Origin of the sequence: Pseudoalteromonas sp. SG44-17 (assembly GCF_014164235.1) — a bacterium.
In the GTDB taxonomy this organism is placed as follows: Bacteria; Pseudomonadota; Gammaproteobacteria; order Enterobacterales; family Alteromonadaceae; genus Pseudoalteromonas; species Pseudoalteromonas rhizosphaerae.
In genome coordinates, this window is record NZ_JACJEV010000030.1 from 1 (window position 1) to 55,591 (window position 55,591).

Here is a 55,591-nt window from a genome sequence, read left to right on the forward strand (position 1 = left end):
CCTCTTCTGCTTGACGTTTCGCTTCTTCTTCAGCTTTCTTCAATGCGGCCTCTTCTGCTTCTCTTTGCAGACGCTCAGCTTCAACGCGATCTTTTTCAGACTTCGCGGTTTGTTCTGGGGTCATCTGCTTCTGTTTTGCTACACGTTCAGCATCTGCTTTACGTTTAGCTTCTTCTTTCACTTTACGGTCAGCCTCTTCTTTGGCTTTGCGCTCTGCGTCTTGTTTTGCTTTAAGCTCAGCTGCTTCTTTTGCAGCTTGTTGCTCAAGTTCACGACGAGCGGCTTCTTCTGCTGCTATACGCGCTTGCTCTTGCTCTTGCTCAACCGCGCTTTTCTTCACGTAAGTACGTGTTTTACGTACTTCAACTTGAACTGACTTTGCTTGACCTGTAGAACCCGTCACACTTAATGTGCTTTTGCTCTTACGTTGCAATGTCATACGTGCTGGGCCATCTGAGCCTGTGCCGCCGTGCTGCTTGCTTAAATGATCAAGTAACTTTGCTTTTTCAGCTTCAGTTACATTATCACCCGCTTGCTTAGTGATACCGGCTTGCGATAATTGTTGAAGCAATTTATCAACAGTTGTACCAATATCCCCGGCTAGTTTTTCAACATTTACTTCTGCCATAGTCTCTAATACCTCCGTTAATAACTTACTCGTCTGCGAACCAACAAATGTTGCGCGCAGCCATAATTAGCTCACCCGCTTTCTCTGGAGAAAGCTCTGTAATATCGACTAATTCATCAATACCTTGCTCTGCTAAGTCTTCTAGCGTAACAACCCCTTTGCTTGCCATAACAAACGCAAGGTGACGCTCTAACCCTTCTAGTGCTAATAAGTCTTCAGCAGGCTCTGCACCATCAAGGCTTTCTTCTGTTTTAAGTGCTTTAGTCGTTAATGCATCTTTTGCACGTGAGCGTAACAAATCAACAGTATCTTCATCTAAGCCATCAATTTCTAAAAACTCAGACGCAGGTACATAGGCAACTTCTTCAAGGGTTGAGAAACCTTCGTTGATAAGTAATGTTGCAAAGTCTTCATCGATGTCTAAGTTTTCAGTGAATAAGTTGATTAACTTATCAGATTCCGCTTCGTTCTTAGCGCGCATTTCTTCAACTGTCATTACGTTTAGTTCCCAACCAGTTAACTGGCTAGCAAGACGTACGTTTTGACCATTACGACCAATTGCTTGTGCTAGGTTATCAGCTTCAACAGCGATATCCATTGAATGGGTGTCTTCATCCATTACAATTGAAGCAACTTCAGCAGGTGACATTGCATTAATAACGAACTGGGCTGGGTTGTCATCGTAAAGTACGATATCAACACGCTCACCACCAAGTTCAGTCGATACTGCTTGTACACGTGCGCCACGCATACCAACACACGCACCAATCGGATCGATACGTTTATCGTTAGATTTAACGGCGATTTTAGCACGTGAACCTGGATCACGTGCCGCTGCACGTAGTTCAATCATCTCTTCGCCAATTTCTGGCACCTCAATGCGGAATAATTCCATCAGCATTTCTGGCTTAGAGCGTGTTACAAATAACTGTGCACCACGAGCATCAGGTTTTACTTCATAAAGTAAACCACGGATACGATCGCCAGGACGGAAATTTTCACGTGGTAACATGTCATCACGGTAAATAACCGCTTCAGCATTGTTACCTAAATCTAATACGATTGCGTCACGCGTTGCTTTTTTCACAACACCTGTTACTAACTCGCCTTGTTGATCTTTATAAGCTTCTACAACAAGTGCGCGCTCAGCTTCACGTACTTTTTGTACGATTACTTGTTTCGCCATTTGTGTAGTAATACGGTCAAATTTAATTGACTCGATTTGCTCTTCGATGAAATCACCAATCTTAAGATCTGGGTCATCAACCTGAGCCGCTTCCAACGTGATTTCGCTGTAAGGGTTTTCCAGTGAACCATCTTCAAGTACTGCAGCAATTTGCCAACGACGATAAGTGTCGTAATCGCCTGTTTTACGGTCAATTGCAACGCGTACTTCAATTTCACCAGTATGTTTTTTCTTAGTCGCAGTCGCTAATGCGAACTCTAACGCTTCGAAAATCTTTTCTTTTGGAACCGCTTTCTCATTGGAAACGGCTTCAGCAACCAATAATATCTCTTTTGCCATGGGTTATGCCTCGCTTGCCCTATTCCTTCGCACTCGGATTAAAACTTTGCGATGATGTTCGCACGTTCAATGTTACTGAGCATAATTAACTGCTCAGTACCGTCATATGAAAGTGTGATCATATCACTGCTAACTGCTATTAGATCGCCTTTAAAATTACGACGACCATCTTGTGGAAGCTTAGTACGCACGCGTACTTCCTCTCCTTGTGCCTTCTCGTAGTGATCTTGTTTGAATAATAGACGATCAACACCAGGAGACGATACTTCCAAATCATATTCATTTGTAATCGGGTCTTCGACATCTAAAATTGCGCTTATTTGACGACTTGCATCAGCACAGTTATCAACCGAGATCCCCGCTTCGTGATCGATATAGACCCTAAGCGTAGAATGGCGACCCGCTTGCACAAACTCTAGACCATGTAATTCAAAGCCTAACATTTCAACTGACGGTGAAAGCATGGTTAATAAATCTTGCTCAAGTTTTGTCACGAAAATTCTCCATACAAACAAAAAAAGGGCTTATAGCCCTAAAATACTTAGCTTATACCTTGATTTAAAATCAAGTGGTGCAGATACAACAACGCCCCGAACCAAGCGGGGCGTCACACCTAAAGCATAAAACTGTGTGGCCATGGGCCAAGCTTGGTTGCGGATAGCTAACACCATCTAAATTAAACCCAAAGGCTTAAACGCAAAACGCGCATTACATAGAATGCGCGACTTCAAATCAGTAACTAAAATCGCTACTCAAAAGTTTGGCTTCAAGAATTTAGAAATATTAATTAAACTAATAACTTATCTAAAAACTTGGTTGCGGGAGCCGGATTTGAACCGACGACCTTCGGGTTATGAGCCCGACGAGCTACCAGGCTGCTCCATCCCGCGCCAACTGGTATCAAAATACCTGATACCTGCCTAGCAGCTAATTAAGTGAGCTAGACAATGGCGGCTATTATAAAGAGGCTTGGCGTAATTAGCAACCAAAAACTGGTAAAGAATGACTAGACTATAAAGTACAAAATTATAGGTCAGAACAATTCGCTATAACCGTACCAAAAGTACCCTGTTAAAAAACCAACATAAAAGCCCTAGGGCGTGTTGACCTTTTGTGATTAATTTTGCAGCAGTATGTTTGGTATTTAGGCAAGGCAGAGTCTATGTAGTGTGGTTGTTCCCCATAAATAGACGATAACGCAGTATAAATTCCAAACATGCGCTGCCCAAAGGGTTCTTCCTAGGGGCGATTAACTCTTTGTTGCTCGATTTTTACTTAGCCCACTAGGTTACAAACCTCGCGCCGCGATTAAATCGCCCCTAGATTGAACAAATTTCAATCCACAAAGGTCAACACGCCCTAGCCTTATTGGCATTAATAATGCGCGCTATTACGCGATTTCCATCGATTTACTCACTCTTTCCTACACAGCGTCTATACTAAGTTTTTAATGGCAACCTGCATATTTAAGGCTATTTAGAGAGGGCTTATTATGAGTATTTCTGCTCATCATCAAAAAATGTTATTACAAAGTATCGCAATAATAAAACCTAACTTTCACTGTTTTACTGTTACCTTTCATGTGCAATTAAAACGTCATGCACTGACTATGCAATGGCCTAGCAGTGATGAAATAAGTGAAAAAAGTTATTTGTTGTATTGCTCATTGGAACGCACTATTACCCACTTAGATCGCTTATTGTCTGTATTACCTTTTATTCATTATCATGCCAACAACCTAAGTAAATCTGGCCTCACTTGTCAGGATGTTGATTTATTATGTGATGCTTTTATAGCTGCGCTAAAAATTCATTTGGGCCGAGAATTTACGCCAAACATAGAGCAAGCGTGGCGTTATGCACTCAGGATGTTTAACAGCATAGTGAAAAGCTATTTATTTAATACCAGTAATATTGTTGCAATTAACAAGTCCGTGCAGCAGCAAGTGAATTCATAGCAAATAACCTACATGCATTATTCTATACTAGCTAACTCTTGTAGAAGACGATCTATTTGGTGCTGTTCAACATCGATTAAAGTTGCATATCTTGATGTTAACGCACTCATTTTTCTAGATAAGGAGTTATCAAAAGTCGCATCAGTTAAGTTATTTAGTTGCTCTTTAGCCTGAGCTTCGAGGGCTGCTATTTGGCGATCCATTTGAGTTTGGTAAGTATCTATTTTTGATTGTCGCTGTTCAACATCTCGTTTGATTTCTTGTGCCCGAATGAACGAATCAATGCCTTTGCTCTGGGTTGATTGTTGGTCAATTTCAGAAGTGTTTTTCGACTCAGGCAAAGCGTGTTTTTCTTTTAATAGTCGATCAATATCCCGCTGTTCACGTGCAATTAAAACGTTATAGCGCTCTGAAATACTGGTCATTTGATTTGCTATTGCAGTTTCTTTTTTTGCACCAGATAAATTATTTAACTGCGCATCTGATTGCTCACCTAAGGCGGCAATTTGCTGATTCATTTTCTCGCTTAAGCTATCAATTTTATCTTGATGCTGTTGAATATCAGCATCAATTTGCCGAGTCCGAATATAACTATCGACGCCCGAGGTATCAATATTCTCATTAGCAACAAATTGACTAGATAAGCTCGGGTTTTGCTCTTTTATAGAGATTAGTTTCGCATCATCACCACATGGAAATTGACTAAATTCCACGACGCCTTTTTTTTCACACTGATAAACTGTGGCATGCAAAGAACTAACATGACAAAGTGCAATGAGACAAGGTAAAACAATTTTAAATTTGCGAACAGTATACTGATATTGATTCATAAGCCGACATTCCTTTGTTTATATAGTTAACTTACACAGGTTCCTTATATTTATATACCACGACTATCAGTAATAATAAATGCGATCTAACCGTCAACTTAGTTCGTATAAAATAACATTTAGGCAAAATTCATGATTTATAAAACGCTGCGATTTATTTTTGGCGACCAACTTAATGCCAATCACAGTTGGTATAAAGAAGAGAATCAAACACAATACCTTTATGTCATTGCTGAATTAAAACAAGAAACAGATTATGTAAAACATCATATACAAAAGGTAGCGGCGTTTTTTGCAGCAATGGAGAACTTTGCTACTGCGCTCAAACAAGCACAATTAAATGTGCTTCACTTAACACTCGATGATACCCACGATGATGCCTGCATTACCTCATTGCTAACACGCTTGGCTAAGCAATATCAGTGTCAACAAATTCAATATCAGTATCCTGATGAGTATAGACTAAAAACTCAACTGCAAGAGTTTGCAAACAGCAGTGACTTTAATGTTAGTGCCACAGACAGCGAACATTTTTTATTACCTTTTGCTGATATCAGCGACCATTTTAAAAAAGATAAGCATGTGAAAATGGAATTTTTTTATCGCATGATGCGCAAGCGCTTTGACATATTGATGCAAGATAATGCTCCACTAGGCGGGCAATGGAACTTTGACCAAGACAATCGTAACAAATTAAAAAAAACTGATTTAGCTGCTATCCCTGAACCAAAAATATTTACCAATAATATTGAAGCTATTTTACAGCGCATAAGAAAACACCAGGTAAATACCCTTGGCCATTGTTCAGCAACTTTATTATGGCCAACCAGTCGTGCTCAAGCAAAACAATTACTCGATTACTTTTGCACTCATCTACTCCCCTGTTTCGGACAGTTTCAAGACGCGATGACCTGTCAGAGCTCATACAAATGGAGCTTGTATCATAGTCGTATCGCGTTTGCACTTAACACAAAAATGCTGCACCCAATGCAAGTTATTAAGCAAGTACTGGCTGAGTTTGCGGCACGCCAAGAACAGATCACGCTTGCCCAAGTTGAGGGGTTTATTAGGCAAATTTTAGGTTGGCGAGAATATGTAAGAGGTATTTATTGGCAAAATATGCCTGATTACGCGAGTAAAAATGAACTTGAGGCTGCTCGTCTGTTACCAGATTATTTTTGGAGTGGCAAAACAAAAATGAACTGTATGAAACAGGCAATCACGCAGAGCTTAGAGACCGCCTACGCGCATCATATTCAACGCTTAATGATCACCGGAAACTTTTGCTTATTAACCGGTATTGATCCAAATGAAGTTGATAGCTGGTATTTGGGCATTTACATCGATGCCATTGAATGGGTAGAAATGCCTAACACCCGTGGTATGAGTCAATTTGCAGATGGCGGCCTAATCGCCACAAAACCGTATGCCGCAAGCGGTAACTACATAAACAAAATGAGTGATTACTGCACCAGCTGCCACTATAACGTAAAACAAAAAAGTGACGACACGGCTTGCCCTTTTAATAGTTTATATTGGCAATTTATGCACACCCATGAAGCCCGCTTAGCTCGTAACCCACGTATTGGCATGGTCTATAAAAATTGGCAAAAACAAGATACATCACAACAGCACGCTATTTTAGAGCGAGCGCAATGGTGCCTAAATAATATAGAAAAACTCTAACAGAAGTATCATATTAGGTAATATTGTTAATTAAATGTTTAATTAATTTGTAATTATAGTGTAATCACCCTACTTTCTAATATTAGAAATTACTCCACAACACTATGAGAACACGATGAAAAAACAGTTTTTAACGGCATTATTACTGATCTGTACAAGCCAAGCACAGGCATTTAGCCAAGAAACACATAAACGTATCGTCATCGATGCAGTGAACTACATGCAGCAGCACCCAAGCAGCACACAGTTTTCGGCATTAAGCCAATACGCTCAACAAAATAATATGACGGTAACCCAGTTAGCCGAAGTACTAGGCCAAGCAGCCTATGATGTGGATGACTTTGAAGACACCTTCTTTTGTGGTGCTGTAACGGGGTCATGTGTTCAAGCACCAATATGGGGAGCAGCAGAGAGTATTGTTAAATATACCAGCTATTGGCATTTCCAAAACCATACCCAAGGGGCTGATCAACACGGTAACGACTTTGGTGGCTACAATTACCAAAAACTGACGGTATGGGGCACCGTTGATAACTTGGCTTCAAGCTGGTTAAAAGGTGACTACCTTGATGACGGTCAAGGCGGTGAAACAGGCTGGTTTAATGCCGATTCATCAAAGTACAACAGCTATGGTATTACTGAAGCTAATTACCGAATTGACAGCCAATCAAATTACAACATGTACGATGACTTTGAAGAAATGCCTTTTCAGCCAATTGATAATTTAGGTCAATACTGGTATCAAAGCTATTTGCAAAGTGGCAACCCACAAGTGTTAGGTTTTGTTTTCCATACAACTGACTTACTACAACCACACCATACTTGGACCACATCTGATCTCAATCATTCAAGCTGGGAAAGCTGGGTAAAAGACTACTATGATCAGGAACAACTCAATGACTCTGCCCTTATTACACAAGCCATGCAAACATTTTCAGCACTGGATATAAACAGTCAAGACGTACGCCCTTTACTGACACAAGGTGGCGCTTTTTCTTATGCTCAAGGCGGTATTGTGCTTAATTCACAAGACCATTACGACCGCTTAAATACGGCAAAACAAGTGATCCCACATGCGATTGCCATGGTTGTGCACCTACTTAATCATGCCATGGTCGTGCGCCAATGAAAACGCTGAGCAGTTGTATTTTGTTATTATTAGGACTGCTTTATAGCAGCCTAACAATGGCATCATTTAACCAATATAACGCTGCTGAAGTGCGTTTAATGCAGCAAGTTTATCAACAACACAATGCCAACATTAGTCGCAAAGACGTTCGTAAACATATGTTTGAAAATCAATTTTTATTATATCAAGCAGAACAACATATGCCTGAGCTGCTTGAACGTCAATCTGCGGTAGGCTTTAGCACGCAGTACCATGTTGAGCGCTATTTGATGAACATATTTGACACGCAACTAAATTTATCAACATCCTATGTTAAAGGAGGTAATCTCACACAATATAATGCCCAGTGGCTGCTCAAAGTATTGCCTAGCTACCCTGCTAATGGCCAATACAACGCTGAACAAATCAATAAAATGCAGCGCACCGAGCTCAGAGGGCTCTTTACAACCGCCGTCAATCTTTATGAGTTTATAGCCCCTTTATCTATGCAAGTACGCTTTCGACTGCACCAAGGTGAAAGTGACTTATTCAAAACTGAAGTAATAAAAAAGCAACAATTTGAGGCGTTGCTTTTAAAAGCAACGCCATTACTTTTAAAGCAAGGGATCAGTATCGCGCACCTAGAAGAACTAGCAAAAGGCGATATTTTAAGGCCTTCGATTCAAAGTTGGCTAGGTATTAAAGACATGATGCACGTTCAAAGCCCAATACTAGACAGTCTTGAACAACAAATATCCGATAAAGAAATAAAATATTATTATCAGGCAAATAAAGCGCGCTTTAAATACCTTAGTGAAGTGACAGCTTACGGCGCTGCGTTTACTGAGCGAGACCAAGCGGTTCGCTTTAGAAATACAGTACAAGCAAGCTCTTTTACAGATGCATTATATATATCACAGCAAAACGACATTTATGCTAAGTATCACAATAAACTAACTCGCAAAAATAAAAGTAATTGGGCTGTGCAACTGGCTTATACGCTAAAAGCAGAAGAATTATCTGCGGTGATGCGCTCACCTGAAGGTCTATGGGTCGTCATAATTAGTAATAACCATCAGTATAACTACTTTAGCGCTACTGACGAAACTGTTCGCTATCAAGCTAAAAAAGCCATCGCAATACAAAAAGCGCAGCAACGCTATCAGCAAAATTGGCTGGCTTGGCAACAACAAAATGCAGTAAAACTATGAATAAAAAAGCTATCTACATAATTACAGGCGTCGCTTGTTTAGGTTTTTTAGTAATAAATTTAACAACAGAGCGAAAACGCGAAATAGCTCCCATCCGCGCTGCTGATGATTTAACGCCAGTAACGCCCGCGCCACAAATAAATAATGCGTCGGCACCGACAGCTATTAATCCAGATATGACTGCTGAAGCGGCGATTGATAGTCACACCTCATTAAAAAATACTGATGCCAGTCAACAACTGCCGCCCATTACTACACCGAGTTACTTGCCTGTCATCGCAAAAAATCCAATCAGTGCGAGTCAGTTTCAAGGCGACTTAACCGATCATCAAGCTTACCTCGATTTTCATAAACAGCAGCAAACTCAGCTTGAGCAACGCTTTGTAATAGCTGCTCAACAAAAAATAACTAACCTTGAAAGCTTGCTCGAAAAAGGCCGTCAAAAAGGCCTCCCTCAACGGCAGCTGCAAGTTGCTATTGATAAAATTACTGCCTTAAAAGACATGCAAGCCAAATTAAAAAGTAAAGATACTAACTGAACACAGCATCATTAATCATCTGCGATTAATGGTGCGCTAAGCGGAACCGATGTTTGAGCAAAGCTAAAAAAGCCGCCTCAACTGAGGCGGCTACTAAAAATAACAAGTAAATTAGGGGAAAAACACTGTCAAAGGGATGGTTATTTACCTTCTAGCAAGTTACCACTGCCAATTTCAATTTTACGTGGTTTAAGTGCTTCAGGGATCTCGCGTTGCAAGTCGATACTAAGTAGCCCATTGGCTAAATCAGCGCCGAGTACTTTAACGTGGTCACCTAGCTGGAATTTGCGTTCAAAGTTGCGCTCAGCAATGCCTTGATGAATAAATTTGCGCTCTGCGCTGTCATCTTTATTGGCTTTAATGCCAGCAACTTTTAAGGTGTTATTTTCTGACTCTATCGTCAGCTCATTATCACTAAAACCGGCAACAGCCATAGTAATGCGATATTTGTCTTTATCGAGTGCTTCGATGTTATACGGAGGAAAACTTGGCTGCTTGTCAGTGCGAGCGGCCGCATCCATTAAAGATGCTAAATGATCGAAGCCAATGAATGAACGATAAAGTGGTGATAAATCTACTGTACGCATAATAATATCCTCATATTTAAGCGATATTTTGCATGTGCTTTTCGGTTGAACAAGCGCAAGCAAAGTTTAATTAATAATATAAATTTCAATTACTTCTGTTTAGTTAGGACCCATCAGGCGTCCTCACTAAACTATATATGGACGGCGAAATTGTTTTCAAGATTATTTTTGAAAAAAGTTTTATTTTTTTTCAAAATCTCTTTTTGCCTACTCAATAAAGTGAGGACTCAAAGTTTGCTTTTCAAGTCTTTAAATAGTAATAAGGGGAATTAGCTTTAGAGGTCGATATGAAAAAAGTAACGAGTTTGCTGCTCAATATAATTATGTTAGTTGTGGTGTTTTTTGTAGTGACTACATATCAGCAACGCAATTTACTCAGCTCAGATAGCAGCCCTGCTCCATATTTTAATTTACCTGTGCTCAATGACAGCGAACAACGTATTGATATTGCGATGCTCAAAGGTAACACCACCGTGGTTTATTTTTTTGCGCCATGGTGCACAATCTGTCGTTACAGTATGCCAAACCTAGAAGCGGCATTGGTTGATTCTAATATCAACGCCATTGGCATTGCACTTGATTATAAAAATGAACAAGCAGTTGCGCAGTTTGTTAGTGAACTTAAACTCACAATGCCCATTTTACTAGGCGATAAAAATACCCAGAGTAATTATAAAATCAGCGCCTTTCCTACTTACTATGTAATTGATCAACAACTGCGAATAACCGCACGCTCAATGGGCTATTCAAGCCAATTAGGTATTACTATCAGAGCTCAAAACTAAATGTAACAGCTTGTAACACCTCCCTACATTTGCCTACATTTTCGTACAGTTTACTACGTATTTTTATATATTTTCTCATTACTATAGGTCGCAGTCACACTTACTCATAACCATGGAAGAATCATGTTAGCCACCTGCTTGCCATCACTTTACCGTTTAACGCCACTGGCGTTGTGTTTGCCATTTTTAACGCACGCCAACGTTGATGCTAATGAAGAAATAATAGAGCGTCTTGAAACCGTTTATAAACGCAGTAGCATTACCAGTGAAATAACCGAAAATACTGAAAAACTGATCACTATGCCCGGTGCTATGGGCGATCCATTGCGGGCAGTATTTGCATTGCCAGGCGTTGTCGCCGCTGGCGGCTCAATGAGTGAACCGGCGGTACGTGGCTCATCGCCCGATGATAATTTGTTTGAAGTGGATTTTATGCCTGCAGGCTATATTTTTCATGATTTCGGCAGTTCTATTTTCAACAAGTACATTATTCAAGATTTTCAACTTTACTCAGCCGGCTATGGCACCAGTTACAGCAACGCCACCGGTGCCGTATTTGACTTAACACTGCGTAACCCTAAATATCAACCGATTACTACCACGCTTGATCTTACAATGTTTAATGCCGGTGTCTTTGTTGAAGGGCAACTCACGCAGAACACCGCGTTTTATTTATCAGCACGTAAAAGTACATTACCACTGTTCTTCTCTAAAGGTGAAGAGCTTGAAAACGACGATGGTGAACTCAGTGGTATCACCATCAATGACCCCCCAGATGATCATGATTACCAAGGCAAATGGATCTGGGATATAAACAATCAAAACGCCCTAACAGTGTCATTTACAGGCGCAAAAGACTCGGTTGCAGCAGGCTTTAATCAACGCGCTGAACTTTCACTAAAAAATCCTGAGTATCAAGGCGATGCTGATTTTATTCGTGAATTTACCAGCCAAAGTATTTTATGGGATCACTTTAATAAAGACTTTCATTTACGCTTAGGCGTTGGTTCGCTCGAACATTCTGGCCGATTGGAATACGCTAAACGTGCCACGCTAAGTGATGGCTATTTTGATGAAGAACAACAAAAACAAATCACTTATAAAGGACGATTAAATTGGCGTGTTACTAAAGCCCAGCAACTGGTTTTTGATGCCGCCTATTTTGATAACGACAGTACTTACAGTTACGATAGTTTTCAATATCTTTGTACCGAGCTCGATCCTGATTGCGATCTAAACAAAGGTGAGCGAATAACGGGCAAAGACAAGCTAGCCCTTGATAAGTACTTTGTTGGTGTTAGCCATGTTTGGGTTATTAACGAACAATGGCAAAGCGAAGTCGGCGTGCAATATCAAAGCAATGATTACACTGATGAAGATTTTGTGATGCCGCGCCTTGCGCTTAGCTATTTTATTAATGATCACAATAGCATCAATGCTAAATACGGGCATTATAATCGCATGCAAGATATTGACACTCTATTGCCTGAACACGGCAACCCGAATTTACGTTCGCAAACCTCAAAACACAGCAGTTTAGGTTTTGCACAAGAACTTGCCGATGAATGGACATGGTCTATTGAAGGGTACTACAAAACCATGGACGATTTACCGTTGGCATTAAACAATTATTCCGATGCAGCAATTCGTTACATTAATGATGTAACTGGGCGAGCTTACGGTGTTGATCTATTAATAAACAAAAATAAAACTGATAAATGGTATGGCTGGCTTGCAGTTAGTTATGCCAAAAGTGAACGTACTGACCAACGCCAAAATATCACTCGGGATTATTACGCTGATACCCCTTTAGTTGTCAACATGGTGTTTAATTACCAAATCAGTGAAAAATGGCAAGGCGGCTTTAACTTTACTGCCCGCAGCGGTCAAGCTTACACCCCGATTGTTGGCGTCACAGAAAATTCCGAATTCGAAGGACGTTTTTTACCACAATATGGTGATCCATTTTCTGAGCGTTTCGATGTTTATCATCGGCTTGATCTTCGTTTTGAACGTCAAACCGACTTTTGGGGCTTAGACGGTGTGTTAATTTTAGAATTAATGAACGCCTACGGCCAAGCAAACACCAGTAGCATTGATTTAGATTATCAGAAAGTAACCTCGACTAATGATTTAATTATCAAAGAAAACGAGGATGATTTTGAAATGCGCCCTTCAATTGGCTTTAGTGTTAAGTTTTAATTAGCCACCCCACATACACCTTTAATACTGATTAAAGGTGTATGCAATCATTAAAATAGAATTCATCAATCGTTTTTTTACGCTGTTTATTTTTTCTCAATTAGTTAAGATGAATGTAAATAAAATCGAGGAGAGCGATATGTTAACTGTAATTTTTGGCCGTGAAGGCTGCCCTTATTGTGTACGTGCTAAAGATGTTGCTGAAAAACTAGCAAATGAACGTGATGATTTTAAATACCGTTATGTTGATATTATTAAAGAAGGCGTGAGTAAAGCCGATTTAGAACAATCAGCAGGTAAGCCTTGCCCAACCGTGCCACAAATCTTTATTGACCAAGAACACATCGGTGGTTTCACTGAGTTTGAAGCTTACGCTAAAGAAAATCTTGGACTTTATCAATAAGTTCTGTATAAAATTTGTTAATCAATTTGATTTACCCACAATCAAATTGATTAAATTATGGCCAACATCAACTACATACAAATTAGTTTCAATTTATACAAGCATTTGCCTCGTAAATCCTATACAATGCGCGCCTCTTTAAATTCGTTGAGGCGTATTAATGTCAGAACCAGTCACGTTTGAATCTCTAAATCTTTCTCCTGCAATTTTGAAGGCAGTTGAAGAGTTGGGTTACAAGACACCATCTGAAATCCAAGCTCAATGTATACCGTTATTGCTAGAAAGAAAGGACGTACTGGGACTAGCTCAAACGGGTACAGGTAAAACCGCAGCATTTGCACTGCCATTACTTAATAATATTGACCCGTCTGTGAAGCAGCCGCAGATCCTTGTACTCACACCAACCCGTGAGCTTGCGATCCAAGTAGCTGAGGCATTCGAACAATATGCTAAACATGTTCGTGGTATTGAAGTATTAGCACTTTATGGTGGCCAGAGCTACAGTATCCAATTAAGTGCACTTCGTCGTGGCGCGCAAGTTATTGTCGCTACTCCAGGTCGCTTAATCGATCATATTAACCGTGGCACTATCAAGTTTGACAGCTTACAAGCTCTTGTACTTGATGAAGCCGATGAAATGTTACGTATGGGCTTTATCGATGATGTTGAAAACATCATGGAAAAAACGCCGCGCGAAAAGCAAACATGTCTTTTCTCTGCGACCATGCCTAAGCAAATTCAAAACATCAGCAGCAAATATATGAATAACCCTGAACAGGTTCATATATCTGCGCGTAACTCAACGGTATCATCTGTTGAGCAAGTGTTTTGGAATGCCAGCGTACACAAGAATAAAGCGATTGTTCGCTTTTTAGAAGCTGAACAATATGAAGGCGCGATTGTTTTCGTACGTACACGTAACGATACAGTACAACTTGCTGAGTTATTAGAGCGCGAAGGTTTCTCTGCTGCTCCACTTAACGGTGACATGAACCAGCAAGCACGTGAACGCACAGTAGAACGCTTAAAAAGTGGCATGCTAAACGTTGTTATCGCAACAGACGTTGCAGCACGTGGTCTAGATGTTGACCGTTTAAGCCTTGTTATCAACTACGATATCCCACAAGATTCTGAAGCTTATGTTCACCGTATTGGCCGTACAGGTCGTGCTGGTCGTACCGGTAAAGCGATTCTTTTCGTAAAACATAACGAACGTTATTTACTTAAAAATATCATTCGTCATACGAATTCAGATATTGTACAAGTTGAACTACCAACTGCAAAAGTTGTTGAAGAAAAACGTATCGAAGCGTTACAAGCTAAATTAGCTATTGCGCTTGAAAATAAAGATATTACTTTCTTTAATGAAGTAGCAGCTAATATGGCGCAAAAGCTTGAACTTGCTCCTGAAGACCTAGCAGGTGCGTTACTGTGTTTAGCACAGCAACAATCACCAATTAAGGTTGAAGAAGTTAAGATCCAACAACGTGAGCGTAGCGAACGTAATGACCGTAACCCACGTGAGCGTAATGATCGTGGTGACCGTGGTCGTCGTAACGAACGCAGCGAACGCCCTGCACGTGACCGTGATGCTAAACCACGTGAACGTAATAGCCGTGATGCAGGCCCTATGGATACTTACCGTATCGAAGTAGGTCGTGAACATGGTGTTCAAGTTAAGAACATTGTTGGCGCTATCGCTAACGAAGCTGACATCTCAAGCAAGTTTATTGGTGATATTCGTTTACACGACAATCACAGTACGGTTCAATTACCGCAAAACATGCCTAAAGATGTACTTGATCATTTCCAAAAAGTGTTTATTTGTAAACGTCCAATGGGCTTAACATTAACACAAGATCAAGGTCCTGCTGAACCACGTGCTGAACGCTCTGAGCGTCCATCAGGTGACAAAAAACGCAGCTTTAACAAAGATGACAGTGCACGCGGTGATAAGCGTAGCGGTCCTCGTAAAGAACGTCGCCCAGTAAGCTTCACAGCTAAATAAGCAACGACTCTTTAATAAAAAAACCTTGCCACGAAAGTGACAAGGTTTTTTTGTGCTTGGAATAAAGTAAATCTTCGTGAGGGGAAGATTTTGTGAAGTCACAATAGTCGTTGATAGCAATTGCATTGAATGAATGAGTATTTGAATTCGCTAAAATAATCATGTTTTTAATAAAATTGGCATAAATAACGCTCTAACATCTATTTTTGCTTCTAAGCGAGCCGCAATCAAATATAAACCAGCAAGTTTACGGTGAATAAATAATGCATCCACTGGTGGTGTATGCCATTGCTGTGCTTGTGCACTAAGTTGCAACCCAGCATCTTTAATATTTGATGCCAGTTGGCTATTTTTAAAATCAAAATCACCATCGTGACGCAGTGGCTCACACGCCATTAAAAATAGCTCTATGACATTATCTTTATAACTGTCACGCAATGTATCTTTAAAATAACCAATCTGAGTGGCCGCATTTAATACCCCATCACGATTATTCTCACTGCCTGCTTTAAATAAAGCTAGATAAGCTTGGCTCAACTGAGGCGAAATCTCGCGGGTTGCCCCAAAATCAAATAAAACGATTTTTTGTGTGGCTGGTTGATAATGAAAATTAGCAAAGTTTGGATCTGTTTGTATCAGTCTAAATTCAAACATTTCTTTAAAAAATAACGCAATAAGTTGCTGTGCCACAAAGCTTTGCTCTGCTTTGGGTAGATCGGTAATTCCCTCTATAGGCTGAGCCTCAATATACTGCATCGTTAATATTTGTTTAGTACTGTGCTCTTTATAGACGTTAGGAACAATAAAGTGTCGGTTATTTGCCAATGCATTTTTATAACGTAATAAATACTGCGCTTCACGATGATAATCAGCTTCCGCTAATAATTGTATTTTAGCCTCTGCGACGAGTGGCTTAATATCAAGATCTTTAGGTAATAAACGAGACAATGTAAGCAGCGATATAACATTATCAACATCACTGACCACACTTTTTGCGATCCCCGGGTATTGAATTTTTACAGCTAATTGCTCGCCGTTTTCATGGTAGGCCAAATGCACTTGACCAATAGAAGCGGCAGCAAATGGCCTAAGCTCAATATGTGAAAAGCGCGATAACCAGTCATCTCCCCACTGCTCTTTTAATACAGTAATGAGTTGTTTGTGTGGCATGGGGTTAGCGTCTGATCGAAGTAATGCAAGTAATTGAGCAAGCTCTGGACTGAGTAGATCCCCAGCATCCATTGACAGTAGCTGTCCTAATTTCATTGCCGCACCGCGTAAGTGTGATAGTTCTGTCGCTAGGTTTTTTATGTTTTTAGGCTGCAGTAATAAGCTTTTATTATCCCAACCCTTTCCTGAAAGAGTACTTTTGGCTCCCTCAAATAACATATTACTCGCGACACTGGTTGCTAATGAGCCTAACTTTGCAAAGCGTGAAAATCGAGATGTAGGAACAGCGCGTTCATTGGCCATACTAAAACCTAGTTAACGAATATATTTACCGGTTTATACGTACCAAGCTGGGTATACGATCGAATTGACAACTGGCTGGATAAAACTAACCACAAAAAAACCTCGCCATTATAATGACGAGGTTTTTACACATAAATATTTAGCCGTGCTTTATTAAGGCGCGACTGCTGGGTACACGTAACTTGCGTCTAATCCAAGCGGGATACCCAGTGCCCAGTAACCGAGTAAAAATAAGCTCCAGCCAATCATAAAAGCGATTGAATATGGCAGCATCATCGCGATAAGCGTGCCAATGCCCGTGCCTTTGACGTATTTTTGGCAGTACACCACAACTAATGGGAAATACGGCATTAAAGGAGTGATGATGTTTGAACTAGAATCGCCCACGCGATAAGCCGCTTGAGTTAAATCTGGCGAGATACCTAACTGCATTAACATAGGCACAAACACCGGGCCCAGTAGCGCCCACTTTGCTGAACTTGAGCCAACAAACAAGTTTACAAAACCAGTTAAAAAGATGATACCAACAACAGTCACCGCACTTGGTAACTCCATGGCTTTTAACAGCTGCGCGCCTTCAATTGCCAGCAGAGCTCCCAAGTTTGATTTACTAAATGCAGCAATAAACAAGGCACAAAAGAACGCCATTACAATATAATACGCCATGCCGCCCATTGCTTTACTCATGGCATCTATCATATCTTTAGAGCTTTTAAAGGTGCCAACGGTAAAACCATACACTGCACCAGGTATCCAAAATAGTAAGAAAATTAGCGGTACGATAGATTGCATTAAAGGCGAGCGAAAATTAGTTAAAGAGCCATCTTCGCTTCGCATTGCAGAATCCGCAGGGGCTGACACATAGGCTAATAACGCAAGACCTGCAATCATCACTGTACTTGCAATAAAAAACGCGCGTTTTTCGTCGCTACGGGCATCTTCAAATGCTGGTAAGTCTTCTTTATTACCATCTAATTCGGTATTTTTTAAACGTGGTTCAATAATTTTATCGGTGATGTACCAGCCTAATAAAATAATGAATAAACTTGAAGCCGAGGTAAACGCCCAGTTATTTAATGGGTTAATCGACATCGCAGGGTTAATAATTTGCGCCGCACTTTGGGTAAAGCTTTGCAGTAGTGGATCAATCCCCGACGGAATAAAGTTTGCACCAAAGCCACCACTGACTCCCGCAAATGCCGCCGCAATACCCGCCAATGGATGGCGCCCTGCGGCATAAAATATAACACCAGCTAACGGAATGACTAACACATAACCTGCATCGGTTGCTGTATGGCTGACGATGGCGACTAAAATAATTGACGGAGTTAAAAGTTTTTTAGGTGTCACCTTTAACATTAACTTAAGGCCAGTATTAATAAAGCCAGAATGTTCAGCAACTCCTACACCCAGCATGGCCACTAACACCACACCTAACGGTGCAAAACCGGTAAAAGTTTTTACCATTGATGATAAAAAGGTCGCTAACGAATCACTCGCCAGCATATTATTAATAATAATAGCTTCACCGGTACGAGGGTCGATAGCGTCAAAAGTAACACCTGAGAACCACCACGACAGTAGCCAAATTAGTAACATGGCAAACAAAAAGATGATTGCCGGATCAGGCAGTTTATTTCCTACCCGCTCAACAAAATTTAAAAATCGCGCAACTATGCCCGAGGGCATTGCCGCATCTTTATTATTATTCATTTCACTTGTTCCCTAGAATTTAGTCAGTGGTACTTTAGCGTATCTAGGGAATGAGGTAAATTTTAAGTGAACAGAAAATACATTTTTTAGGAACTAAATAGGCTCAATGCACAAAAAAACGGCATTGTTGCCGTTTTTTTAAATAACTTTTTATTTAGTCTTTTAAGCGAGTGCTTTTACTTCTTCCCATAATCTTACTACTAGGGCTTTATCTTCTTCGTTAAGCTCACCATTGCGATACGCTTTCACTAAACTTTTTTCAACGGTTTCATTGAGCTCATCTATTTCAAGATTAAGCTCTTCAACTTGCGCATAGCCTACTGCTAAATCAAAATGGCCTCGTAAATAACCACCGGCAAATAACTCATCATCAGTGGCTTTGATCACTAAGTCATCAAAATACTGTTGGGCTGCGTCAATATAATTTACTAAACTCACTTCTACTTCTCCTGATTTTGCAGGGTCTTCTACCAATCAATCTTGATGGCCTACTGCATACATAATATGGTCGTTAAATCCGCAGGTTACACGAATATAACCGCTTAATTCATCATCCAGCTCACTATCGCCTGTATCGCAAATGAGCGGGCGGCCGTTTAAAGCCTGTAATTTAGTTTTGGTAGCCACCACAATAATATTATCCAGCCCTATCGCGCGAATAAGTGCTGGGCTTAACTGTTGATTGCCACGGCCAAAAATATGGCCTTGGCCACCAATTAGCGTGATCACTAATTTAGTGTCGCGCTGATGGGTCATCGCTAATAATTGTTCAGCTGTAAGATCTTGCGCAATTAAGCTTTGATCTGCAACTAAATCAACACCTAATAAGGTATTTTCAAGTCCCATTTCTTGCATAATAGCTGCAACTGTTGAGCCACTGCCCATTACATATAACGTATCTTCATCCATTTCACTGACGACATAGGCGGCGATATCAGCAAGTACCAGCTCGTCGGTTTCTTTACCGCCATTTTTTACGGCTTGTACATAACGTACTTCACTGGGTACTTGCATTTCACCATAACGTTTTGCTTTAACTGTGCCTTGACGAAACGCATCTTCGTCAATATCCATCACATCGGCATCGCCTAAGGTAACTAGTTCACCTTTGACCAGCATTTCGACTACCCGCCCTGCGGCCTTTGGCGTGATTGCATAAACCCCTGAATGAATTTTACAGCCGGCAGGAATGCCAAGTGCCGGTACGCTATCTTCAACCGCATGACAAATATTGCGCGCAGTGCCATCGCCACCAGCAAATAAAATTAAATCAACACCTAGCTGTTGCAATACCTTGGCTGCACGCTCAGTATCATCTGCACTACTGGGGTGCTCGCTTTGATACACAACTTCGGTATTAAAACCAAGATCTGTAGCGGTGCTTTCACCCATTGAGTGATTAACAGTATAAATTGTTATTTTATCTTGATAAGGCAATAACACCTCAAGCGCTGCTTTAGTGCGTAAATTAGCTTTTGGCTCAGCGCCAAGCGCCAGAGCTTTAGCCGCAACACCATCACTACCTTTGAGCGCCACACTGCCACCTAAACCAGCAACTGGGTTTACAATTAGTCCTAACTTAAACTGCATTACTTAACTCCTGAGGATGTTGCCATACAAACTGCCCGGCATTCAATGGCCATGGCGTATTGTAAAATTCGCTTAATGCTTTTAAAAGTGCAGTAGTCCGAGGATTAAAGCCTATTTTTAGTAACTGTAAAAGTTGCTTGTGTACTCGCGCCTGAAAATCAAAACGACAGGTTTGCTCACCATTTAAATTATCAACCGAAACATTAAACTCAAAACCTGTAGCAACACTCAACGCCCACTCGATTGCTTGCGGTTTTACTTCAACGGCTTCAAATTCTGCTTGCTGGGCTTTATCACGGCCATCTGGGCAATACCAATAACCGTAATCTTCGAGTAAACGACGTTTATCACCCGCCACCAGCCAATGAGCTATTTCGTGCAGTGCACTGGCATAAAAACCATGGGCAAACACAATTTGATGATACGGCGTTTTAACATCAGCGGGAATATAAATAGGCTCATGCTCACCTTTGATCAAGCGTGTATTATGGCTGTGGTAAAAAGTGCGTTCAAAAATAGATGTTAAATCGGCTATTTGATGCATAAAAGTCTGATTAATTCGCCTCGGTAAAATGCAACAAATGCACATTAAAATCGAGGCGAATTGTACGGGCTTTTAGCAAGAATGTAAAAGTTGATAACGACTAAGCAGCCATGCGTTATTGTCTTGCCTTTACTTTGCAAATTTAGCTAAGCCAAAAATATGTATTCGCTGCAATCTAGCTCCTTTTATTTACTGTTCAAGTAATAACCCTTATCCTCTTTACACTTACTATCCGAATTTAAGAATAAAATTATAAACCCATGTTCAAATTACTTTTTATAAAACGACCGAAGCTTTTAGTTGTTACTTTAATTACGCTGATAAGTATCCCCCTGCCCTCATTTGCAAAAAGTGTCAGCATCAATGTGTTTGCAATCCCTTCCAAGTCAATCATTAACTTAGTTGAGCAAACTAGTGATGCATTAAAAAAAGAAGGGATCATGAGTTTTTATGAAAAAGGTAAGCCAGTGCACGCTACTTTGTATTTAACTGACTTTGTTGAAGGCTCAGAAGAAGACATTAAACGTGCTGTAAAAAGTATCACCGAGCAACATCAAGAGTTTGCTATAACAGCGCAAGGTTTTAGTGTTACGCAAAGTAATTGGGCATTTATTAACTTACAGTATTCGCCTAAGCTGCAAAGGCTAGCAGATGAAGTAACAATGGCGATTGAGCCATTACGCGATACAAATGCCACAATCCCTAGCTGGGTTAAAAACTACCCCAACAAATTAACAGCATTTGAGCGCTATGGTAGCCCCAATGTATTTCAGAACTTTCAGCCGCATTTAACATTATTAGCTAACGAGAAAAGCCCTAAGCTCGTTATTTTAAATAAACAAATGCAAGCCCACCCGCCTGAAGCGCAGGGTAAAATAATCGGCATTGGGATTGGCATTTCAGACCCGTTTGGCCAACAGAAACAAGTGATTGCAGAATACTTTTTTAATAACGATAAAAACTAACTTATTTTTATCGTTATTGTTTTACTAAGTAGCGTTTCAGTAGACGGGTATTGCGGGTATTTGCTTTAAAGTAAGCGTCAAAAATATCACCGACAAGCGGAATTAGGCCACCAAAAAAATCAATCAACATATTTATTACGATACGTAATTTTATACGCTTACTAACTCCTAGGCGCTGGGCTTCAAATAGAATATAGCTAGATAAAATTAGCCCAGCTAGATCTCCAATACCAGGCAGAATACCGATCAGTGCCTCTACGCCAAACTTAAACCGAGTAAAAGGAATGCCAATACTGCTGTCGGTAAAGCGACTAAACCTTTCTAGCCGCTTTAATGTATCTTGGTGTGATAGCTTAATCTGTTCCATACATCCTCATAACCTTAGCGCTTGGCAAGTTACTTTAAGTAACATCAACCCCTGCTTCATCGCAAGCAACAATATCTGTTTCTTTTAGCGCTTCGGTGATCCACTGTTGTAATGTAGGGCAACTTAAAACATGCTGACAATAATGCTCCGCCAAAGCTGAAAGTGATATTTGGTAGGTTTTTAACCTAAGTACTACAGGCGCATACATAGCATCTGCGATACTAAACTCACCAAACAACCACGCATTTGGGTAACTACGTTGTTGCTGGCTAAATATTTCATCAATGCGGCTAATGTCTTTTTTAGCCGCCGCAGATAACTCAATTAGGCGAGTTGCACGAATATTCATTGGCATTTCATTACGCAGCGCCATAAAGCCGGTATGCATTTCAGCGCTTAAACTGCGGGCTGTCGCTCGCTGCGCAGTATCAATAGGCCAAGCTGTATTAGATAAATAAGCATCATTGATGTATTCACAAATTGCCAATGAATCCCATACCTGCAAGTCGCCATCGACTAAGGCGGGTACTTTCTGTACTGCAAAACTGTTTTTAAGCGTTTCATAAAACTCAGGGGTGTCTAATACGAGTTGTTTCTCAGTAAAAATAACATTGAATTTACTCATTAAATACCATGCTCTAAGCGACCATGTCGAATAGTTTTTATTACCGATAAATAATTGCATTTGCGTTCCTTAGTAGTGTTTAATATCCCTAATATAGAGCAGTAGTAAATTAATTACTTACCAATAGTTTTTATACAATACATAAGTAAAATTGATAGATGAGTTAAATATGGATTTAGACGCCCTACGTACTTTTTGCGCTTTTGTTGAAACGGGCAGCTTTACTCGCGCTGCTCAACAAGTATGCCGCACCCAATCGGCAGTGAGCATGCAAATGAAAAAGCTCGAACAAGAGCTGGGTAATCCATTATTTATCAAACAAGGCAGGCAGCTTGTACTATCGTCAAGTGGCGTTCACTTAGCCAGCTACGCAAAACAATTATTAGCACTGCATGATGAAGCCTATAAACAACTTAAAACCGGTGGTGGGCAAACTCGCGTGCGCTTAGCATGTCCTGACGATTATGCAGGCACAGTATTACCTAAAGTTGTGGCTTTATTACATAAACATATACCGCAACTTGATTTACAAATCAGTTGCGCGCCGACCAACCAGCTCAAAACACAGCTAGATCAAGGCTTGCTAGACATGGTGATTGCGACGCGCTCGCCCAGCTCTGAAGAAGGTTATTTTTTAGAATCAAGCAAAGGTGTGTGGGTTAAAAGTGCCGAATTTAACTATCAATCCGCTATGACCCTGCCAGTTGCAATATTTCAACGAGATTGTAAATTTCATCAAGCGGCTATTGAAGGGTTACTAAAGGCTGAACGCCCATTTAACATTGTTGCTTGCTGCGGCTCGCTCAGTGCGCTCACAGCATTAGTAAAAGCCAATCTAGCCGTTGGTGTGATGGCTGAGGTAAGTAACACTCAGGAGCTGGTGACGGTTACTGACTCAACTCTGCCGCCCTTGCCCGTTATTGATATCGTACTATTACACGCAAACCACGCTCATAACCCGATAAAACGAGAGTTAGTAAAGCTAATAGCAGCAGATTATGCACTTACCTTGTGAATCTTGGGTTTTAAAGACTATCGCAGCCTTACTAAGGTGCGTTTTCGCTTTGGCTCAGTAAGATATAAAAGTTGCGTATTATCGTGTGAAGCATTAATTAACATATTACCTTTCTCGTTCGCGATATGGCGTATTTCTGAGTGAGCGCTTTGTAAATCAAGCATATTAAGCTCATAACCATCTTCTTGCTCTAAGGTAATACTCAACGTTTGCTCATCGACCGCCAGACCAATAATATCACTATCATCTGCGTGCCATACTTGAGCAAAATTGCCATCTTGATCGAGTCGAAATACCTGTTTGTTATTTGAAAAATAAATCTGATCGTGTTTGTCTAAAGCCATTGCATAACAAGCCAGCCGCTCTCCTTGGCCAGTGAATGGCGATAAACTTAATGTTTGCATGTCTAATTTTGCTGGGTGAAATGTAACGCCATCGTCAGCGCGATATGAAACCAAGATCGCATCTTCATTATAAAACTTCTCTCTGAGATAAAACGAATGATGATGGTGGGCTATTTCTTGATAATCGCCACTTTTTAAATCAATTCGAAACAGTTTATCTTTGCTTGCGGTGATCACTTCTTCGCCATTTTTTGACCAAACAACCCCAAACAGTTCTTCATTATTAGGGTTTGCAAAAATCAGCGTTTGTTTACCTTGCTCATATAAAAATAGCTGTTTTAAACCAAAACGATGGGATTCAAAGACAAACTTAGTTGAATCAGGTGAGAATACCGGCAAAAAATCAACCGACGAGGTATCGACGAGCTTTTCATACTGCTGAGGTGTTGCACTAGTTGCACGCAAAATATCAACATCAATATTTACAAGCTCCATCAATATCTCCTCACCAGATGGCGTGAATGCAGCATCTCGAATAACTTGATAATTATTAAATTCGATATCAGTTGAGTTGCCCTGACGATCAATAAGTAATAGATTATTTGTGTTGCTTATCAGCAAGTATTCACCACTTGGGTGCCAACTAAGCCCCTGAATACCATCTTCAATAACGGCAATTGTTTTACTACTATTATCCGTTAAATTCAGTATTTCAATACGGTAGTTATTTTGTCCTGCTTCATAACCAAGCGCTAGTTGCGTTTGATCTGGCGACAACGCATGTAACTTTAACCAGTCTTGACCCATTGAGGCTTTGATTACCTGTTTTTGTTTAGTTTCTATATTGACGGTCGAAAGCTGCGTATCATTTTTATGTTTTCGTCGCTCAATAAAATAAACCTGATTGTTATTAGTCCATTGTAATTGCTGGCTGGTAACTAAATATTCTTTAAATTCCAGTACGTTGGCGTAATTTAAACTCGTTAGAGTTACCATGTCTAAATTAAAATACGCTAATTGGCTAACATCATTTTGTTTTTCTATAAAAGCCAATGCGCGATTATCCGGACTCCAGCCTAGACTATAGTAGGTCGATGGGTGCTGGGATAATTGTACCTCTTTACCTGTCGTTAATTCTTTTAGCCAGATATGCTGATTATCATTGTCACCGCGAACAAATGCTAAATAATTGCCGTTATTAGATTGCGATTGAGAGGATTCATTGGCTTCATTTGATGTTACAGGCACCAACGCAGAGAAATCAGTTTTAACAACCTGCGTTGCAAATGCGAACCAACCACCAACCAAACATACAATTGTCACGGCAATAAAAGCCAACAACGGCCACTTTACACAGTGAGAACGTGTTTGTTCGTTAAGCTCAAGGCAATAACCCCGTTTCGGGTGGGTAATGATGAATTGTGGATTTTTAGAATCTTCATTTAATGCTTTCCTAAGCAGTGCAATATTGCGTTGCACATTACTTGGGCTAAACACTGAATTAGGCCACACAGCTGCAAAAATTTCTTCCTGGCTAACCACATTGCCCCTATGAGAGTACAAAAATTGGAGCACATCCATAACCTTAGGTTCGACAATTTGTACGCCTTCAGCTGAGGAAATTTTACCACGGCTAACATCGACGTCAAAATTCCCGATTCGAAACCTACCCACTTACAACTCCAATAAATTCATACAAATCATAGATTAAGATTTTCTTAAGATAAACTCAAGGGTTATTACATTGCCGCATTAATTAGTTCAGTTAATGGTTAGGCACCATTTACTAAGTAATAAAAAAGATGCAACGGATATTATCGACATTCATTATTTTTGTGAGCGCGTTTCTACTCTTTCAAATTCAACCTATCTTATCTAAAGAGCTACTACCCGAGTTTGGCGGTGGCGCTTCGGTTTGGTCAACCAGCCTATTTTTTTATCAAAGCATGCTGTTACTCGGCTATTTATATGCTCATTTGTTAAGCCGTTATCAGCTCAAACGACAATTATTTATACACACATTGTTAGTGGCTGTATCGAGCATCATTACTTTTAACACAATTGAAGTCAGTCTATTTTTATCACTAACACCAGCGTGGTCAGTGATTGCTAAATTGTTTTTACAGGTTGGCTTAGTCTTTATGTTACTAAGTGCCACCAGCGTACTATTGCAGCGCTGGTATATTGAATCGACCGCTATGACTGTACCTTATCAATGGTATTCGCTTTCGAATCTGAGTTCACTACTTGCTTTGCTGAGTTACCCATTTATTTTTGAAGTTTTATTTTCAATCGATGAGCAAAAGAGCTATTGGACAGTGGGGTTATTTGCATACTGCATACTGTTATTGTGCCTAATTTATGTATTATTTAGTAATGGCAGTATCGCTGATAAAGCTATTACTAAGTCAAAAACGACTTTGCTCGTCAAACCTAATTGGCTGTGGATTGCGTTCTCAGCAACCAGTTCAATGATGTTGATCGCGACAACTCAGATGATCAGCATCAACATCCCGCCTATGCCTCTGATATGGGCTTTACCATTGGTAATATATTTGCTGACCTTCAGTTATGCGTTTGCATCCGCAAAAAGCTATAATCGCGCCCATTGGACGTACTTATTAATATTTAGCGCATTCGCAGGGCTGATGATGTTTTTCCTTGGCAGCCAATTTAATGCTTTAGCTCAACTGGTGATCTACAGCTTTATTTTATTCATTGTTTGTATGATCTGTCATGGTGAACTTCGAAAACTCGCGCCAGATGGCTCACTGCTCACTGTATTTTATTTATATATCGCTTTAGGAGGAGTGATCGGCAGTTTACTCAGTGCCTTAGTCGCACCGCTACTGTTTGAACAAATAACAGAATTCATTGTGGCGTTAGCTGTAGCGCTTTCATTATTTATATACACGCTACTCACCCAGACGACGAAAACGTCCTCTTGCTATAAAATAGCTTTACTGGCTACGCTGGTTATTTGGGGCACAGGATATAGCTATCTTTTTGTTAATTTTAATCAATACAACTTAGCGTCTGAGAGAAATTTTTACGGTTATGTCACTGTCAAAGACATTACAACGTCTGATCTTGCTGAACGACGCCTAATCGATGGCACAACGATTCATGGCTCACAGCCACTTAATAAACAAACTGAACTCACAAACAGCTATTACCATCACCATACTGGTATCGCTAAATCATTGTCAGCATTAAAAAAGCAACAAGATTTAAATATAGGTATTATTGGTTTAGGTGCTGGAGTTTTAGCAAAGTTTGGCGATAAGTTCGATAAAATCCGCTTTTATGAAATTAATCCTGCGGTTTACAACATGGCCATGAATTATTTTTTATATTTAACAGATAGCCCTGCACGTATTGATGTGGCTATTGGCGATGGCAGAATCACCTTAACTAAAGAGCAAAAAAATAATGCACCGTTAATGAATGCGTTAATTATTGATGCTTTTTCAAGTGATGTTATTCCTACCCATTTACTGACTGAAGAAGCTTTTCAGTTATATTGGCAGCGACTAACAAAAGGCGGCTTATTAATTATCCATATATCCAATAATCATATTGATTTGATGCCAGTGCTCCAAGCTCACAGTAAGCGCTTCGATAAATCTCTGATCAAATTTAACTATAGCGGTACGCAGTTAGGCTCACAATGGGTCGTAATGACGAATAACCAAGCATTTTTAAATTCGATAGCCATTACAGACTTATCACCGATAACACCTTATTCAACAGTACATTTGGCGCAATGGACAGATCAAAAGCACAGCCTGATCCCGCTCCTGAAACTTTGATGTCTATCTTAAAATAACCACAACAAAAAAGCGCGATTAACATCGCGCTTTTAAATAATTCTAAATGCTTTTAACTAAACTCTAAACAGAGCCATTAATTGGCCCATGCTCATGATGAACATGCGGGTTTTGACCGCGTTGACGTAGTAAATGATCCATTAAAGTGATGGCCATCATCGCCTCGGCAATCGGGATTGCACGAATGCCAACACATGGGTCGTGACGGCCTTTAGTGATCATTTCCACCGCTTCGTTTTCAGTGTTAATACTGTTGCCAGCAATGGTAATACTCGATGTCGGTTTGAGTGCAATTGACGCGATAATATCTTGCCCTGTAGAGATACCTGCAAGCACCCCACCGGCATGATTTGAGGTAAAGCCATCAGGGGTTAACTCATCACGATGCTCAGAGCCTTTTTGCTCAACCACATCAAAGCCATCGCCAATTTCAACGCCTTTTACTGCGTTAATACTCATCAGTGAGTGGGCAAGTTCTGCATCAAGGCGGTCAAATACCGGCTCACCTAAACCAACAGGTACATTCTTAGCCACTACTTTTACCTTCGCGCCGACTGAGTCACCTTGTTTTTTAAGGTCGCGCATATAGTCGTCAAGCGCGTCTAACTTGCTTGCATCTGGGAAAAAGAAAAGATTATTTTCAACTTCATCCCAATCGTAATTTTCAGCTTTAATTGGCCCAAGTTGACTCAAACACGCACGTACTTCAATACCATGAAATTGCTTTAGATACTTTTTAGCAATAGCGCCTGCGGCAACACGAATAGCGGTTTCGCGAGCAGATGAACGGCCACCACCGCGATAATCGCGTAGGCCGTATTTATGCCAGTACGTGTAGTCACCATGACCTGGGCGAAATACGTCTTTAATTTTGCCATAATCTTGTGAGCGTTGGTCGGTATTTTCAATTAATAAACCAATACTGGTGCCGGTGGTTTTACCTTCAAAAACACCCGCTAAAATTTTAATTTGATCGCTCTCACGGCGCTGCGTAGTGTAACGGCTTTGCCCTGGCTTACGACGATCTAAATCGATTTGTAAATCTGCCTCAGTGATTTCAAGGCCTGCTGGCGTGCCATCCACAACACCGCCTAAGGCGACGCCGTGGCTTTCGCCAAAGGTGGACACTTTAAATAACTGCCCTATGCTATTACCTGCCATTAACTTTCCTCATTCCTAATGACTACTAAGTACCGAGCCTGAGGCTCGGCTTTGATTTTTGTGGTGATCAGTCTGCGAAATATGCAACGAGTTGTTTTTTGCTGATCACAAATACGCCAAATCCACCTTGCTCAAACTCAACCCATTCAAAAGGCGCATTTGGATAAAGGGCATCCATGTGTACCATAGAATTACCAACTTCGACAAATAACAAACCGTTATCAGTTAGATGATCGGCCGCTTCACTCAAAATAGTACGGGTTACATCAAGACCATCATGGCCTGATGCTAAACCAAGCTCTGGCTCATGGTGGAACTCACGCGGTAAATCAGCCATATCTTCGGCGTCTACATACGGAGGGTTTGCCACGATCAGGTCATATTTCTGCCCTGGTACACCGCTGAATACGTCGGATTGAATAGGTAATACACGGTCACTTAACTGATAATCAGTGATATTGATATCAGCAACTTCGAGTGCTTCATAAGAAATATCAACGGCATCAACCTGCGCTTCTGCAAAAGTTTGTGCTAATGCAATCGCGATACAACCAGAACCGGTACATAAATCTAAAATACGATTTACCGATTCAGGCTCAGCTAGCCAAGGTGAAAAGCGATTATGTATTAACTCTGCAAAAGGTGAACGTGGGATCAATACGCGCTCATCGACATAAAATGGCATATTAGCAAACCATGCAATATTAGTCAGATAAGGTACTGGCGTGAAATCATTTATACGTTCTGCAATTAATCCCGCAAGGCGGTTTTTTTCGGTGCTAGTTAACCGGGCATGCATTAATTCTTTTGGTGCATCAATGGGTAAGCTTAACGCGGGCAGTAACAAGTTGACTGCTTCATCCCATGCGTTATCAGTTCCATGACCAAAGAAAATACCACTGCTGGCAAATTGACTCGTGGTCCACCGTAGCCAATCGTGTAACGTTGACAGTTCTGCTACAGCTTCATCTAAGGTTGCTTCTTCTATTAATAATTCGCTCATATTCGTTATCTACCTGCTGCTTTAGAAAATATCAATTCAATCGAGGCGCAATTAAGGCCCCATGATTGCCCTATTGTAACGCTTTTTTACACAGTTTTTACTCTGTTTTCACTCGATTTCTAGCGTTTTTTTGTTTAGACTGCCGCTATGAAAAAAGATCCTCTCTCAAACGCAGATATTAGCCCTGACGACATCGATATGTTTCGTCAAAGTATTAATGGTGCCCGTGTATTTAAACAAGACACGCATCGCTTTGCTAACAAACCTAAAATCTCACAAGCTAAGCTGTTTGCCCAGCAAAAAAAGCAACATCAGGCAGAATTTTTCTTTTCTGATGAATATGTGCCAGATATTGATACCAACGGAACGGTTAATTATGTGCAAGACGGTCAAGATCGTTTTTTAGCAAAGCAGTTACGCCGAGGTGACTTTGTACCTGATTTAACCCTTGATTTACATGGTTTAAATAAGGAGTTGGCAAAAGATGAACTCGCAGGACTGATCCATGAGTGCAAAAAGAAGCATTACTACTGTGCGTGTGTAGTACATGGTATTGGTGGACATATACTCAGACACAAAGTGCCGCAATATTTAGTACAGCATCCAGATGTCATAGCAATACACCAAGCGCCACTTGAATACGGTGGTAAAGGTGCGGTACTTATTTTAATAAACTTACCACAAAGTGATGAATTTAGACGCTAAGCGTTAACGTTATCCCTATTTCAAGGCAACAGTGCAGTGCATATTTTCTCTATCATCTTTCCGCTGATTTTCATTGTTGCGCTTGGTTTTAGTTGTTGTAAATTAAAGTTTTTTGAACAGCAACACATTGCAGGGCTAAGTAAGTTTACTTTTTACATTAGCCTGCCGGCATTTTTATTTTTAAATATGTCGCAAATCGATTTACAGCAAAGTATTAGTTTATCGGCCTTTCTGAGTTTTTATATTCCTGTACTGAGCGTATTTGCCTTAGGTATTTTGGTTGACCGCTTTTATTTAGCTAAGCAAAAAAATTATCAACAACACAGTGTATTTGGCTTAGCGTCGAGTTACTCAAACATGGTGTTGGTGGGCATTCCTATCATCATCGCATCCCTTGGCAAAGAAATGATCGCCATCGCTTTTATGATCATTACCTTTCATAGCACATTGCTGTTTGCACTTACCTATTTAATCGGCGCAAAGGGCAGCGAACACGCATTTTCATGGTCAAGTTTTGCTAAGAGCATGGTACTGAATCCGATTGTATTGAGCATTGGCTGCGGGCTAATATTAAATGTCAGCGGCATTGTTTTGTTTGATAATCTAGCAAAGAGTTTAGAGCTTTTAGCGACCCCCGCCATTGCCTGCGCGTTATTTGTATTAGGCGCCAACTTAGCGTTTTACAAAATTGCAGCTAACTGGCAACCCGCATTAATCGCCTCGTTAATGAAGATTTTTTTACTTCCTGCTGGGGTATTTTTAATCGGTGCATACGCATTTGAATTAGATAGAGAGATTTTGAACGTGTTAGTGCTATTAAGCGCTTCTCCTGTTGGTGTAAATGCTTACCTTATTGCCAGTCAAATAGGTCAACATCAGGTGACATTAGCCGGTGCAGTTGTACTGTCAACGGTTTTAAGTGTGATTAGCTTTAGTTTTTGGTTATCGGTATTGCTTTAACCTTTACAAACCGCCAGCTACATCAACAAAGCTACCTGTGGTAAACGATGCCTGCTCAGAGGCTAAAAAGTAAATTGCAGCGGCAACTTCCTCAGGTTGTCCACCTCGGCCCAATGGCAGCTTGTCTTTAAGACGCTCCACCCGATTTACTTCACCACCATCGCGGTGCATATCGGTGTAGATTAACCCTGGGCGCACTGAGTTAACACGAATACCTAACTTGGCTACTTCTTTGGCTAAACCAATGGTTAACGTGTCCATTGCTCCTTTAGATGCGGCATAATCAATATATTCATTTGGTGAACCGGTTTTAGCCGCTGCCGATGATACATTAACGATACTGCCGCCACTGGGCATTCGCTTAATCGCTTCTCGGGCACATAAAAAAGCGCTTGTTACATTGGTGGTTAGCACTTCATTTATACGCGAGGCTCCCATCTCAAGTAATGGCATTTGCGGTTTCAAAATACCCGCATTATTTATAAGCACATCTAATTTGCCAAATAACTCATCTACTTTTGTAAACAGGGTCAGCACTTGCGTTTCATCAGACACATCGGCTTGCACTATTTCGGCTTTTACACCAAAGCCGCATGCTTGCTCTGCTATTTTTTCTGCGCTGTGTTGATTCCTTTTATAATTAATACAAACATCATAACCGTGACGAGCAAAATAAATTGCGGTTGCAGCACCAATTCCTCGGCTTGCTCCGGTTATAAGTACTACTGGGTTAGATTTCATTGTCTGTCCTTGTTTTTGCTTATTTAAAAAAACTGACCACTAAGTGATGAATTTAGACGCTAAGGGTTAACGTCATCTTTATTTCAAAACAATCGTTTAAATTTTTCATCGGCGCACCAGGATTTTATAAAATTGTAGCAAACTCGCAACCGGCATTAATAGCCTCGCTGTTAAAGATATTTTATGTTGCGATCCCCGCTTCAGGGAATATATTGAGCAAATTCTTTATAGCCATCACACCAATACTATTTAATTAGTGTTCAAATGTACCTGATTATAAACAAAGGCTTAGCTTCCTCCAAGAACGAGATAGAATCGTTTCAAGTTATTTATGAAAGAAACTCTTCTAGCTTAAATAGATCATGTATTAAATCAAAATGGTATTAAGTTGAGGTAAACATCGGGCGTACATTACTGACAACAAGCGTGAGGTATTCAAAGGAGTAATTTAGACACTGCCAGTGTAATTCAACTCAACAAAAAGGTTCGAATGGACTGTGGAAATACTCACCTGACAGCAAAGTAAAATGTATCTTTATTTACTTCTTTAAAATCGTCAAACCGACTAGCTTTGTATTCATCACCTAATCTACTTTTATCTCCAAAAATTAAACCTTGATAACCGTTCATCACTGAACTTCCCCATTGCAAAGTGAAAATTTCATTAGTTCTATTATGATAAATATCCGTAATGCCGATTGCTTTCATTGCCGATAATAATTCGAGTACATCTTCTCTTTTCACTATAGTAGAAGGGATGAAATTGTTCGTAATGGTGTCCCAATTTTCGTATGCATTTTTTTCAGATTGTATATAGTAACTTTCATAAAACCCGCCTTCAGGAGCTATACCATACGTTTTCTTCTTATCATTTATTATAATATTATTAACGATGAAAATTTCTTCTTTAAGATAACTTAAGGTTACCAAGTTTAAATTTTCTAACTGTTGAGCTAAAGCTTTGGACTTATTCAGCGTAGAAGCTGATGTAATAAACTCTTCATTATAATTATCACTACAAGCGACTAAAGAAAACGTTAAAACAATAAGTAATAAGCACTTTCTATTTAAAAGAAACAACCCCATGAATTAATCCCCAAAGCAAGCGTAAATTTTAAGTTAAATTACTCATCCCCATTATGCAATCGAAAAGTATCAGCAATGTCTTTACAATACATGCACTGACGGACCTTGCCAATTGGTGAAGATAGCTAAATCACCATTTTTTAGTATTGCTTCATTATGATGCTCAAAGCAAAATAAAAAAGAGGTAGTAGCTTTACCTCTTTTAATACAAAGGCTGCAAATTCATCGCATTAATTTGGATATATTAAGTCCTTAAATGCTTGTGGGTTAATTGATTGCAGCAACAACTGAAATCTCAACTAGCAAAGCATCGCGGGCCATTTTAGCTTCTACGCAGGCACGTGCGGGCGCATGACCTGCTGGTACCCACGCATCCCAAACCGCATTCATATCGGCAAAGTAATCCATGCTTTTTACATAAATAGTGGCGCTGAGCATATGCTCTTTTGAACTTCCCGCCTCATTTAAAAGTAACTCAACTTTATCAAGCATGGTTTGCGTTTGTTCGGTGATGCCCTGCTCTGCGTCAGCACATACTTGGCCACATAAGTACACCGTACCATTGTGCTTAACGATACGACTCATGCGAGTTGCGGTTTGAATACGTTCAATTGTCATAAAATTGTCTTTGCTAAATTAGTGTGTCGCTAATTTAGCAAATTTGGTTCTGAACACAAGGTTACATACCCAAGTCACCTCAAGATGCGAGTTTCAGTTGGGCATTTCACTGGCACTTACTCTCATCGTTGTTACTTCTTGAAAGGGACTGCCATTGTTGCAAAGTAACGCCTTGATATTAAGCCCCTGTGAAACGCTGAATTCTGTATCTTGAGGTGGTTTGGGTATGAGGTTAAATTTCGACATTGCTGGGAGCGTGAATACTTAAATATTGGCTTTTATGGCGACTTTCATCGTAACTTAATACGGCAACCGCTCCAGTGTTAAATATCGGCATATTCCCAGCACTCAATTGGTCAACTAAATAACTAACTATTGGCATGTGAGCTACGACCAACCAGGTATCGCATTGTGGATGCATCGCGATGAGAGTTTCTAGATAATCGGCGGCAATTTGTGGATTGCCTTCAGGGATTATATCGCTGCAAGTTTCTTCGAATAAAAAAGCATTATGCTTTTTTACTCCTTCAGCTGTTTGCTGAGCACGAATGTAAGGACTTACTAACAATGCCGTTGGGGTATGCGTTGCTTGCAACCATAAACCCATTTTTTCGGCCTGTTGTTGGCCAACCGAGGTCAAATTTCTACTTGCATCGTCAGCTTGCATCGGTGTTGCTTCGCCGTGGCGCATTATTAAGATTGTTTTCATAAAAAATCAACCGATTAAAGAATATAAAACAGTAGCCAGTTTGCCTGTTTGTCCGCTATATTAAAACAACGTCACACATTTCGCTTATGATATTCAGGTAAAAATCGCCAAGCAATTTAATCGCAGCCCTGAAGTTATCATTGTTGTTAACGAGTAAACTTAACGTTTCAGGAGCATCATTTGAATATCAGCCGCAATGATAACAGAACATACCGTGCCCTCACACTGGACAATGGTCTAAAAGTCCTGTTAGTGCAAGATAAAGATTCAACTAAAGCCGCTGCATCGATGGCCGTGAATGCTGGTCACTTTGACGATCCTGTTGATAGACAAGGGCTCGCGCACTTTTTAGAGCATATGCTTTTTTTAGGCACAGACCAATTTCCGGAATCCGGCGGGTTTGGTAATTTTGTTTCCCAATCCGGTGGCAACACCAACGCATGGACCGGCACCGAGCACACTTGTTATTTCTTCGATATTAACAATCAAGAGTTTGCACAAGCACTGAGCCAATTTAGCCGGTTTTTTATTGCACCTTCTCTCAACCCTGGCGAAACTGAAAAAGAACGTAATGCCATTGATGCTGAATTTAAATTAAAAATAAAAGACGATGGCCGACGCATCTATCAAGCACACAAAGAAACCGTTAATCCTGCTCATCCATTTGCTAAATTTTCAGTGGGTAATCAGCAAACCTTAGCGGATCGTAATGGCTGTGTAAGCAAAGAATTGCGAGATTTTTTTAACACCCATTATCAAGCCCAGTGGATGAGCCTAGTGATCTGCGCTGATGCAGAAATTGACACTATGGTGCAATGGGTAACTACATTATTTAATGATATTAAAGGTCAGCAGCAACCAAAACCCGTCATTGAGGCATCACTTTATCGCGCGCAAGATCTTTGCAAAGTACTGCATATAGAACCGCATAAGCATATGCAAAAACTCATAGTAAGTTTTGCGATGCCTAATATTGATGATTTTTATCGCCATAAAACCGTTAGTTTTATTGCGCATTTATTAGGGTATGAAGGGCAAGGGTCGCTTTACTCTATTTTAAAAGCGCAAGGTTGGATCAATGCCCTCTCTGCTGGAGGTGGCATTAACGGTAGCAACTTTAAAGATTTTAATATCAGCATGGCACTGACCGATGAAGGAATTGAATACTATGAAGACATCGTTGAAATGGTGTTTGAATATATTTGTTTAATTAATCAAAACATCGATAAATTACCGCGCTTATATCAAGATAAAAAAAATCTATTACAAATCGCCTTTGATAACCAAGAAAAAGCCCGCTTAATCGATTGGGTCAGTAATTTAAGCATCAACATGCAACACTACGATGAAGCCAATTATGTGCAAGGTGACTATCTCATGGATGGTTTTAATCAAACGGCTCATGAAACTGCAATGCAATGGTTAACGCCGCATAATATGCGCTTGGTGTTGATCCATCCTGATGTTGAACCTGAGCATACCACTCAGTGGTATCACACGCCCTATCGGATCGAAAGTATTTCTAGCTGTTGGCTGGAAGCGCTGTGCGAAATTAATACTCCACTACCAGAAATGCTATTACCTACAGCAAACCCTTATTTAACCAAAGAAGTGTCATTGTATGACGTTGAGCAGCCACAAAATCACCCACAACTATTAGTAAAAGAACCTGGCTTTGATTTTTGGTTTAAACAAGACAACACTTTTCGAGTTGCCAAGGGGCACTTTTATTTGGCGATGGATTCTGACTTTGCTGTTAAAGATATCAAACACATGGCACTTACTCGTCTATTTGCAGACTTATTTATGGATAGTGTTGCAGAACAATTTTACCCGGCAGAGTTAGCTGGTTTAAGTTATCACTTAACCTCACATCAAGGTGGTTTAACCCTGCACACTGCGGGACTCTCATCGAGCCAATTAGAATTAGTTGATGAATTACTCCAAGCGTTATTTAACGTCGATATTTGCGCTAAACGTTTTGCCGAGTATAAAAAACAGTTAGTCCGCCATTGGCGTAACAGCAATCAAAATAAACCCGTTGGTGAATTATTTAGCGTGCTGGGTGCAAAAATAATGCCGTGGAATCCAGAACCAGAGCAGCTTGCTGTGGCACTTAAAGATACCAGCTTTCATCAGTTTAATTGTTTTCGCCGCGAGTTTTTTAATGCCTTGCATGTAGAGTCATTTTTGCACGGTAATTGGCGAGAAAGTGATGCAATTGAGTTTCAAAAAAAGATTGCTCACCACTTAGCTAAATCAGCTACGATTGAAGATCTAACCCGTCCGTTATTTGAAATAGACAAAATAACCCGCTCGCAACTGACCCTAAATTGTAGCGATCATGCGATGGTTATTTATTACCAAGCACAAACCGATGACGTTGTTGAAAAAGTAAAAATGATGGCGCTAAACCATCTTATTAATCAAGATTACTTTAATGAACTTCGTACCAAACAACAGTTAGGCTACCTAGTGGGCGCAGGTTATGCGCCCTTTAATACTCGTGCGGGCATCGCCTTCTACGTGCAGTCACCTAACTACAGTGCAACCGCGATTTTTGAGCGTCATAATGCGTTTCTTGAGCAATTCATTGCTTCATTAGAGCAATTAAATGAAGAGCAATGGCAGCAACAAAAACATGGCTTAACCACCCACATCGCCGAAAAAGATAAAAACCTCCGGCTGCGTTCACAACGCTTGTGGCTTGCCATTGGTAATCAAGATCATCACTTTCATATGCAACAAAAATTGTTAGAAGCATTGGAAAACCTTAGTCTTGCGCAGATAGTTACTTATATTCGCGAGACATTTGCAGAACATAGACCAAGATATGAGCTACTAAGCGTACCTAAAACAAACAAAACGACAAAAAAGCTGATTTCTTCTCATTCTCTTTGACACAACACCGTGCTTCAATTAGATTATCAAGTGCAAAATACAGAAGTGCCCTATGATAATAATAAAAATAATATTCAACACATTCATATTCGCCTCATTATTACTCTGCTTTAGCCCATTGGGCTATAGCGAGCAATTAGTCGATCAGCAAACTTTAATGCTTTATTTACCGAGTGCATTTGTTACGTTAGTGCTGCCTTACTTATTATTCACAATCTACAAATTACGCCGCTCACGACGCCAATTATGTATTTCTGAACGGCGTTTAAAAAGCACGGTTGAAGGCAGTGGTGACACACTTTGGGATTGGAATATCAAAACTGGTGAAGTACTGCGCATTAACGATAAATACATGATGGATAGAAATACCATCATTGATGTTCCACCTAATAAAGCCCTTATTCACCCTAATGATATAGCGCAAGTTGAATTACTGTTAAAGCAACACTTTGCGGAGCAAACCGCTTTTTTTGAAGCCAGCTATCGCATTAAAGACAGCTTTGATCGCTGGCATTGGGTACTCGACAGAGGCAAGATCATTGAAAAAGATACCAATTTAAACCCGCTAAGAATGACTGGCACGGTACGCGATATCACGCAATTAAAATCAACCGAGGCACGCCTTAACTTATTCGCTAAATGTGTTGAATCACTCACTGATGCATTAGCCATTTACGATAAAAACTTTAACCTGGTTGATCTTAATCCCAGCTTTTTATCGCAGTTTGGTGGGAACCGAGATAACTATTTAAACAAGCCATTTACCTTACCAGGTTACGAGCAAAGTTATATTGATGATATTAAAAATACTGTTCGTCTTACCGACCATTGGCAACAAGAAGTTAAACTGCGCAACAGTGAGCGAAAACTACTACCGATTGAAATCTCAATCGATGAAATTAAGAATGAACATAATCAAATTTGTAACTATGTCATTGTATATTCAGATTTAACCGAGCGTAAAAAAGCCGAATCACAACTACATAACTTATCAAATCGCGATCGTACAACTGGCTTACCTAACCGAAATCTATTTTTTACCGATCTTAAAAAGCTGGCAAAACAAGACAGCCACCATGCATTACTAGTATTTGATTTAGATAACTTTAAAAAAATTAATGACTCATTAGGGCATCAACTAGGCGACAGTTTACTGGCAAAACTAGCAATGCGGTTGAGTAAACTCACCCGTGAAAAAGATGTGTTTTACCGCTTAGGTGGCGATGAATTTGCCTTAGTTATGTCTGGCACTAACGATATTCATACCATTACCAGAATGGCAAAACAGTTTTTAGCCGCCATTGCCACGCCATTTAAAATGGCAGGTCACGAATTAGTGATCACTTCAAGTGTCGGCATTGTGTTATTCCCAGAAGATGGCAATACCCCAGAACTACTGCTTAAAAATGCCGATACTGCGATGTACCATGCGAAAAAGAAAGGTAATAGCTACTTATTCTTTAACGACACCATGAACCGCCAAGCAGTAAAACGCCTGCAAATTGAAAACTTAATGCGATTTGGTTTAAAAGAAGATCATTTTGAAGTTTACTACCAACCAAAAATGAATATCCGCACCGGTAAATTCACTGGAATGGAAGCCTTAGTGCGTTTTATTACTCCGAAAAAAGGCATTATTAGTCCTGGCGTGTTCATTCCCATCGCAGAAGAAACCGGGCAAATCATCGAAATTGGTGAAGTGGTACTTCATAAAGCATGCCGTGATGTTAAAGCCTGGCTGGATGCTGGCTTATTTAATGGCCGAGTTGCGGTAAACTTGTCTGCTAAACAATTTAGCTTACCGGATCTAACTACTCGTATTGATGTGATTTTACAAAATCACGCCTTGCCATCGTACTTTTTAGAACTTGAAATTACGGAAGGTACGGTAATGGACGACCCACAAGATGCTATTTCGATCATGCGCTCTCTCAGTGCCCGTGGTATTCATTTAGCCATGGATGACTTTGGCACTGGCTACTCATCACTTGCATATTTAAAGCAGTTTCCACTTAATACCCTAAAAGTTGATAAAGCGTTTATTGATGATATGCAAACAGAGCGAGGCCGTAATATGGTTGACTCAATAGTTACCATTGCACATAACTTAGACTTACATGTGGTGGCTGAAGGGGTTGAGCAAGCAGAGCAAATTGCAATCTTAAAAGAGCTTAATTGCGAAACGATGCAAGGCTACTATTATTCAAAACCTTTATCGCGAGCTGAATTTACAGAATTTTTGAAGAAACAACAAAACCAAGCGGCACTTAGTTTAGTACAACAGGCATAAATGACAGCCTATGGTCGCCATGTGCACGCTTGTATACCCACGCAGCGCACTAGTGCACGACGATAATGTAAGTTAAACAAGCACCATGCAACGGGGCCTAACAACCCTGCTAGCACCAACCAGCGTTTAACTGGCATACCTTTTTTAATTGCCTGTGAATACATAACGACAATAGATACTACGCTGAGCAGAAAATACAAAAGCAGCCTCGTTCTTTCAGTTTAAAAAATGAGCGCGCAGTGTAACCAAAGCATGCACTGATTTAAAGTACTGCGGGCAAATAATGAGCAAAAATTATAATGATATAAAAAAACCGACAAAGATGTCGGTTTTTATCAATACAGGCAGCGTACTTATTTTTCAGCACGGCCCATAAATTTATGCTCTGCGGTATTAATACGGATGCGGTCACCTGTAGAAATATGCTCCGGCACTTGAATGATCAAACCAGTTGATAATCGTGCAGGTTTAGAGCGAGCGCTCGCTGAAGCACCTTTAATTGAAGGGTCTGTTTCTTCAACCACAAGTTCAACACTTGATGGTAAATCTAATCCCACTGGTGCACCATCAATTACAATGACATGCACGCCTTGGGTTTCTTCGTTGACGAATAAAATTTCTTCGCTGATCGCTTCTTTATTAAGATTATATGGCGTGTAATCTTCGTTATCCATAAATACGTATTCTTCGCCATCTAAATACGAGAACATTGCTTCACGACGAGTTAAATCAGCTAGTTTTAACATGTCGCTATCTTTGAATGTTTCATCTACTTTGCTACCAGTTACTACATCGTATAAGCGCATACGGTACAAACTTCCACCAGCACGGCCTTGTGGTACAGAACGAACAATATCTTTAACCACTAAAACGCGGCCATTAAACTCAATCGCAGTACCTTTTTTAACTTCACTTGCCTTTGGCATCAGTGTATTTCCTATAATTTATAAATCCCCAGAAACATACCACGAACTGGATTTTCTTCAATAAGAAAATATCACATACCGCTATTTTTCTCGTAGGGCCTGTATTTACTCATAAATTTTACCTATTAATCGATTTTTCATGACTAAACTACGAAAAAGCTGCTATGGTTAAACTACCAAAAATGACTTCAAGGACTGGATCATGGATCAGCACACTGCACATGAGTATTTAGCAAAAAAACCTCTGGTTATGGTTACCCAACCTTTCGGCCAAGAAGTTGATGTATATAAAGTAAACCATAAAATGTTTGCCACTTTATCGGTTGGCAACGAAGGGGAAACTGACGAAGACGGCAACCCTATTTGGTGGATGAATTTAAAATGCGACCCGGATGAAGCGCAATCACTTCGTGATGTTTTTCCTTCAGTGATCCCGGGCTATCATATGAATAAACGGTTATGGAATACTGTTATTTTAGATGGCTCAATCCCGCAAGGTGAAATTGAACGTATGATTGATAATTCATTTAACTTAGTGGTTGCCAATATGCCGGAAAAAGATCGCAAAGCGATTGAAATTCATATGTAAGTCACAATTTTAATGTTGTACTGCTCAAGCTACTTGTTCAGTACAACTTAGCCTTACTCCGTACACTTTAGTAAAAAATGATGATCATCAAATAATACCCCACCAATTTCGTAAGCTGACGGTTCAACGCTAACTAACTTAAAACCACATTTAGTCAACACTTTTTCTGAGCCTACATTCCCTTTCGTAACCACAGCAGTAAATTGTTGAATGTTAAACGCTGTCGTCGCCCATGTTAAAAATGCTTGTAGTGCTTCAGTTGCATAACCTTGACCATAAAACTCAGGCATTAACAGATAACCAACTTCGGGAGTGTTTGATGATGATGTTGTAAGCCCTGTAACGCCCACTTTTTTGCCTGTTTTTATTTCAATGATCATCAAACACAAAGACTTATTGGCTGTAGGGTGCCACGGCGCCAACCGCTGCATAAACTTATTACGTATTTGCGTATCAGAAGGCCTGTCAAAACATTTTTCAATAACGCATGGCTCATCATGCAAAGCTAAAAAGAACGCCCAATCGTCTTGTTCAAGGAGTCTCAATTGTAATCTTGCAGTGCTGATGTTCATTATTCGTCTTTACGCGGTATCAGTTAGGGATGCTCCTGTTATAACAACAAAGCAAAATGATTTCAGCAACTAAATTTTTTAATTCTAGGCATAAAAAAACGCACTTCAAACTATCCGTGCGTTTTTATAACTAGCAATTAAATACTATTTCACTTTATCATCGCTTGCATCGGCTGGGTGCGTGTCGGTTACCGATTCAGCTTCAGTAGCTGGCGCTGGCGGAACAATAACTTCTTGAGCCTCAACCGCTTCGACAGGTTCTACATCGGTAACGTCTTGCGTAGCCGCCACGGTTTGTTCTACCACAACTGCTTTACTTGGCTGTGCAGGCTCAGGCTGATAAAAGCTTGCACCAGCATCAGCCATCGCAACTAAAGCTGCACACGGCGCAAATACCGGATTAAAATTAGCAAAAGTAGCCATTTCTGAGCTTACTTTGTTTGCGCCAAGTTTATCCATATAGCTGAATGGACCACCTAAAAATGGCGGGAAGCCAATACCAAAGATTGCGCCAATATCACCATCACGAGGACTGGCAATAATGCCTTCGTCTAAACAGCGGGCAGCTTCGTTAAGCATTTGTGCCACACAACGTTTAGCAATTTCGCTTTTATTTAAACGTGGTGATGGGCTCACGCCGAGTAATTCGTAAACTGATTCGTCTACTTTTTTAGCTTTCTTATCGTAAAGATAAAAACCACGGCCAGTCTTCCGGCCTAAGCGTTTGGCATCAATTAAACGTGAAAACGCATCGGGTGCTTTAAAACGATCACCGAGTTCTTTTTCAAGAATTGGCGCAATCTTAGAGCCGATATCAATGCCGACTTCGTCTAATAGTGCTAATGGTCCAACAGGGAAACCAAACTCAACGAGTGCCGCATCAATCTTTTCAATTGGCTCACCTGCCAGTAATAAGTTAGCCGCTTCATTCACATAAGGCGCTAAAATACGGTTAACGTAAAAGCCTGCGCTATCTTTAACAACGATTGGTGTTTTACCTTGCTTACGGGCAAAATTTACAATCCGGGCGATAGTCTCTTCTGAGGTGCCTTCGTGTGGAATGATTTCAACCAATGGCATTTTCTCAACTGGTGAGAAATAATGTAAGCCAATTACATTCTCTGGACGGGCAGCTTCTGCCGCAATTTGTGAGATAGGCAATGATGACGTGTTACTAGCAAAAATTGTGTTTGCTTGGCATTCACGTTCTACATCTGCCACCATACCTTGCTTAAGGCTTAGGTCTTCAAATACCGCTTCAATCACTAAATCAATGTGTTTAAAACCACTGTAGTTAGTTGTACCAGTAATTCGGTTCATAGTTTGTTGCAGTTCAGCCTTAGATAAAATACGGCGCTTTTGCTTTTTATCTAAAATTTTATAGCTGTAATTCATGGCATTACTTATGCCCTGCTCTGCAACATCTTTGATACGAACTGGTACACCGGCTTTTACAGCACTAACATGGGCAATACCTGCGCCCATTAAACCACCGCCTAGTACGGCTGTTTTAGTGATTGCTGGAGCGTCGTCGTTGCGCCACTCTTTTTTCATTTCAGTGGTGGCAAAAAATATCCCACGTAATGACTTTGATTCGCTACTCATTACTAAAGTAGCAAAACCTTCCGCTTCTGTTTTATAAGCTTTTAGTTCATCCAGCTCAACACTTGCGCGTATTGCTTTGATAATAGCCAACGGCGCAGGATAATGACCACCGGTTTTTTTCAGTACATTTTCTTGTGCTTTTTTAAAGATGAAGTTTCGGCCAAACGGATTCGATTCTAATAATTGGCTAATACGATCAAGCTTAGGCTTGGCCGCTTTCGCTTTACCTTTTGAAGCAAATTCTTTTGCTACTTTTAGCAATACGGTCTGTGGTACACAATCATCTACCAAACCCGATTTTTTAGCTTGTTTAGCGCGAATTTGTTTACCTGTTAACGTCCACTCAAGGGCTTTTTGCAAACCAACCAGTTTAGGCAAGCGTTGCGTTCCACCACCACCGGGTAATAAACCAAGTTGTACTTCAGGTAAGCCTAGTTTAGTGATATCACTGTCTGTACATACGCGATAATCGCACGCCAAGGCAAATTCTAAACCACCACCCAATGCCGCACCATGAATGGCACTAACAGTTGGAAATGGCAGTTTTTTCATATCAAAAAATGCACGGTGGCATAATTCGCTGATCGCCAGTGCATCATCACGACTTTGCACGTTATCAAGCATTTTTACATCAGCACCAGCAATAAAGTTATCGCTTTTACCACTAATGAATACCATGCCCTTCACTGACTGCTGTTTTGCGTCATCAAGTAAGGCTGTTAAATCATCTGCAAAAGTGTCGCGCAGGGTATTCATTTTTTCGCCCGGCACATCAATGGTGACAACGGCAATACCGCTATCATCAACGTCTAAATTAAATACTGACTGTGTCATTACGCACTCTCCAATACAAAGGCTGCACCTAAGCCACCTGCGGCACACGCAGTTGTTAGTGCTAAGCCACCGCCACGGCGGTTGAGTTCATGTAAACTTTGGGTGATAAGTCGTGCGCCGGTGGCTGCAAATGGATGACCATATGCAAGCGAACCGCCTAAAACGTTAAACTTATCCATGTTAATTTCACCAATCGCTTTGCTGCGACCGAGTTTTTCTTGCGCAAACTTATCTGAGGCAAACATTTTCATGTTCGCTAACGTTTGTGCTGCAAAGGCTTCGTGCATTTCAATTAAATCAAGATCGGCAAGCGTTATGCCAGCTCTCGCTAAGGCAACAGGCGTTGAATGAGCCGGCCCCATTAGCATGTCTTCATTCACACCAATGGCAGAGAATGCAAAGCTACGTACATAACCTAAAATGTTATAGCCTAATGCTTTGGCTTTACTTTCGCTCATCATTAATACCGCTGCTGCACCATCAGTTAGCGGTGTTGAGTTTGCAGCAGTGACTGAGCCATGCTGACGGTCAAACGCTGGTTTTAATTTAGCGTACCCTTCAACCGTTGAATTATGGCGAATATTATTATCTTGTTCGATAAAACTTTTATACGGCGGTAAATGTGCAGTCATCACTTCATCAGCAAGTTTACCATCTGCCCATGCTTGGCTAGCAAGAGTATGTGAACGATGTGCTAAGGCATCTTGATCTTCACGGCTAATACTGTGAGTTTTTGCCATCTGCTCGGCAGTTTGACCCATAGATAAACCAGTTGAATATTCTGCAACCGCAGGCGGTACTGGTAATAAATCTTTTAAACGCAGCTTAGAGAATATTTTTAAGCGCTGACCTAAGGTACGTGCTTTATTGAGATCAACAAGGCTACCTGCTAATTTTTTACTTACGCCGATTGGCAATACCGATGACGAGTCTGCACCACCAGCAATACCCACTTGCACCGAACCTGCCATGATTGATTCAGCCACATTAGCAATCGCCTGAAAACTAGTGGCACAAGCGCGTGATACGGAGTACGCATCAACAGATACTGGCATGCCAGTACCCAATACGATTTCGCGGGCAATGTTTGGCGCTTCTGGCATTTGTACTACTTGACCAAACACTAATTGATCAATTTCAGATTTATCAAAGTTAAGACGTTCAAGCATTTCGTTAACGACTAACTTCCCCATATCAAGGGCTGGTACATGATGAAATGCAGTTGCTTGTTTAGCAAATGGCGTACGTAAACCACTGACGATGGCAATACGATCGCCCTTTGCTGTTTTTAGTATATTTTGCTCAGACATTAATGCTCTCCCGCTGACAGGTCTGACCTGTTTGTTTTCCTCGATTCTAAACAACCCGTGTGCTAAAGCCAATAGCGAAATTGAAAATAGTATAATTAGTTACCAACCATAGGCTTTTTTTAGCATATTTACAAAAAATACTGCGCTTTCTATGCTAGGGTAAAAATCGTTAAAAAATAACGAACTATTTTGAAAACTTGAGTCTAACACTTGTGTTATAAACTATTTACCCATATTACTAGTTAAGCTTTTATAAACCTTGCAAATCAGGACAGTTTTTTTACTATGGCCACTAACGTATTTTCACAATTAAAAACTTATTTAGATAGCCAAATTATTGGCCAGCCAGAATTAACGCAAGCACTACTTATTGCTATTTTAGCCGATGGTCACTTATTAGTAGAAGGCCCTCCAGGGCTTGCTAAAACTCGCGCAGTAAATGCATTAGCCAAAGGCGTTGAAGGCTCATTCCAACGCGTACAGTTTACCCCAGATCTATTACCTGCTGACGTAACCGGTACTGATATTTACCGCCAACAGACCAGCGAATTCGTTTTTGAAAAAGGCCCACTATTTCATAACCTAATTTTAGCCGACGAAATTAACCGTGCCCCAGCTAAAGTGCAATCAGCCTTATTAGAAGCCATGGCTGAGCGCCAAGTCACGGTTGGTAAAAACACTTATCCGCTGTCGGATTTATTTATGGTGATGGCAACCCAAAATCCACTGGAGCAAGAAGGCACTTACCCGCTACCAGAGGCGCAATTAGACCGTTTCTTACTCCACCTAAGTATTGATTATCCAGGCGCCGAGCATGAGCTTGATATTTTACGCCTTACCCGTGGCGAAGCGTTGAGCGAGCATCAAGCACCAGCACAACAAATTAGTCAAAGCGATTTATTTGCCTCTCGCAAAGCAATTTTAGGGCTGTATTTAGCTGAGCCACTTGAGCAATATTTAGTGCAACTTATTATTGCAACGCGTGAAGGCGCAAAACTAGACGCCCAATTAGGCAGCTGGATTGAATATGGCGCAAGTCCGCGTGCCACCATCGCCTTAGATAAATGTGCCCGTGCTCATGCATGGTTACAAGGTCGTGACTTTGTTGCTCCAGATGATATTCAAGCTGTGTTACATAATGTTCTGCGCCATCGCATTATTTTAAGTTATGAAGCACAAGCCGATGGCGTTACTAAAGATCAAGTCATTAGCCGTATTTTAGAACTTGTTGCCGTGCCATAAACCATGCAAAGCCAATTAGATAACCAACAGTGGCTCAGCCTAAGTCATAGCCATGGGGTCGACTTAGGCTTGAAAGAGCTGATGTATTATAAAGCGAAAGCTCGCTTATTAGAGCTTGCGCCAAAAGTTAAAATTAGAAATAGCCTGACCGGCCAATATCTCGCGCCTCATAAAGGCCGTGGTATGGAGTTTGCTGAAGTACGTCATTATCAACAAGGCGATGATATTCGCTCAATTGATTGGCGCGTTACAGCACGTACTGGCGAAACACACACTAAGTTGTTTCAAGAAGAAAAAGAACGGCCAGTGTTTGTGTTTACAGACTTTTCTAATTCAATGCTGTTTGGCTCAAAGCTATTACTTAAATCTGTGCAAGCGGCGCATATCAGTGCCTTGGTTGCGTGGTCAGCGTGCCAACGCGGCGATCGCATCGGTGGCATAGTGTTTAATCAACACGGTCATTTAGAGCTCAAGCCCAGCGCCCGCGAAAAAGCCGTGTTAAAACTATGCCACAATTTGTGTAATAACCACCAGCAAGCACTCGCGCAGATTGATGAGCCCGCAGACAATAAACTCAGTGATAATCTAAAACGTTTGAATCATTTAGCCAAGCCGGGCAGCTTAGTCTATTTAGTGTCAGATTTTAGCGCCCTTGATGATGCCAGTTTTAAACAACTAGAAATACTGAGTCGACATTGTGAACTGATCGGCTGCCATATTAGCGACCCATTTGAGCATCAGCTACCGGCGTTTAAACAAACAGTCACGGTTAGCGCCAACGGCAGTGACTTTGCGTTACCGCTGATGGATAAAAGTTTTCGTGATAAATTTGCTAAAACTGCTGAGCAAGCATTTACCACACGAATGCAACGCTTAACTAAATCGGGTCTTAATTTAATATCATTCAATGCAGCCACACCTCTTGAGCTGCAATTAGTGAGAAAGTAATATGCAAACCTCTCCATTAGCTGGCCTCCATGATGTGATTGTGCCAAGCCATGTTTCTTGGTGGCCTTTAGCACCTATTTGGTGGCTCATCATTGTCGTGTTACTCGTAACTGTAAGCTTTATAAGTTACCAGTTGTACCGGGCACGGCAGTTTAAAAAAGCCAAACGCCAAGCTATTTCCCTCAGTGAACAACACGCAGAAGATGCCCAGCAACTACATATTTTAATTAAACGCCTGGTTTTACACTATTATCAGCAAAGTGCTGCATCACAAGGCACGAAACAATGGTGTATTACTCTAAATAAGCTGACCGGACAACAATTTACTGAACACGAACTGATGAGCCTTTATCAATCACAAAGCAATCAAACTGCGCTGGCACAGAAATTAAAACTCGCCATTGTGCAATTTAAATTAAAGGAGCCGCTGAATGTTTGAATTTAGCTGGCCTTGGTTATTTGTATTATTACCGCTGCCTTGGTTGTTGCGCTTATTTAAGCCAGTGCACAGTGAAGGCAATACCCGCTTACGTATTCCAAGCTTCGCCAAACACAATTTAGGCGCGCAAGTTGTCCAGCAACAGGCGCGTGGTATTAGTATATTTGAATGGTTGGTTTGGTTGCTTTTAGTCACCGCTTTAGCTAACCCAACCTGGCTTGATGAGCCAATTACCTTACCTAACGAAGGCCGCGATATCATGCTAGCTGTGGATTTGTCAGGATCAATGACCGAGCAAGATATGGCTTATCAGGGCCAATATGTTGACCGTTTAACTATGGTAAAAGCGGTATTAAGTGACTTTATTGAGCAACGTCAAGGCGATCGTTTAGGGCTGATTTTATTTGGTGATACGGCATTTTTACAAACACCACTAACGCGAGACGTTAAAACCGTAAGCCAAATGCTATCAGAAGCGCAAATAGGCTTGGTTGGCCGTGCCACCGCCATTGGCGATGCACTGGGCTTATCAGTAAAACGTTTTGCCAGTAAAGATGAAAGCAATCGCATTGTGGTGTTATTAACAGATGGTCAAAACACCGCCGGTAACTTAGATCCAGAAGAAGCCTTACTGCTTGCCCGCGAAGAAGGCATTAAAGTGTATACCATCGGCGTAGGCTCTGATAATCCGCGTGGCTTTAGCTTATTTAATATGGGAGGCATGAGCGGAGGTAGTTTAGATGAAACCCTGCTAAAACGTATTGCCGAACAAACTGGCGGCCTTTATTTTCGCGCAAAAGACGTTGCCGGCTTACAACAAATTTATCAAGAACTTGATAAACTTGAGCCGATCAGCGCTGATGAGCAAACCTTTCGCCCACAAAGTGCGTTATTTTACTTCCCTTTATTAATTGCACTGACCTTGATTGGTCTGCGCGTTATGTTTATCAGTGCAAAAGCATTAAGACAGGAGGCCTAATGGACTTTGAATTTATCCGCCCGACCGTATTGTGGTTATTAGTTCCTGTGTGTTTAGTGTTTACTATTGCAATAATAAAGCACAAGAAAACCAGCCAAGGTGAATTAATAGCAGCTCACTTAGCAAAATTTGTGATCAACACCAACAACCAAAAAAACACGCAACCCATGTGGCTAATTGCCCTCTTTGCAGTGTTAGCCGTCATTTTTAGCGCAGGGCCCAGTTTTGAAGAAAAACAAGTGCCGGTATTTCAAAGCAAAAATGCCCGTGTAATTGTGATGGATATGTCGCTATCGATGTACAGCACGGATATTGCGCCCAGTCGTTTAGTGCAAGCGCGCTTCAAAGCGCTGGATATGATCAAACTATTTAAAGAAGGTGACACTGCGTTAGTGGCCTATGCAGGCACTGCTTATACCATTTCGCCGCTAACCAATGATGCCGCGACGCTTGAAAACCTGATCCCAAGTTTAAGCCCAGATATCATGCCTGATAAAGGCTCCAACGTGCTTGCTGGGCTTGATGCTGCAAAAGAGTTATTAACACAAGCTGGATACCTTGAAGGCGATATTATCTTAGTAACAGATGGTATTGAACAAAGTGAGCAACAAGATATCAGCCAATTTACAGACGCTAACCCTTATCGATTAAACATTTATGGTATCGGAACAGAGCAAGGCGCGCCAATTAAACTTCCTGAAGGTGGGTTTTTAAAAGATAGTTACGGGCAAATTGTGGTGCCCACCATCAACATCAGTATGCTTAATGGTCTAGCAAGAAACAGTGGCGGTAAATTTGCGACTTATCAACCGAGTGCCCGCGATATTCAAATTTTTGCTCCCAGTGCAAATAGTGAAATACTGAAAAATGAAAAACAAAGTCAAGCGCTCTGGCGTATTGATGCGGGGATTTATGGCTTGTTTATTTTACTGCCAATGATGCTGTGGATTTTTCGCCGAGGAGCTTTTGCAGCTGCATTTTTAGTGGTGAGCTTTTTACCGCAACACAATGCTTATGCAGTAGAGCTGCCTTCGGTATTTAAAAATCAAGATCAACGTGCGCTGGACGCCTATCAACAAGGTGAATATGAGCAAGCTGCCACAGCAGATTCTAGTCAACTAAAAGGCGCGGCGCTTTACCAGCAAGGTAATTTTGATGCTGCATTGGCACAATTTAGCCAAGATAAAAGCGCCACTGGTTTATATAATTACGGTAATGCTCTAGCAAAGGCAGGCAAGCTAGACGAAGCAATTGCCGCCTATCAGCAAGCACAAACTTTGCAAGACGACTTTACCCAAGCAAAAGAAAATCAGGCACTCGTTGAGCAATTGAAAAATCAACAGCAACAGCAGCAAAATCAACAAGGCCAAGACGGCGAACAAAACCAAGATCAAAAAAGCCAAGATGGTGAACAAGGTCAAGATCAGCAAAATAAAGATAAGTCACAGCAAGGTGAACAGCCAAATCAGGACCAGCAATCTCAACAAGGCGATCAATCTAAGCAAAGTGATGATCAGCAAGATGGCAAACCATCTGATCAACAAACTGACAAGCAAAACGAGCCACAAATGGAGGCGGAACCTGAGCAAGGTGATAAAACTGATGGGCAACAGCAACAAGATGCGCAAACCGAGCCCCAAGATGACTCTGCAAACGATGATAAGCAGGCGCAGCCACAAATGACTCCTGAACAACAGCAACAAGCTGAAGAAGCGGCAAAGCAACAAGCTATGCAAGCACAAACCGCAGAGCTTACCAACGAAGAGAAAGAGAAAGCGCAGCAGCTTAGTCAGTTATTGCGAAAAGTACCCGATGATCCCGCAATCCTGTTACGTAACAAAATGCAATTAGAAGCCCAAAAACGAAACAATCAACGCCGTCCACAAGGAGTCGAAAAATCATGGTAATGCGATTAATCTGTTGTTTATTGCTTATCAGCGCTATGCCCTCGTGGGCCGTTACGCAATTACAAGCCAGTGTTGATAAAAACCCGGTACTAGCGGGTGAATTTTTTATGCTCAATATCAGTGCAGATGACACCATAAAAAATGATCAACCTGATACCTCAGTCCTGTTAAAAGACTTCGTGGTTGGCCGCACCAGTGTCAGCACCCGCACAAACATCATTAATGGTAGTATTTCAAAAGAAACCACTTGGTCTATTAAACTTATGACCCGCACTGCCGGTGATTATACAATCCCAGCATTTAGTGTAGCTGGTGTCAGCTCTGCGCCCATTGCATTAAAAGTGGCTGAACGCAGTAAAGATGCGCAGCAAAACAACGATATTTTTATTAAAGCATCGCTTTCAAGTGACAGCCTATTTGTTCAAGAGGCAGGGCTTTACACGGTTAAGCTATATCTTGCCAAAGAGTTACTTGATGGTAATTTAAGTGCCCCCGCGATGCCCGATGCGCAGCTAAGTCAAATCGGCAAGCAGACTGAAAACTATGAACTTGTTGATGGTAAGCGTTACTTAGTGATCACTCGCGAGTATTTAGTACAGCCCCAAAAAAGTGGTAGTTACACGATTCAAGCACCAACTTTTCAAGGTCGAATTCGCCAAGACTATCGCCAATTAGATGTATCTGCACTGGGTGATAATGTCGATATTGAAATTAAACCGATACCAAGTGACTACCAAGGTGCATGGCTGCCTAGTGAATTAGTTAATTTAGATGAGCAATGGCAACCCGCTGACGACACAGTAGAAGTGGGTACACCTATTACGCGAACGCTGACCTTAACTGCACTTGGTATCACCAAAGAGCAACTACCTGATATTGAACTGCCTGAAATCAAAGGTATTCGCAGTTACCCAGATGAAAAAGAAAATAATCATTTGGTTCGCGATGGTCGGGTAATATCACAACAAACAGCCTCGTACGCTTTGTTACCGCAGATGCCAGGCACTTATACACTGCCAGAGGTAAGCGTGCCTTGGTATAACACTAAGATTAACCGGATCAGTTATGCAACACTACCAGCTCGTACTATTACAGTAACACCTAGTAGCACAAGCACTCCAGCAGCCGTTGCTGCGCAGCCACTTACGCCATCACAAAGCGCAACAACAGATGCTGCAGCAATAAGTTATCAAGCAACGCCGATAAATCAGTATCCGCTATGGTTAATTATTATCAGTGTGATTGGTTATTTATTATGGTTTATTACCTTGATTTTATGGTGGCGCAGTCAATCTCAGCGCAGCTTGATGCAAGCAAAGCCGACAGTAACCCATAGTGATTCATCAATTTCATTAGATGAATTAAAGAAACACGCTAAAAGCAATGATGTAAGTGCCTTTTATCAGGCGCTAAATCGTTACGCAATGCACTTAACAAAACAATCGAGCGGTGCAATAGACAAGCTCGAACAACTAGCTGATAATGCACAGCTTAGTCAACATATTGCTAAACTAAGGGCTGCACTCTATAGTCCTAATGATACAGATGTTGATTTAATTGCGATTGTCGGCATGTTAGAAGAGCAACGTAAAGTACAAAAAAAATCACAACAAGCTGTATTAAAAGGACTTTATAAATAGAGTTTAAGTGACGGGGAGCAATCCCCGCGCTCAAATAGTAAATAACTTAAAATAAATAAAAAAAGTGCTTATGCTTGGAAATGAAAACTCTAAAAGTCAGGTCTTAGTTGATATGGCAGAGAAAAAAACACGCTATGAAAAACTTGTTCATGTTTATCATAGCGAATTATATCGCTTTGCTTATTGGCTCTGCCGCGACCCTAATATTGCCGAAGATCTTGTCCAAGAAACATTTTTACGTGCTTGGCGATCTCTGGATTCATTATTAGATCAAAAAGCAGCTAAGCCATGGCTATTGACTATTTTACGCCGGGAAAATGCCCGTCGTTTTGAACGCAAACAATTTGATTATAGCGATGTTGAAAACGACACCTTAGTTGACGAAAAAAGCGTCACCTTGGATGACGAAATGGAACAAACAGTGATCCAACGTCAAATCGCTAAGTTACCTGATGAATACCGCGAGCCATTATTATTACAAGTCGTTATGGGCTGCTCCGGTGAAGAGATAGCAGAAATATTAGATTTAAATAAAAACACGGTTATGACGCGTTTATACCGCGCCAGAAACCAGTTAAAAGAGGCATTGAGCCGTGATGATGAACAACTTAAAGGGGCATCAAATTAATGGATGATCTCGAGTTTCGTCGCCGAATTAGCGCACAGCCAAACAGCACAGATAAGGAGCTTGTGGAGTTTGCAGAGCAACACTCTGAGCGACAAGAATTTATTAATGATATGCAGGCCTTTGATTTAGAGCTTGCCAATGCACTTGACGTACCGGTGCCAGCAGGTCTTGCCGAGCGTATTTTAGCAAACACCGCAGCGCATGCACAAAACGAGTCGGTCACAACTGAGCAACTCAACCAAGCACCAGCTGATACCAGCGCGCAAACACCGCCGCAACGAACAGATAATGTAGTTGAGGCAAGTACACGTTTTAAACGTGCTCGTTTATCACTTGCCATGGCAGCCTCAGTATTAGTGGCTGTGGGAGCATTTTTATTTAGCAGCGAACAAAATGTTGCGTACGCAGCTGGCGAACATGCGCTTGCTCATGTTTACTATGAAATTAATTCGCTGCAAAAGACCGAAGCAATCAGCTTAGCAACGGTAAATGAAAAATTTGCTGTGTTAGGCGGCCATTTAGATGAATTGCCAGGTAAAGTGACTTACCTAATGTTTTGTGACTTTAAAGGCCAAAAGGGATTACACCTGGTTTTTGAATCAGACTATGGCCCGATGACGGTATTTATAGTGCCATCAAAACAGCAATCGTTTGGCATCGGCGACGATGATTTTCAAGACGATCGTTTTGAAGGCCATATTAACCGTGGTGCTGACGCAGATACTATTTTAGTAGCAAGTCTTGGTGCGCCATTAGAAAATTACAATGATCGTATTAATGGTGCGATCCGCTGGTTAAATTAACCTTCCTTTTGCATTGCCGTTATTATAACGGCAATGCAATTTATACCTTCGCGAAACAATCGTTATATTCTTCCTGCTTGAACCAATAATTGCTTTTAAATTAGTCTATTGACCAAGCTACTGAGCATTTTAGAACTAATTCAGTTTGTCGCTATTTATCTAATTCCTGAACTACTTTAGAATCGCCGTTCTAATTTGTTTTAAGGAACTTCATGAAAAACCTGATTGTTATATTTTCATTGCTTGCTCTACTATGTACTGCAAGTTTTGATGCACAAGCACGTAAAAAGTTTGGTAGTAAAAAACGTGGCCAAACACCAGAAACACAACAAACCGCACAAAAACAACAAACAGATACCAATACCCTCGCCCCTGCTGCAAAACCAAAATCAAGCAAAAAAGGCATGATGGCAGGTATTTTTGGCGGCTTATTAGCCGGTGGATTAATCGCCGCAATGATGGGCGATGACTTTGAAGGGATGCAACTACTTGAGATAATTTTAATGGCAGGTATTGCCTTTATTATCTTTAAACTTATCATCGGTATAATACGTCGTAAAAACGCCCCTGTAATGGCGCATGCGCAAGGAGCATTTACTGCACCGCAAATGAAACAAACTGCGTCTGAGCACACCACTACAAGTGGATTTAGTCAAACCAATGACGTACCGTTTAATTTACCCGCTAACTTTGATACTAACGGCTTTTTACAAGGTGCGCGTAGCCATTATCATACTTTGCAAACAGCATGGAATAATGCTGACTATGCAACGATGGCTGAATACTTAAGCCCTGAACTAGTCGCTGAATTTAAAGCGGAACGTGAAGCGATTGACAGCGTTGCAACTGACGTGATGTTTATTGATGCAGAACTTGTACGTGCCGATACCGACACACAAAAATGGCAAGTAAGTGTACGTTTTAAAGGGAAGTACCGTGACTTAGGCGATAATAAAGAACAGCCTATTTTAGAAATTTGGCACTTAGAGCGTGCCACCAGCGATGATGCGCCTTGGCTGATTGTTGGTGTTGAAGATTTAATTGACGCGTAGTTCTAGGT

49 protein-coding genes and 1 tRNA gene are annotated in these 55,591 nt (G+C 40.9%); 26 read left to right on the top strand and 24 right to left on the bottom strand.

Features of this window, described 5'->3' with window-relative positions; translation table 11 throughout:
- From H5182_RS17365 to H5182_RS17380, 4 genes are all read right to left on the bottom strand, one after another.
- Window positions 1–628, bottom strand: a 628-nt coding sequence (locus H5182_RS17365; RefSeq protein WP_182760375.1) for a translation initiation factor IF-2 associated domain-containing protein, incomplete at its 3' end; no start/stop codon positions are given.
- Window positions 629–653: 25 nt separating this feature from the next.
- Complete coding sequence (nusA, locus tag H5182_RS17370) at window positions 654–2,153, bottom strand: transcription termination factor NusA (RefSeq protein WP_145240434.1); 1,500 nt, start codon at window positions 2,151–2,153, stop codon at window positions 654–656.
- A gap of 38 nt (window positions 2,154–2,191) precedes the next feature.
- The gene (gene rimP / locus H5182_RS17375) at window positions 2,192–2,647 is read right to left on the bottom strand and encodes a ribosome maturation factor RimP (protein ID WP_145240432.1); all 456 of its coding nucleotides are present in this window, start codon (window positions 2,645–2,647) and stop codon (window positions 2,192–2,194) included.
- 319 nt (window positions 2,648–2,966) lie between these two features.
- Window positions 2,967–3,043 (bottom strand) — tRNA-Met (locus H5182_RS17380).
- Window positions 3,044–3,645: 602 nt separating this feature from the next.
- Between H5182_RS17380 and H5182_RS17385 the strand changes: the two genes are divergently transcribed.
- On the top strand, window positions 3,646–4,110 hold the full coding sequence (locus H5182_RS17385; protein WP_182731376.1) for a globin: 465 nt from the start codon (window positions 3,646–3,648) through the stop codon (window positions 4,108–4,110).
- A gap of 17 nt (window positions 4,111–4,127) precedes the next feature.
- On the opposite strand, the gene H5182_RS17390 is transcribed toward H5182_RS17385, so the two are convergent.
- Complete coding sequence (locus H5182_RS17390) at window positions 4,128–4,940, bottom strand: hypothetical protein (protein WP_182760376.1); 813 nt, start codon at window positions 4,938–4,940, stop codon at window positions 4,128–4,130.
- A gap of 132 nt (window positions 4,941–5,072) precedes the next feature.
- Between H5182_RS17390 and H5182_RS17395 the strand changes: the two genes are divergently transcribed.
- The 4 genes from H5182_RS17395 (at window position 5,073) to H5182_RS17410 (ending at window position 9,484) form a co-directional block, all read left to right on the top strand.
- The gene (locus H5182_RS17395) at window positions 5,073–6,626 is read left to right on the top strand and encodes a cryptochrome/photolyase family protein (protein WP_182735593.1); all 1,554 of its coding nucleotides are present in this window, start codon (window positions 5,073–5,075) and stop codon (window positions 6,624–6,626) included.
- A 115-nt stretch (window positions 6,627–6,741) separates the two neighbouring features.
- Complete coding sequence (locus H5182_RS17400) at window positions 6,742–7,755, top strand: phospholipase (RefSeq protein WP_182760377.1); 1,014 nt, start codon at window positions 6,742–6,744, stop codon at window positions 7,753–7,755.
- Between the two features lie 56 nt (window positions 7,756–7,811).
- Entirely contained in the window at window positions 7,812–8,945 is a 1,134-nt protein-coding gene (locus H5182_RS17405) for a peptidyl-prolyl cis-trans isomerase (protein ID WP_259398328.1), read from the top strand.
- Entirely contained in the window at window positions 8,942–9,484 is a 543-nt protein-coding gene (locus H5182_RS17410; protein WP_182760379.1) for a hypothetical protein, read from the top strand. The genes H5182_RS17405 and H5182_RS17410 overlap by 4 nt, the downstream gene beginning before the upstream one ends.
- Before the next feature lie 140 nt (window positions 9,485–9,624).
- Here H5182_RS17410 and H5182_RS17415 read toward each other — a convergent pair whose 3' ends face one another.
- Window positions 9,625–10,071 (bottom strand): Hsp20 family protein, encoded by a 447-nt coding sequence (locus H5182_RS17415; protein WP_145240418.1) that lies wholly within the window; start codon window positions 10,069–10,071, stop codon window positions 9,625–9,627.
- Between the two features lie 287 nt (window positions 10,072–10,358).
- Between H5182_RS17415 and H5182_RS17420 the strand changes: the two genes are divergently transcribed.
- From H5182_RS17420 to H5182_RS17435, 4 genes are all read left to right on the top strand, one after another.
- Complete coding sequence (locus H5182_RS17420; protein ID WP_145240416.1) at window positions 10,359–10,856, top strand: TlpA disulfide reductase family protein; 498 nt, start codon at window positions 10,359–10,361, stop codon at window positions 10,854–10,856.
- Between the two features lie 123 nt (window positions 10,857–10,979).
- On the top strand, window positions 10,980–13,058 hold the full coding sequence (locus H5182_RS17425; RefSeq protein WP_182760380.1) for a TonB-dependent siderophore receptor: 2,079 nt from the start codon (window positions 10,980–10,982) through the stop codon (window positions 13,056–13,058).
- 139 nt (window positions 13,059–13,197) lie between these two features.
- Window positions 13,198–13,461 carry a GrxA family glutaredoxin gene (locus H5182_RS17430; RefSeq protein ID WP_182760381.1) on the top strand — a complete coding sequence of 88 codons (264 nt, stop codon included), beginning with the start codon at window positions 13,198–13,200 and terminating at the stop codon, window positions 13,459–13,461.
- Window positions 13,462–13,621: 160 nt separating this feature from the next.
- Complete coding sequence (locus H5182_RS17435) at window positions 13,622–15,469, top strand: DEAD/DEAH box helicase (RefSeq protein ID WP_145240410.1); 1,848 nt, start codon at window positions 13,622–13,624, stop codon at window positions 15,467–15,469.
- A 159-nt stretch (window positions 15,470–15,628) separates the two neighbouring features.
- On the opposite strand, the gene H5182_RS17440 is transcribed toward H5182_RS17435, so the two are convergent.
- The 5 genes from H5182_RS17440 to H5182_RS17460 all read right to left on the bottom strand — a co-directional run bounded on the left by H5182_RS17440 (window position 15,629) and on the right by H5182_RS17460 (window position 20,789).
- Entirely contained in the window at window positions 15,629–16,942 is a 1,314-nt protein-coding gene (locus tag H5182_RS17440) for an AarF/ABC1/UbiB kinase family protein (protein ID WP_182731371.1), read from the bottom strand.
- 153 nt (window positions 16,943–17,095) lie between these two features.
- The gene (locus H5182_RS17445) at window positions 17,096–18,655 is read right to left on the bottom strand and encodes an AbgT family transporter (RefSeq protein ID WP_149983016.1); all 1,560 of its coding nucleotides are present in this window, start codon (window positions 18,653–18,655) and stop codon (window positions 17,096–17,098) included.
- 162 nt (window positions 18,656–18,817) lie between these two features.
- A complete protein-coding gene (locus tag H5182_RS17450) occupies window positions 18,818–19,093 on the bottom strand; it encodes a YfcL family protein (RefSeq protein WP_145240403.1) in 276 nt (91 codons plus the stop codon).
- A gap of 36 nt (window positions 19,094–19,129) precedes the next feature.
- The gene (locus H5182_RS17455; protein WP_149983017.1) at window positions 19,130–20,245 is read right to left on the bottom strand and encodes an ATP-NAD kinase family protein; all 1,116 of its coding nucleotides are present in this window, start codon (window positions 20,243–20,245) and stop codon (window positions 19,130–19,132) included.
- Window positions 20,235–20,789 (bottom strand): elongation factor P hydroxylase, encoded by a 555-nt coding sequence (locus tag H5182_RS17460; protein ID WP_182760382.1) that lies wholly within the window; start codon window positions 20,787–20,789, stop codon window positions 20,235–20,237. The genes H5182_RS17455 and H5182_RS17460 overlap by 11 nt, the downstream gene beginning before the upstream one ends.
- A gap of 365 nt (window positions 20,790–21,154) precedes the next feature.
- Between H5182_RS17460 and H5182_RS17465 the strand changes: the two genes are divergently transcribed.
- On the top strand, window positions 21,155–21,754 hold the full coding sequence (locus H5182_RS17465) for a DUF1045 domain-containing protein (RefSeq protein WP_310736561.1): 600 nt from the start codon (window positions 21,155–21,157) through the stop codon (window positions 21,752–21,754).
- A 13-nt stretch (window positions 21,755–21,767) separates the two neighbouring features.
- On the opposite strand, the gene H5182_RS17470 is transcribed toward H5182_RS17465, so the two are convergent.
- Entirely contained in the window at window positions 21,768–22,121 is a 354-nt protein-coding gene (locus H5182_RS17470) for a DUF4112 domain-containing protein (protein WP_145240395.1), read from the bottom strand.
- 34 nt (window positions 22,122–22,155) lie between these two features.
- Window positions 22,156–22,806 carry a glutathione S-transferase family protein gene (locus H5182_RS17475; RefSeq protein WP_145240393.1) on the bottom strand — a complete coding sequence of 217 codons (651 nt, stop codon included), beginning with the start codon at window positions 22,804–22,806 and terminating at the stop codon, window positions 22,156–22,158.
- A gap of 109 nt (window positions 22,807–22,915) precedes the next feature.
- On the opposite strand from H5182_RS17475, the gene H5182_RS17480 reads away from it, so the two are divergent.
- Complete coding sequence (locus H5182_RS17480; RefSeq protein WP_145240391.1) at window positions 22,916–23,761, top strand: LysR family transcriptional regulator; 846 nt, start codon at window positions 22,916–22,918, stop codon at window positions 23,759–23,761.
- A 17-nt stretch (window positions 23,762–23,778) separates the two neighbouring features.
- Here the strand turns inward: H5182_RS17480 and H5182_RS17485 are convergent, their stop codons facing one another.
- Window positions 23,779–25,779 carry a winged helix-turn-helix domain-containing protein gene (locus H5182_RS17485; protein WP_182760383.1) on the bottom strand — a complete coding sequence of 667 codons (2,001 nt, stop codon included), beginning with the start codon at window positions 25,777–25,779 and terminating at the stop codon, window positions 23,779–23,781.
- A 128-nt stretch (window positions 25,780–25,907) separates the two neighbouring features.
- Here H5182_RS17485 and H5182_RS17490 point away from each other — a divergent pair, with 128 nt between their 5' ends.
- A complete protein-coding gene (locus tag H5182_RS17490) occupies window positions 25,908–27,917 on the top strand; it encodes a fused MFS/spermidine synthase (protein ID WP_182760384.1) in 2,010 nt (669 codons plus the stop codon).
- A gap of 81 nt (window positions 27,918–27,998) precedes the next feature.
- Here the strand turns inward: H5182_RS17490 and aroC are convergent, their stop codons facing one another.
- Together aroC and prmB are read right to left on the bottom strand one after the other, a co-directional pair.
- A complete protein-coding gene (aroC, locus tag H5182_RS17495) occupies window positions 27,999–29,096 on the bottom strand; it encodes a chorismate synthase (protein WP_182760385.1) in 1,098 nt (365 codons plus the stop codon).
- Window positions 29,097–29,163: 67 nt separating this feature from the next.
- Window positions 29,164–30,099, bottom strand: coding sequence for a 50S ribosomal protein L3 N(5)-glutamine methyltransferase (gene prmB / locus H5182_RS17500; RefSeq protein WP_145240383.1), 936 nt, complete (start codon window positions 30,097–30,099; stop codon window positions 29,164–29,166).
- A gap of 147 nt (window positions 30,100–30,246) precedes the next feature.
- On the opposite strand from prmB, the gene smrB reads away from it, so the two are divergent.
- A complete protein-coding gene (gene smrB / locus H5182_RS17505; protein ID WP_145240381.1) occupies window positions 30,247–30,804 on the top strand; it encodes an endonuclease SmrB in 558 nt (185 codons plus the stop codon).
- 36 nt (window positions 30,805–30,840) lie between these two features.
- On the top strand, window positions 30,841–31,764 hold the full coding sequence (locus H5182_RS17510) for an AEC family transporter (RefSeq protein ID WP_145240379.1): 924 nt from the start codon (window positions 30,841–30,843) through the stop codon (window positions 31,762–31,764).
- Window positions 31,765–31,767: 3 nt separating this feature from the next.
- Here the strand turns inward: H5182_RS17510 and H5182_RS17515 are convergent, their stop codons facing one another.
- From H5182_RS17515 to sixA, 4 genes are all read right to left on the bottom strand, one after another.
- On the bottom strand, window positions 31,768–32,505 hold the full coding sequence (locus H5182_RS17515; protein WP_182760386.1) for an SDR family oxidoreductase: 738 nt from the start codon (window positions 32,503–32,505) through the stop codon (window positions 31,768–31,770).
- A 507-nt stretch (window positions 32,506–33,012) separates the two neighbouring features.
- Complete coding sequence (locus H5182_RS17520; RefSeq protein WP_145240375.1) at window positions 33,013–33,591, bottom strand: hypothetical protein; 579 nt, start codon at window positions 33,589–33,591, stop codon at window positions 33,013–33,015.
- Between the two features lie 267 nt (window positions 33,592–33,858).
- Complete coding sequence (locus H5182_RS17525; RefSeq protein ID WP_182760387.1) at window positions 33,859–34,209, bottom strand: RidA family protein; 351 nt, start codon at window positions 34,207–34,209, stop codon at window positions 33,859–33,861.
- 232 nt (window positions 34,210–34,441) lie between these two features.
- Window positions 34,442–34,918 carry a phosphohistidine phosphatase SixA gene (gene sixA / locus H5182_RS17530; protein ID WP_182731360.1) on the bottom strand — a complete coding sequence of 159 codons (477 nt, stop codon included), beginning with the start codon at window positions 34,916–34,918 and terminating at the stop codon, window positions 34,442–34,444.
- Window positions 34,919–35,098: 180 nt separating this feature from the next.
- Between sixA and H5182_RS17535 the strand changes: the two genes are divergently transcribed.
- Entirely contained in the window at window positions 35,099–37,819 is a 2,721-nt protein-coding gene (locus tag H5182_RS17535) for an insulinase family protein (RefSeq protein WP_182760388.1), read from the top strand.
- 157 nt (window positions 37,820–37,976) lie between these two features.
- A complete protein-coding gene (locus H5182_RS17540) occupies window positions 37,977–40,109 on the top strand; it encodes a bifunctional diguanylate cyclase/phosphodiesterase (RefSeq protein ID WP_257326390.1) in 2,133 nt (710 codons plus the stop codon).
- A gap of 353 nt (window positions 40,110–40,462) precedes the next feature.
- Here the strand turns inward: H5182_RS17540 and yeiP are convergent, their stop codons facing one another.
- Window positions 40,463–41,035: an elongation factor P-like protein YeiP gene (gene yeiP / locus H5182_RS17545; protein ID WP_145240366.1), complete on the bottom strand. Its 573-nt coding sequence runs from the start codon at window positions 41,033–41,035 to the stop codon at window positions 40,463–40,465.
- A gap of 202 nt (window positions 41,036–41,237) precedes the next feature.
- Between yeiP and H5182_RS17550 the strand changes: the two genes are divergently transcribed.
- Window positions 41,238–41,624 carry an MmcQ/YjbR family DNA-binding protein gene (locus tag H5182_RS17550; protein ID WP_182760389.1) on the top strand — a complete coding sequence of 129 codons (387 nt, stop codon included), beginning with the start codon at window positions 41,238–41,240 and terminating at the stop codon, window positions 41,622–41,624.
- 53 nt (window positions 41,625–41,677) lie between these two features.
- Here the strand turns inward: H5182_RS17550 and H5182_RS17555 are convergent, their stop codons facing one another.
- From H5182_RS17555 to fadI, 3 genes are all read right to left on the bottom strand, one after another.
- Window positions 41,678–42,196 (bottom strand): GNAT family N-acetyltransferase, encoded by a 519-nt coding sequence (locus tag H5182_RS17555; RefSeq protein ID WP_182760390.1) that lies wholly within the window; start codon window positions 42,194–42,196, stop codon window positions 41,678–41,680.
- Window positions 42,197–42,340: 144 nt separating this feature from the next.
- Window positions 42,341–44,635, bottom strand: coding sequence for a fatty acid oxidation complex subunit alpha FadJ (gene fadJ / locus H5182_RS17560; RefSeq protein ID WP_182731357.1), 2,295 nt, complete (start codon window positions 44,633–44,635; stop codon window positions 42,341–42,343).
- Entirely contained in the window at window positions 44,635–45,945 is a 1,311-nt protein-coding gene (gene fadI, locus H5182_RS17565; RefSeq protein ID WP_145240359.1) for an acetyl-CoA C-acyltransferase FadI, read from the bottom strand. Before fadI ends, fadJ begins: the two co-directional genes overlap by 1 nt.
- A gap of 285 nt (window positions 45,946–46,230) precedes the next feature.
- On the opposite strand from fadI, the gene H5182_RS17570 reads away from it, so the two are divergent.
- From H5182_RS17570 to H5182_RS17610, 9 genes are all read left to right on the top strand, one after another.
- On the top strand, window positions 46,231–47,187 hold the full coding sequence (locus H5182_RS17570) for a MoxR family ATPase (protein ID WP_064667661.1): 957 nt from the start codon (window positions 46,231–46,233) through the stop codon (window positions 47,185–47,187).
- 3 nt (window positions 47,188–47,190) lie between these two features.
- Complete coding sequence (locus tag H5182_RS17575) at window positions 47,191–48,135, top strand: DUF58 domain-containing protein (protein ID WP_145240355.1); 945 nt, start codon at window positions 47,191–47,193, stop codon at window positions 48,133–48,135.
- Window position 48,136: 1 nt separating this feature from the next.
- Entirely contained in the window at window positions 48,137–48,574 is a 438-nt protein-coding gene (locus H5182_RS17580) for a DUF4381 domain-containing protein (RefSeq protein ID WP_145240353.1), read from the top strand.
- The gene (locus tag H5182_RS17585; RefSeq protein ID WP_145240351.1) at window positions 48,567–49,553 is read left to right on the top strand and encodes a VWA domain-containing protein; all 987 of its coding nucleotides are present in this window, start codon (window positions 48,567–48,569) and stop codon (window positions 49,551–49,553) included. The genes H5182_RS17580 and H5182_RS17585 overlap by 8 nt, the downstream gene beginning before the upstream one ends.
- Window positions 49,553–51,460: a VWA domain-containing protein gene (locus tag H5182_RS17590; RefSeq protein ID WP_145240349.1), complete on the top strand. Its 1,908-nt coding sequence runs from the start codon at window positions 49,553–49,555 to the stop codon at window positions 51,458–51,460. The genes H5182_RS17585 and H5182_RS17590 overlap by 1 nt, the downstream gene beginning before the upstream one ends.
- A complete protein-coding gene (locus tag H5182_RS17595; protein ID WP_182740091.1) occupies window positions 51,454–53,100 on the top strand; it encodes a BatD family protein in 1,647 nt (548 codons plus the stop codon). The genes H5182_RS17590 and H5182_RS17595 overlap by 7 nt, the downstream gene beginning before the upstream one ends.
- A gap of 70 nt (window positions 53,101–53,170) precedes the next feature.
- Entirely contained in the window at window positions 53,171–53,728 is a 558-nt protein-coding gene (locus tag H5182_RS17600) for a sigma-70 family RNA polymerase sigma factor (protein ID WP_149983044.1), read from the top strand.
- A complete protein-coding gene (locus tag H5182_RS17605) occupies window positions 53,728–54,531 on the top strand; it encodes a DUF3379 family protein (RefSeq protein ID WP_182760391.1) in 804 nt (267 codons plus the stop codon). Before H5182_RS17600 ends, H5182_RS17605 begins: the two co-directional genes overlap by 1 nt.
- 212 nt (window positions 54,532–54,743) lie before the next feature.
- Window positions 54,744–55,583, top strand: a complete 840-nt coding sequence (locus H5182_RS17610; protein ID WP_182731352.1) for a Tim44 domain-containing protein — start codon at window positions 54,744–54,746, stop codon at window positions 55,581–55,583.
- Window positions 55,584–55,591: the final 8 nt, after the last annotated feature.

Coding starts and splice junctions, on each gene's coding strand:
- H5182_RS17440 (WP_182731371.1), bottom strand. CDS start 16,942: ATGGCCAATGAACGCGCTGTTCCTACATCTCGATTTTCACGCTTTGCA.
- H5182_RS17385 (WP_182731376.1), top strand. CDS start 3,646: ATGAGTATTTCTGCTCATCATCAAAAAATGTTATTACAAAGTATCGCA.
- H5182_RS17430 (WP_182760381.1), top strand. CDS start 13,198: ATGTTAACTGTAATTTTTGGCCGTGAAGGCTGCCCTTATTGTGTACGT.
- H5182_RS17540 (WP_257326390.1), top strand. CDS start 37,977: ATGCTTTATTTACCGAGTGCATTTGTTACGTTAGTGCTGCCTTACTTA.
- H5182_RS17390 (WP_182760376.1), bottom strand. CDS start 4,940: ATGAATCAATATCAGTATACTGTTCGCAAATTTAAAATTGTTTTACCT.
- H5182_RS17520 (WP_145240375.1), bottom strand. CDS start 33,591: ATGGGGTTGTTTCTTTTAAATAGAAAGTGCTTATTACTTATTGTTTTA.
- H5182_RS17400 (WP_182760377.1), top strand. CDS start 6,742: ATGAAAAAACAGTTTTTAACGGCATTATTACTGATCTGTACAAGCCAA.
- H5182_RS17590 (WP_145240349.1), top strand. CDS start 49,553: ATGGACTTTGAATTTATCCGCCCGACCGTATTGTGGTTATTAGTTCCT.
- H5182_RS17460 (WP_182760382.1), bottom strand. CDS start 20,789: ATGCATCAAATAGCCGATTTAACATCTATTTTTGAACGCACTTTTTAC.
- H5182_RS17470 (WP_145240395.1), bottom strand. CDS start 22,121: ATGGAACAGATTAAGCTATCACACCAAGATACATTAAAGCGGCTAGAA.
- aroC (WP_182760385.1), bottom strand. CDS start 29,096: ATGGCAGGTAATAGCATAGGGCAGTTATTTAAAGTGTCCACCTTTGGC.
- H5182_RS17595 (WP_182740091.1), top strand. CDS start 51,454: ATGGTAATGCGATTAATCTGTTGTTTATTGCTTATCAGCGCTATGCCC.
- H5182_RS17435 (WP_145240410.1), top strand. CDS start 13,622: ATGTCAGAACCAGTCACGTTTGAATCTCTAAATCTTTCTCCTGCAATT.
- H5182_RS17455 (WP_149983017.1), bottom strand. CDS start 20,245: ATGCAGTTTAAGTTAGGACTAATTGTAAACCCAGTTGCTGGTTTAGGT.
- H5182_RS17475 (WP_145240393.1), bottom strand. CDS start 22,806: ATGCAATTATTTATCGGTAATAAAAACTATTCGACATGGTCGCTTAGA.
- H5182_RS17575 (WP_145240355.1), top strand. CDS start 47,191: ATGCAAAGCCAATTAGATAACCAACAGTGGCTCAGCCTAAGTCATAGC.
- H5182_RS17395 (WP_182735593.1), top strand. CDS start 5,073: ATGATTTATAAAACGCTGCGATTTATTTTTGGCGACCAACTTAATGCC.
- H5182_RS17605 (WP_182760391.1), top strand. CDS start 53,728: ATGGATGATCTCGAGTTTCGTCGCCGAATTAGCGCACAGCCAAACAGC.
- H5182_RS17525 (WP_182760387.1), bottom strand. CDS start 34,209: ATGACAATTGAACGTATTCAAACCGCAACTCGCATGAGTCGTATCGTT.
- sixA (WP_182731360.1), bottom strand. CDS start 34,918: ATGAAAACAATCTTAATAATGCGCCACGGCGAAGCAACACCGATGCAA.
- H5182_RS17445 (WP_149983016.1), bottom strand. CDS start 18,655: ATGAATAATAATAAAGATGCGGCAATGCCCTCGGGCATAGTTGCGCGA.
- H5182_RS17580 (WP_145240353.1), top strand. CDS start 48,137: ATGCAAACCTCTCCATTAGCTGGCCTCCATGATGTGATTGTGCCAAGC.
- yeiP (WP_145240366.1), bottom strand. CDS start 41,035: ATGCCAAAGGCAAGTGAAGTTAAAAAAGGTACTGCGATTGAGTTTAAT.
- H5182_RS17555 (WP_182760390.1), bottom strand. CDS start 42,196: ATGAACATCAGCACTGCAAGATTACAATTGAGACTCCTTGAACAAGAC.
- H5182_RS17610 (WP_182731352.1), top strand. CDS start 54,744: ATGAAAAACCTGATTGTTATATTTTCATTGCTTGCTCTACTATGTACT.
- H5182_RS17410 (WP_182760379.1), top strand. CDS start 8,942: ATGAATAAAAAAGCTATCTACATAATTACAGGCGTCGCTTGTTTAGGT.
- H5182_RS17490 (WP_182760384.1), top strand. CDS start 25,908: ATGCAACGGATATTATCGACATTCATTATTTTTGTGAGCGCGTTTCTA.
- fadJ (WP_182731357.1), bottom strand. CDS start 44,635: ATGACACAGTCAGTATTTAATTTAGACGTTGATGATAGCGGTATTGCC.
- H5182_RS17515 (WP_182760386.1), bottom strand. CDS start 32,505: ATGAAATCTAACCCAGTAGTACTTATAACCGGAGCAAGCCGAGGAATT.
- H5182_RS17585 (WP_145240351.1), top strand. CDS start 48,567: ATGTTTGAATTTAGCTGGCCTTGGTTATTTGTATTATTACCGCTGCCT.
- H5182_RS17570 (WP_064667661.1), top strand. CDS start 46,231: ATGGCCACTAACGTATTTTCACAATTAAAAACTTATTTAGATAGCCAA.
- H5182_RS17425 (WP_182760380.1), top strand. CDS start 10,980: ATGTTAGCCACCTGCTTGCCATCACTTTACCGTTTAACGCCACTGGCG.
- H5182_RS17550 (WP_182760389.1), top strand. CDS start 41,238: ATGGATCAGCACACTGCACATGAGTATTTAGCAAAAAAACCTCTGGTT.
- H5182_RS17480 (WP_145240391.1), top strand. CDS start 22,916: ATGGATTTAGACGCCCTACGTACTTTTTGCGCTTTTGTTGAAACGGGC.
- prmB (WP_145240383.1), bottom strand. CDS start 30,099: ATGAGCGAATTATTAATAGAAGAAGCAACCTTAGATGAAGCTGTAGCA.
- H5182_RS17420 (WP_145240416.1), top strand. CDS start 10,359: ATGAAAAAAGTAACGAGTTTGCTGCTCAATATAATTATGTTAGTTGTG.
- H5182_RS17600 (WP_149983044.1), top strand. CDS start 53,171: ATGCTTGGAAATGAAAACTCTAAAAGTCAGGTCTTAGTTGATATGGCA.
- fadI (WP_145240359.1), bottom strand. CDS start 45,945: ATGTCTGAGCAAAATATACTAAAAACAGCAAAGGGCGATCGTATTGCC.
- H5182_RS17415 (WP_145240418.1), bottom strand. CDS start 10,071: ATGCGTACAGTAGATTTATCACCACTTTATCGTTCATTCATTGGCTTC.
- nusA (WP_145240434.1), bottom strand. CDS start 2,153: ATGGCAAAAGAGATATTATTGGTTGCTGAAGCCGTTTCCAATGAGAAA.
- H5182_RS17405 (WP_259398328.1), top strand. CDS start 7,812: ATGGCATCATTTAACCAATATAACGCTGCTGAAGTGCGTTTAATGCAG.
- smrB (WP_145240381.1), top strand. CDS start 30,247: ATGAAAAAAGATCCTCTCTCAAACGCAGATATTAGCCCTGACGACATC.